The organism is Exiguobacterium sp. s146 (assembly GCF_018618415.1).
Lineage (GTDB): Bacteria > Bacillota > Bacilli > Exiguobacteriales > Exiguobacteriaceae > Exiguobacterium.
This window is the reverse complement of sequence record NZ_JACSMA010000001.1, coordinates 1-54293: the sequence shown is the minus strand read 5'-3', so window position 1 is coordinate 54293 and position 54293 is coordinate 1. Positions and strand designations below refer to the sequence as shown.

Annotated in this window: 67 protein-coding genes, 8 tRNA genes and 1 riboswitch (1 of these 76 running past the window's edge); of the genes, 18 read left to right on the top strand and 57 right to left on the bottom strand. The window is 53.4% G+C overall.

Features of this window, described 5'->3' with window-relative positions:
- Positions 1–123, top strand: partial view of an NUDIX hydrolase gene (locus KNP83_RS00375; protein WP_214759003.1) — the end only. Its footprint begins 324 nt before the window's first position; the window shows 123 of its 447 coding nt (coding positions 325–447); its start codon lies beyond the left edge, outside the window; the stop codon is at positions 121–123.
- Here the strand turns inward: KNP83_RS00375 and KNP83_RS00370 are convergent.
- Positions 97–804, bottom strand: a complete 708-nt coding sequence (locus KNP83_RS00370; RefSeq protein ID WP_214759001.1) for a YjjG family noncanonical pyrimidine nucleotidase — start codon at positions 802–804, stop codon at positions 97–99. The two genes, KNP83_RS00375 and KNP83_RS00370, sit on opposite strands and share 27 nt — an antisense overlap.
- Before the next feature lie 72 nt (positions 805–876).
- Here KNP83_RS00370 and KNP83_RS00365 point away from each other — a divergent pair, with 72 nt between their 5' ends.
- Positions 877–1719 carry a GNAT family N-acetyltransferase gene (locus KNP83_RS00365; RefSeq protein WP_214758999.1) on the top strand — a complete coding sequence of 281 codons (843 nt, stop codon included), beginning with the start codon at positions 877–879 and terminating at the stop codon, positions 1717–1719.
- A gap of 11 nt (positions 1720–1730) precedes the next feature.
- Here KNP83_RS00365 and KNP83_RS00360 read toward each other — a convergent pair whose 3' ends face one another.
- The 4 genes from KNP83_RS00360 to KNP83_RS00345 are packed head-to-tail and all read right to left on the bottom strand — an operon-like array spanning position 1731 to position 4177.
- Positions 1731–2678 carry an alpha/beta hydrolase gene (locus KNP83_RS00360; protein ID WP_214758997.1) on the bottom strand — a complete coding sequence of 316 codons (948 nt, stop codon included), beginning with the start codon at positions 2676–2678 and terminating at the stop codon, positions 1731–1733.
- Positions 2679–2737: 59 nt separating this feature from the next.
- Positions 2738–3094, bottom strand: coding sequence for a hypothetical protein (locus KNP83_RS00355; RefSeq protein ID WP_214758990.1), 357 nt, complete (start codon positions 3092–3094; stop codon positions 2738–2740).
- On the bottom strand, positions 3094–3849 hold the full coding sequence (locus KNP83_RS00350; protein WP_214758988.1) for an HAAS domain-containing protein: 756 nt from the start codon (positions 3847–3849) through the stop codon (positions 3094–3096). The genes KNP83_RS00355 and KNP83_RS00350 overlap by 1 nt, the downstream gene beginning before the upstream one ends.
- Complete coding sequence (locus KNP83_RS00345; protein ID WP_214758981.1) at positions 3824–4177, bottom strand: PadR family transcriptional regulator; 354 nt, start codon at positions 4175–4177, stop codon at positions 3824–3826. Before KNP83_RS00345 ends, KNP83_RS00350 begins: the two co-directional genes overlap by 26 nt.
- 170 nt (positions 4178–4347) lie before the next feature.
- On the opposite strand from KNP83_RS00345, the gene KNP83_RS00340 reads away from it, so the two are divergent.
- Positions 4348–5805 (top strand): aldehyde dehydrogenase family protein, encoded by a 1458-nt coding sequence (locus KNP83_RS00340; RefSeq protein WP_214758974.1) that lies wholly within the window; start codon positions 4348–4350, stop codon positions 5803–5805.
- Between the two features lie 45 nt (positions 5806–5850).
- Here KNP83_RS00340 and KNP83_RS00335 read toward each other — a convergent pair whose 3' ends face one another.
- The 4 genes from KNP83_RS00335 to KNP83_RS00320 form a co-directional block, all read right to left on the bottom strand.
- Positions 5851–6189, bottom strand: a complete 339-nt coding sequence (locus KNP83_RS00335; protein WP_214758972.1) for a zinc ribbon domain-containing protein YjdM — start codon at positions 6187–6189, stop codon at positions 5851–5853.
- Between the two features lie 66 nt (positions 6190–6255).
- Entirely contained in the window at positions 6256–6768 is a 513-nt protein-coding gene (locus KNP83_RS00330) for a GNAT family N-acetyltransferase (protein WP_214758969.1), read from the bottom strand.
- 111 nt (positions 6769–6879) lie between these two features.
- Positions 6880–7206 (bottom strand): four-helix bundle copper-binding protein, encoded by a 327-nt coding sequence (locus KNP83_RS00325; protein WP_214758967.1) that lies wholly within the window; start codon positions 7204–7206, stop codon positions 6880–6882.
- Between the two features lie 81 nt (positions 7207–7287).
- Positions 7288–7899: a protein kinase family protein gene (locus tag KNP83_RS00320; protein WP_214758960.1), complete on the bottom strand. Its 612-nt coding sequence runs from the start codon at positions 7897–7899 to the stop codon at positions 7288–7290.
- Between the two features lie 153 nt (positions 7900–8052).
- Between KNP83_RS00320 and KNP83_RS00315 the strand changes: the two genes are divergently transcribed.
- From KNP83_RS00315 to KNP83_RS00305, 3 genes are all read left to right on the top strand, one after another.
- On the top strand, positions 8053–8949 hold the full coding sequence (locus KNP83_RS00315; protein WP_214758958.1) for an aldo/keto reductase: 897 nt from the start codon (positions 8053–8055) through the stop codon (positions 8947–8949).
- Positions 8950–9236: 287 nt separating this feature from the next.
- Positions 9237–10511, top strand: a complete 1275-nt coding sequence (locus tag KNP83_RS00310) for a hypothetical protein (RefSeq protein ID WP_353048497.1) — start codon at positions 9237–9239, stop codon at positions 10509–10511.
- Between the two features lie 124 nt (positions 10512–10635).
- Positions 10636–11493 carry a pirin family protein gene (locus tag KNP83_RS00305; RefSeq protein ID WP_214758956.1) on the top strand — a complete coding sequence of 286 codons (858 nt, stop codon included), beginning with the start codon at positions 10636–10638 and terminating at the stop codon, positions 11491–11493.
- A gap of 24 nt (positions 11494–11517) precedes the next feature.
- On the opposite strand, the gene KNP83_RS00300 is transcribed toward KNP83_RS00305, so the two are convergent.
- The 4 genes from KNP83_RS00300 to KNP83_RS00285 form a co-directional block, all read right to left on the bottom strand.
- Entirely contained in the window at positions 11518–11820 is a 303-nt protein-coding gene (locus KNP83_RS00300) for a hypothetical protein (protein ID WP_214758954.1), read from the bottom strand.
- Between the two features lie 68 nt (positions 11821–11888).
- Positions 11889–12362 carry a GNAT family N-acetyltransferase gene (locus tag KNP83_RS00295; protein ID WP_214758952.1) on the bottom strand — a complete coding sequence of 158 codons (474 nt, stop codon included), beginning with the start codon at positions 12360–12362 and terminating at the stop codon, positions 11889–11891.
- Complete coding sequence (locus tag KNP83_RS00290; RefSeq protein WP_214758950.1) at positions 12350–12670, bottom strand: hypothetical protein; 321 nt, start codon at positions 12668–12670, stop codon at positions 12350–12352. Before KNP83_RS00290 ends, KNP83_RS00295 begins: the two co-directional genes overlap by 13 nt.
- A 56-nt stretch (positions 12671–12726) precedes the next feature.
- Positions 12727–13251: a GrpB family protein gene (locus KNP83_RS00285; protein WP_214758948.1), complete on the bottom strand. Its 525-nt coding sequence runs from the start codon at positions 13249–13251 to the stop codon at positions 12727–12729.
- Between the two features lie 154 nt (positions 13252–13405).
- Between KNP83_RS00285 and KNP83_RS00280 the strand changes: the two genes are divergently transcribed.
- Both KNP83_RS00280 and KNP83_RS00275 read left to right on the top strand, forming a co-directional pair.
- The gene (locus KNP83_RS00280; protein ID WP_214758946.1) at positions 13406–13948 is read left to right on the top strand and encodes a TraR/DksA C4-type zinc finger protein; all 543 of its coding nucleotides are present in this window, start codon (positions 13406–13408) and stop codon (positions 13946–13948) included.
- A gap of 140 nt (positions 13949–14088) precedes the next feature.
- Positions 14089–14556, top strand: coding sequence for a helix-turn-helix transcriptional regulator (locus KNP83_RS00275; RefSeq protein ID WP_214758944.1), 468 nt, complete (start codon positions 14089–14091; stop codon positions 14554–14556).
- Between the two features lie 37 nt (positions 14557–14593).
- Here the strand turns inward: KNP83_RS00275 and KNP83_RS00270 are convergent, their stop codons facing one another.
- The 3 genes from KNP83_RS00270 to KNP83_RS00260 form a co-directional block, all read right to left on the bottom strand.
- Positions 14594–15586 carry a M23 family metallopeptidase gene (locus KNP83_RS00270; protein ID WP_214758942.1) on the bottom strand — a complete coding sequence of 331 codons (993 nt, stop codon included), beginning with the start codon at positions 15584–15586 and terminating at the stop codon, positions 14594–14596.
- 182 nt (positions 15587–15768) lie between these two features.
- Positions 15769–15948 (bottom strand): hypothetical protein, encoded by a 180-nt coding sequence (locus KNP83_RS00265; protein WP_214758940.1) that lies wholly within the window; start codon positions 15946–15948, stop codon positions 15769–15771.
- Positions 15948–16748, bottom strand: coding sequence for a GNAT family N-acetyltransferase (locus tag KNP83_RS00260; RefSeq protein ID WP_251139138.1), 801 nt, complete (start codon positions 16746–16748; stop codon positions 15948–15950). Before KNP83_RS00260 ends, KNP83_RS00265 begins: the two co-directional genes overlap by 1 nt.
- Positions 16749–16816: 68 nt before the next feature.
- Between KNP83_RS00260 and KNP83_RS00255 the strand changes: the two genes are divergently transcribed.
- Positions 16817–17281, top strand: a complete 465-nt coding sequence (locus KNP83_RS00255) for a GNAT family N-acetyltransferase (RefSeq protein ID WP_214758938.1) — start codon at positions 16817–16819, stop codon at positions 17279–17281.
- On the opposite strand, the gene KNP83_RS00250 is transcribed toward KNP83_RS00255, so the two are convergent.
- The 4 genes from KNP83_RS00250 to KNP83_RS00235 form a co-directional block, all read right to left on the bottom strand.
- The gene (locus tag KNP83_RS00250; RefSeq protein WP_214758930.1) at positions 17262–17849 is read right to left on the bottom strand and encodes a GNAT family N-acetyltransferase; all 588 of its coding nucleotides are present in this window, start codon (positions 17847–17849) and stop codon (positions 17262–17264) included. The genes KNP83_RS00255 and KNP83_RS00250 overlap by 20 nt on opposite strands.
- A gap of 91 nt (positions 17850–17940) precedes the next feature.
- The gene (locus KNP83_RS00245) at positions 17941–18534 is read right to left on the bottom strand and encodes an NUDIX hydrolase (protein ID WP_214758928.1); all 594 of its coding nucleotides are present in this window, start codon (positions 18532–18534) and stop codon (positions 17941–17943) included.
- Positions 18531–19544 carry a S66 family peptidase gene (locus KNP83_RS00240; RefSeq protein WP_214758925.1) on the bottom strand — a complete coding sequence of 338 codons (1014 nt, stop codon included), beginning with the start codon at positions 19542–19544 and terminating at the stop codon, positions 18531–18533. The genes KNP83_RS00245 and KNP83_RS00240 overlap by 4 nt, the downstream gene beginning before the upstream one ends.
- Positions 19545–19610: 66 nt before the next feature.
- On the bottom strand, positions 19611–19916 hold the full coding sequence (locus KNP83_RS00235) for a hypothetical protein (protein WP_214758920.1): 306 nt from the start codon (positions 19914–19916) through the stop codon (positions 19611–19613).
- Between the two features lie 145 nt (positions 19917–20061).
- Between KNP83_RS00235 and KNP83_RS00230 the strand changes: the two genes are divergently transcribed.
- Together KNP83_RS00230 and KNP83_RS00225 are read left to right on the top strand one after the other, a co-directional pair.
- Positions 20062–20376 carry a hypothetical protein gene (locus KNP83_RS00230; protein WP_214758913.1) on the top strand — a complete coding sequence of 105 codons (315 nt, stop codon included), beginning with the start codon at positions 20062–20064 and terminating at the stop codon, positions 20374–20376.
- Positions 20377–20461: 85 nt separating this feature from the next.
- Positions 20462–21247, top strand: a complete 786-nt coding sequence (locus tag KNP83_RS00225) for an SDR family oxidoreductase (RefSeq protein WP_214758910.1) — start codon at positions 20462–20464, stop codon at positions 21245–21247.
- 33 nt (positions 21248–21280) lie between these two features.
- On the opposite strand, the gene KNP83_RS00220 is transcribed toward KNP83_RS00225, so the two are convergent.
- The 11 genes from KNP83_RS00220 to KNP83_RS00170 form a co-directional block, all read right to left on the bottom strand.
- The gene (locus KNP83_RS00220; RefSeq protein WP_214758908.1) at positions 21281–22075 is read right to left on the bottom strand and encodes a GNAT family N-acetyltransferase; all 795 of its coding nucleotides are present in this window, start codon (positions 22073–22075) and stop codon (positions 21281–21283) included.
- A 131-nt stretch (positions 22076–22206) separates the two neighbouring features.
- Positions 22207–22626, bottom strand: coding sequence for an NUDIX hydrolase (locus KNP83_RS00215; protein WP_214758906.1), 420 nt, complete (start codon positions 22624–22626; stop codon positions 22207–22209).
- Entirely contained in the window at positions 22623–23690 is a 1068-nt protein-coding gene (locus KNP83_RS00210; RefSeq protein ID WP_214758904.1) for a saccharopine dehydrogenase family protein, read from the bottom strand. Before KNP83_RS00210 ends, KNP83_RS00215 begins: the two co-directional genes overlap by 4 nt.
- 128 nt (positions 23691–23818) lie before the next feature.
- Complete coding sequence (locus KNP83_RS00205; protein ID WP_214758902.1) at positions 23819–24457, bottom strand: NADPH-dependent FMN reductase; 639 nt, start codon at positions 24455–24457, stop codon at positions 23819–23821.
- Positions 24454–25446: a ring-cleaving dioxygenase gene (locus tag KNP83_RS00200; protein WP_214758900.1), complete on the bottom strand. Its 993-nt coding sequence runs from the start codon at positions 25444–25446 to the stop codon at positions 24454–24456. The genes KNP83_RS00205 and KNP83_RS00200 overlap by 4 nt, the downstream gene beginning before the upstream one ends.
- A 36-nt stretch (positions 25447–25482) precedes the next feature.
- Complete coding sequence (locus tag KNP83_RS00195) at positions 25483–25917, bottom strand: MarR family winged helix-turn-helix transcriptional regulator (protein WP_251139137.1); 435 nt, start codon at positions 25915–25917, stop codon at positions 25483–25485.
- A 130-nt stretch (positions 25918–26047) separates the two neighbouring features.
- Positions 26048–26482: a GNAT family N-acetyltransferase gene (locus KNP83_RS00190; RefSeq protein ID WP_214758884.1), complete on the bottom strand. Its 435-nt coding sequence runs from the start codon at positions 26480–26482 to the stop codon at positions 26048–26050.
- 10 nt (positions 26483–26492) lie between these two features.
- Positions 26493–27620: a tetratricopeptide repeat protein gene (locus KNP83_RS00185; protein ID WP_214758875.1), complete on the bottom strand. Its 1128-nt coding sequence runs from the start codon at positions 27618–27620 to the stop codon at positions 26493–26495.
- A gap of 49 nt (positions 27621–27669) precedes the next feature.
- Complete coding sequence (locus tag KNP83_RS00180) at positions 27670–28209, bottom strand: ribonuclease FAU-1 family protein (RefSeq protein ID WP_214758873.1); 540 nt, start codon at positions 28207–28209, stop codon at positions 27670–27672.
- 65 nt (positions 28210–28274) lie between these two features.
- A complete protein-coding gene (locus tag KNP83_RS00175) occupies positions 28275–29327 on the bottom strand; it encodes a DUF58 domain-containing protein (protein WP_214758871.1) in 1053 nt (350 codons plus the stop codon).
- A gap of 3 nt (positions 29328–29330) precedes the next feature.
- A complete protein-coding gene (locus KNP83_RS00170; RefSeq protein WP_214758869.1) occupies positions 29331–30251 on the bottom strand; it encodes an AAA family ATPase in 921 nt (306 codons plus the stop codon).
- A 98-nt stretch (positions 30252–30349) separates the two neighbouring features.
- On the opposite strand from KNP83_RS00170, the gene KNP83_RS00165 reads away from it, so the two are divergent.
- Positions 30350–31042 (top strand): hypothetical protein, encoded by a 693-nt coding sequence (locus KNP83_RS00165; protein ID WP_214758866.1) that lies wholly within the window; start codon positions 30350–30352, stop codon positions 31040–31042.
- Positions 31043–31134: 92 nt separating this feature from the next.
- A complete protein-coding gene (locus KNP83_RS00160; protein WP_214758864.1) occupies positions 31135–31881 on the top strand; it encodes a hypothetical protein in 747 nt (248 codons plus the stop codon).
- A 1-nt stretch (position 31882) separates the two neighbouring features.
- Here the strand turns inward: KNP83_RS00160 and KNP83_RS00155 are convergent, their stop codons facing one another.
- On the bottom strand, positions 31883–32851 hold the full coding sequence (locus tag KNP83_RS00155; RefSeq protein WP_214758856.1) for an aminoglycoside phosphotransferase family protein: 969 nt from the start codon (positions 32849–32851) through the stop codon (positions 31883–31885).
- A 42-nt stretch (positions 32852–32893) separates the two neighbouring features.
- Between KNP83_RS00155 and KNP83_RS00150 the strand changes: the two genes are divergently transcribed.
- From KNP83_RS00150 to KNP83_RS00130, 5 genes are all read left to right on the top strand, one after another.
- Complete coding sequence (locus tag KNP83_RS00150) at positions 32894–33214, top strand: hypothetical protein (RefSeq protein WP_214758848.1); 321 nt, start codon at positions 32894–32896, stop codon at positions 33212–33214.
- A gap of 24 nt (positions 33215–33238) precedes the next feature.
- Positions 33239–33337: riboswitch (TPP riboswitch) on the top strand.
- Positions 33338–33402: 65 nt separating this feature from the next.
- On the top strand, positions 33403–33891 hold the full coding sequence (thiW, locus tag KNP83_RS00145; protein ID WP_214758845.1) for an energy coupling factor transporter S component ThiW: 489 nt from the start codon (positions 33403–33405) through the stop codon (positions 33889–33891).
- 62 nt (positions 33892–33953) lie between these two features.
- A complete protein-coding gene (locus tag KNP83_RS00140; RefSeq protein ID WP_214758832.1) occupies positions 33954–34220 on the top strand; it encodes a hypothetical protein in 267 nt (88 codons plus the stop codon).
- A gap of 407 nt (positions 34221–34627) precedes the next feature.
- The gene (locus KNP83_RS00135) at positions 34628–35026 is read left to right on the top strand and encodes a VOC family protein (protein WP_214758830.1); all 399 of its coding nucleotides are present in this window, start codon (positions 34628–34630) and stop codon (positions 35024–35026) included.
- A gap of 113 nt (positions 35027–35139) precedes the next feature.
- On the top strand, positions 35140–36969 hold the full coding sequence (locus tag KNP83_RS00130; protein WP_214758828.1) for an LTA synthase family protein: 1830 nt from the start codon (positions 35140–35142) through the stop codon (positions 36967–36969).
- A 19-nt stretch (positions 36970–36988) separates the two neighbouring features.
- On the opposite strand, the gene KNP83_RS00125 is transcribed toward KNP83_RS00130, so the two are convergent.
- From KNP83_RS00125 to KNP83_RS00005, 25 genes are all read right to left on the bottom strand, one after another.
- A complete protein-coding gene (locus tag KNP83_RS00125) occupies positions 36989–37873 on the bottom strand; it encodes a VOC family protein (protein ID WP_214758821.1) in 885 nt (294 codons plus the stop codon).
- A gap of 14 nt (positions 37874–37887) precedes the next feature.
- On the bottom strand, positions 37888–38172 hold the full coding sequence (locus KNP83_RS00120) for a putative quinol monooxygenase (RefSeq protein WP_214758819.1): 285 nt from the start codon (positions 38170–38172) through the stop codon (positions 37888–37890).
- A gap of 100 nt (positions 38173–38272) precedes the next feature.
- Positions 38273–40927 (bottom strand): MMPL family transporter, encoded by a 2655-nt coding sequence (locus tag KNP83_RS00115; protein WP_214758817.1) that lies wholly within the window; start codon positions 40925–40927, stop codon positions 38273–38275.
- 3 nt (positions 40928–40930) lie between these two features.
- Positions 40931–41374 (bottom strand): MarR family winged helix-turn-helix transcriptional regulator, encoded by a 444-nt coding sequence (locus KNP83_RS00110; RefSeq protein WP_214758815.1) that lies wholly within the window; start codon positions 41372–41374, stop codon positions 40931–40933.
- Between the two features lie 114 nt (positions 41375–41488).
- Entirely contained in the window at positions 41489–41962 is a 474-nt protein-coding gene (locus KNP83_RS00105; RefSeq protein ID WP_214758813.1) for a YfbM family protein, read from the bottom strand.
- Positions 41963–42034: 72 nt separating this feature from the next.
- Entirely contained in the window at positions 42035–42964 is a 930-nt protein-coding gene (locus KNP83_RS00100) for an NAD(P)/FAD-dependent oxidoreductase (RefSeq protein WP_251139136.1), read from the bottom strand.
- Between the two features lie 67 nt (positions 42965–43031).
- Complete coding sequence (locus KNP83_RS00095; RefSeq protein ID WP_214758796.1) at positions 43032–43721, bottom strand: DUF975 family protein; 690 nt, start codon at positions 43719–43721, stop codon at positions 43032–43034.
- Positions 43722–43817: 96 nt separating this feature from the next.
- Positions 43818–44024 (bottom strand): helix-turn-helix domain-containing protein, encoded by a 207-nt coding sequence (locus KNP83_RS00090; RefSeq protein WP_029594441.1) that lies wholly within the window; start codon positions 44022–44024, stop codon positions 43818–43820.
- A gap of 10 nt (positions 44025–44034) precedes the next feature.
- A complete protein-coding gene (locus tag KNP83_RS00085) occupies positions 44035–44514 on the bottom strand; it encodes a DUF2975 domain-containing protein (RefSeq protein WP_214758789.1) in 480 nt (159 codons plus the stop codon).
- A 113-nt stretch (positions 44515–44627) separates the two neighbouring features.
- A complete protein-coding gene (locus KNP83_RS00080) occupies positions 44628–45188 on the bottom strand; it encodes a YdhK family protein (RefSeq protein WP_214758778.1) in 561 nt (186 codons plus the stop codon).
- A 137-nt stretch (positions 45189–45325) separates the two neighbouring features.
- Positions 45326–47122 carry a glutamine--fructose-6-phosphate transaminase (isomerizing) gene (gene glmS, locus KNP83_RS00075; RefSeq protein ID WP_214758776.1) on the bottom strand — a complete coding sequence of 599 codons (1797 nt, stop codon included), beginning with the start codon at positions 47120–47122 and terminating at the stop codon, positions 45326–45328.
- Positions 47123–47481: 359 nt separating this feature from the next.
- Positions 47482–48840, bottom strand: a complete 1359-nt coding sequence (gene glmM, locus KNP83_RS00070; protein WP_214758774.1) for a phosphoglucosamine mutase — start codon at positions 48838–48840, stop codon at positions 47482–47484.
- A gap of 35 nt (positions 48841–48875) precedes the next feature.
- On the bottom strand, positions 48876–50156 hold the full coding sequence (locus KNP83_RS00065) for a CdaR family protein (protein WP_214758761.1): 1281 nt from the start codon (positions 50154–50156) through the stop codon (positions 48876–48878).
- On the bottom strand, positions 50157–51017 hold the full coding sequence (gene cdaA / locus KNP83_RS00060; protein WP_024372448.1) for a diadenylate cyclase CdaA: 861 nt from the start codon (positions 51015–51017) through the stop codon (positions 50157–50159). It lies immediately after the preceding gene.
- Positions 51018–51152: 135 nt separating this feature from the next.
- Positions 51153–51788, bottom strand: coding sequence for a hypothetical protein (locus tag KNP83_RS00055; RefSeq protein WP_214758758.1), 636 nt, complete (start codon positions 51786–51788; stop codon positions 51153–51155).
- Positions 51785–52360, bottom strand: coding sequence for an RNA polymerase sigma factor SigW (gene sigW, locus KNP83_RS00050; protein ID WP_021065187.1), 576 nt, complete (start codon positions 52358–52360; stop codon positions 51785–51787). Before sigW ends, KNP83_RS00055 begins: the two co-directional genes overlap by 4 nt.
- A 141-nt stretch (positions 52361–52501) precedes the next feature.
- Positions 52502–53404 (bottom strand): arginase, encoded by a 903-nt coding sequence (rocF, locus tag KNP83_RS00045; RefSeq protein WP_214758755.1) that lies wholly within the window; start codon positions 53402–53404, stop codon positions 52502–52504.
- Between the two features lie 199 nt (positions 53405–53603).
- Positions 53604–53679 (bottom strand) — tRNA-Ala (locus KNP83_RS00040).
- A gap of 15 nt (positions 53680–53694) precedes the next feature.
- A tRNA-Gly gene (locus tag KNP83_RS00035) sits at positions 53695–53769 on the bottom strand.
- Positions 53770–53776: 7 nt separating this feature from the next.
- Positions 53777–53849: transfer RNA gene (locus KNP83_RS00030), tRNA-Lys, on the bottom strand.
- A gap of 5 nt (positions 53850–53854) precedes the next feature.
- A tRNA-Tyr gene (locus KNP83_RS00025) sits at positions 53855–53938 on the bottom strand.
- Positions 53939–53944: 6 nt separating this feature from the next.
- Positions 53945–54017, bottom strand: a tRNA-Thr gene (locus tag KNP83_RS00020).
- A gap of 28 nt (positions 54018–54045) precedes the next feature.
- A tRNA-Val gene (locus KNP83_RS00015) sits at positions 54046–54121 on the bottom strand.
- Between the two features lie 3 nt (positions 54122–54124).
- Positions 54125–54199 (bottom strand) — tRNA-Glu (locus KNP83_RS00010).
- 5 nt (positions 54200–54204) lie between these two features.
- Positions 54205–54279, bottom strand: a tRNA-Asn gene (locus KNP83_RS00005).
- Between the last annotated feature and the right edge of the window lie 14 nt (positions 54280–54293).

The following is a 54293-nucleotide window of genomic DNA, read 5'->3' as shown; positions in this document are numbered from 1 at the left end:
CCGGAAGGCGATCACCTCATCTATCGTTGGCAGCCACTTGACACGCTCCGTGACTTGGCGCTCTTCCCGGAGACGCTCTATGCGTTGCCACAATCATTACCGCCCCACTTTATCGACCGCTGAGCCGGATAGAATCGATTTCAACTCGTGCAAGTCTTGAATCTCGTACGTCGTCTCGACCGATGCGGCAATCTCGTGCGGGTTGTACCAGCACGTGTCGAGCCCATACATACGACCGCCGGCGATGTCTGCCGTCAACGAGTCACCAACGATGAGTCCGCGTTCGGGTGCCACGTTCGGCACGCGGTCGAACACGTAATCGAAGAACGGTTTCATCGGCTTTTGCGATCCCGTAGCATCGGAGACGAACACGTCCTTGAAATAAGGGAGCAATCCCGATGCTTCGAGCCGCTTGAACTGCGTTTTCGTCACACCGTTCGTGACGATATAGAGCGGATACTGCTCGCTAAGTGTTTGGACGAGCTCGAGTGCCCCATCAATGATGTGCACGCCGTCGTGTAAATGGTCGCGATAGCGCTGTTCGACTTCATGGGCATCGATGGTGATGCCCAGCGTGTCGAACAGTTGCGTGTGGCGTCCCATCAAGACGTCTTCCCGTCCAACCTCGCCGCGCTCGAAGGCGCGCCATAATCCGTTATTGATCGTCACATATTGTTGCTTCAATTCGTCTGTCATGCGAACGTTGTATGCGGCGAGCAACTGCTCTAAGGCGACGTGCTCGCTCTGTTTAAAGTCTAACAACGTGTCGTCGACATCGAATAAAATCGCTTCATATCGTTTCATAATCTGTATTACCCCTCTCTGCCTCTAATGTACAGGAACGGACCGAGAAGTTCAAAACAAGGAGTGAGTCATATGGCTAAACGACCTATCAGCAATCTCGAGTATTCAGGAGAAGAATTTGCGTCATTTTTCTATTTGGCCGATGAGATGTTCGGCATCGATTTTCGCGAGTGGTACAACGCTGGCGAATGGACCGACCGCTATCGCTGTTATTCCTTGACGTTTTATCGGAATGTCATTTCGAACGTCGGGATGAGCCGGATGACGATCGTGGCTGACGGAACCGAGCGCGAAGCGTATCAGATCGGGACGGTCATGACCGACGAGGATCGACAAGGACAAGGACTCGCCACCCGCATCTTCAAGCATATGTTCAAGCAGCATGACACGGATGGGTTGCCTTATTTTTTGGCTTGTGACGAAGGGGTTGCACCGTTTTACGAGCAGCAAGGGTTCTCCGTCCAACCCGAGCCGGAGCTATTCGTTTCAGTCTCGGGATCGGCTTCCCCACTCGAACATGTCGACGTCGATGCCGAACAGTGGCGTCGTTTCAAACTGGAGTCACTCCCGTTTTCACCGCGTCTGTATACGACAGACGACATGCACATTTGGATGTTCCATTACTATCAAGGGATGGATGAGGACGTGTATCGTTTCGATGACGTCCATGTCATTTATATGATTGAGCGCTCGCGCTTAAACTTGTATGCCGTGCTGTCGCCGCGGCCTGTCGATATGCGTGACGTCGTGGCCCGCCTCTCTTTTGAAGGCATCACCGAAATCGTCTTTAAATTCACACCCGACTTGGACGGTGTGGAGCAACGTCCGTCCCGCGACGACCAATGGATGATTCGGATGAACGAAGGACAGCTTTTCCCGGAAGGTTGTCGTTTCCCTTATTTGTCGAAAGCATAAAAAAACTCGCCTCACGGGCGAGTTTTTTGCGTATGGAAGGCATGTTTGAGCGACTGCGCCGCTTCTTTGACGGCTCGTCGTGCTTCCGGGACGTATGCGTAGTAGTTGACGAAGCCGTGGATGAGTCCCCCGTAATTGTGATACGTCACCGGGACACCGAGACTAATCAATTTATTGGCATACGCTCGGCCGAGGTCACGGAGCGGGTCATACTCGGCCGTCAGCAGCGTCGTCGGCGGCAGTTTCGTCAAATGCGGCGAAATGATCGGTGAGGCGTAGGGGTGGGTCAATTCGGCCTCGTCATGAAAGTATTGGTGTTGGAACCACCGAATTAACGCCTCGTCGAGCAAATAGCCGTTCGCATACTCGATTAACGACAACGGCAGATTCTCCTCGGTCCCCGTCACCGGATAAAATAACAGCTGATGCATGGCGAGTGGTCGGCCTTGTTCGATGGCCATCAAGGCGCTGACCGTGGCGAGCGTCCCCCCGGCGCTGTCGCCGCCGACGGCGATGCGCTCAGCATCGATTTCGAGTTCCGAGGCGTGGTCCGCAATCCAAACGAGCGCCTCAAAGCTGTCATAGACGGCCGTCGGAAATTTATGTTCTGGTGCGAGTCGGTAACCGACCGAGATGACGGTACAGTCGGCCTCGTTCGCAATCGTTCGGCAAATCGCATCATGGGTGTCGAGACTTCCCGTGACGTAACCACCCCCGTGATAATAGACGAGGACAGGCGCAATCGTATGAGCCGTCCGATAAATGCGAATCGGGATCGTCCGTCCTGATAATGGAATGAGGCGGTCCTCAACCGCGTGCACGTGCTCTCTATGTTGAAACCGGGTCATCATTGCGTCTTCTTGTCGTCTTAATTCGAGCGGATCCAATTGGTCATATGTGGTCGGGATCTGGTTGTGAAACTGGTTCAAGTAAAATTGAATCGTCGGATTGACTGGCAATGGGAATCCCTTCTTTCTCTTTTAGGCGTACAGTTGCCTATTCCCAGCCGCGTCTGACCTTAAGCAGATTCACGCGCTTTTTGCAAAGTACGACGATACATATACGCCAAAACGACACCACTCGCGTAAACAATGGTCCAGACATTCACGAGGATTGACTGGCCAATCGGCTTGAAGAAATAATCCCATGCCCCATCGACGTGCCACACCATTGCCGTGGAAATGATATACGATACGGTGAGCCCACCTACGAGCCACAAGAACATCCCACGCCGCCCCAACCACCATACACACGACCACACGATGGCCGGAATCATGAGATATCCGAGCGCATCCCCCCATAAAAAGTCTGCTGCTGTCACGAAAAAGCCCCAGGGGAGACACAAGATGGCGACGAAAAGGATTCGCCCCAGCATCAGGCTTGCCCCTGTTGATTCTTTTTCCACCAGACGAACAAGAAGATTCCCATCCCGACGAACAGAATCAACATCGAGAAGATCAGTTGTTGCTCGAGCGGCAAGCTCGTCTGGGCAAACGCATATTGTGGTCCGAATAAAAGTAGCGGAATGATCAGATTGATCCACGTTTTCGTCCAAATCGAGACGAGGAGCAACGTGATGACGGCCAGACCGAACAAGACGAGTTGACCGCTCGAGCCGAACACGATCGTCGGGGTCTCGACGAAGATGTCGAGTACCATCAGTCCGAGGAATAACGTCATCGGCAGCGCGGCGAGCGCGACGTACGTCACCCCGTTTTTGATTTTACTCCCTTTCGAGCGGACCGACATGTTGCGGAACGCTTGTGCGGCGGCCAGCAAGAACAGGACGGCGACGAGCGGGAAGCCAATCAATTGAATCGTCGAGAACGCCATCTCACCTTGAATGAAGTTGGCGATGACGATGTACGCGAACACGTTCGGAATGATCATCGCGATGATTTTGAAAAACCCTTTGCCGTCGAACGCCATCTCCCGCCCGAGATGTCGCATGTAAGCTTGCGGGCTTTGACCGACGACATCGTCGACGCTCTTGCCCGCCTGTTCCGCTTCCTCGAGATGGTCTTTCAGCTCGGCGACCACGTCTTGCACTTCCCCTTCCGACTTCCCGCTCGACATGAGATACACCGCTAAATCATCCAAAAAATCACGACTCTTTTTTGACAGTTCCATCTTCATTCCCCTCTCCAAGTACGCGGTCGACGCCGCTTGACACTTCCGCCCAACGTTGTTTGAAGGCTAGCAATTCTTGCCGGCCCGCCTCCGTCAAGATGTAATACTTTCGCTTCGGCCCTCCGGACGGCAACGTCTTTTGAATCGTCTCGACCCAGCCGTCCTTCTTCATCCGTAACAATACCGGATAAATACTCCCCTCGCTCACCATCGTGAACCCGTACGCCTGCAACTTCTCCGACATCTCGTAGCCGTACGTCTCTCCTTTATCGATGATGGCCAACAGACACCCTTCGAGCAATCCTTTCAACATTTGACTCATCGCCATGGCGCGACCTCGCTTTCACCAAACTAACTTGTTATACATAATAGTAATGGAAGGGACTGCCATTTGCAACTACTTTGTAAAACAAGTTAGTTGCGCATCGATAGGTTTAATTTTTCAAATCAGGTGAATACTTCTTAAGGTGAAGCAAAAACATAAAGGAGTGTTTGAGTATGCATACCGATTTTACAAAGATGTACATTGATGGCCAGTGGGTCGAGGGGTCGAGCGATAAATCGATCGATAACACCAACCCGTTCACGGACGAGACGTTGTTCTCCATCCGATCGGCCGACGAATCCGATCTCGACAAGGCCTACGCGGTCGCAAAGGAAGCACAAACCGAATGGGCGACGATGCTCCCGCAAAACCGACGCGCCTTGATTGAGAAGTTCGCTGAAGTGACGTTGCAACATAAAGAAGACATCATCGACTGGCTCGTCAAAGAGTCCGGTAGCACGCGCATCAAAGCAGAAGGCGAATTTTTAGCGTCGATGGCGATCATCAAGGAAGCGGCGACATTCCCGTTCCGGATGGACGGGCTCATCAAGCCGTCAATCGTCCCGAATAAAGAGAACCGGGTCTACCGCAAGCCGCTCGGCGTCATCGGCGTCATCAGCCCATGGAACTTCCCGTTCCACCTCGCGGTCCGCTCAATCGTCTCCGCGCTCGCGACGGGCAATACCGTCGTCGTCAAACCGGCGACGGCGACACCGGTCACAGGCGGTCTCCTGTTCGCATCGTTATTTGAAGAGGCAGGCCTTCCGAAAGGCGTCTTGAACGTCGTCGTCGGTCGCGGTTCGGAGATCGGGGACGCCATCGTCGAGCACCCGGTGCCAAAACTCATCTCGTTCACTGGTTCGACTGAGGTCGGCAAAGGTATCGCCGAGAAAGCCGGACGTTTGTTGAAGAAAACAGCGCTCGAACTTGGCGGGAATAACGTCTTCGTCGTGTTAGATGATGCCGACATCGACCGTGCCGTCGAATCGGCCGTCTACTCGAAGTTCTATCACCAAGGGCAGATTTGTATGTCAACGAACCGGATTCTCGTCGCCGAATCGATTCACGATGCGTTCCTCGAAAAATTCGTCGAGCGGGTCGGTGCCTTGAAGTTCGGCAATCCGAACGAATCAGACACACAAGTCGGACCGCTCATCGATCATGATCAAGTCGAGCGTATCCTCGATCAAATCAAGCAGACGGTCGACGCTGGTGCGACGGTTCAAGTCGGCGGTAACACTGACGGGAACGTACTCGAGCCGACCGTCGTGAGTGGTGTCACGAATGACATGCCACTCGCGAAAAACGAGATTTTCGGACCGGTCGCTGTCGTCATCTCGTTCAAGGATGACGCCGAGGCGTTGAAACTCTCGAACGAGCTCCCGTACGGATTGAGCGGCGCCGTCCACGGTTCGATCTATCGCGCGACCGAGTTCGCCCGCCAAGTCGAGACAGGGATGATTCACGTCAACGACCAGTCGGTGAACGATGAGCCGCACTTGCCGTTCGGCGGTGAGAAAGATTCTGGTCTCGGCCGTTTCAACGGCGAATGGGTGCTCGAGGAGTTCACGACACTCCAATGGGTATCCGTCATGCACGAACGTCGGGAGTACAAACCGTTCTTCTCCTAAACAGCAAAAAGCGTGTTGGTCCGTTCCCGGACCAACACGCTTTTTTTAGATTTTCTTCACGAACTCCGATTTGAGCTTCATCGCGCCGAAGCCGTCAATCTTGCAGTCGATGTCATGGTCTCCGTCGACGAGACGGATGCCTTTCACTTTCGTGCCTTGTTTGACGACGAGCGACGTCCCTTTCACTTTCAAATCTTTGATGACTGTGACCGTGTCACCGTCTTGGAGCACGTTGCCGTTCGCGTCTTTGATTTGCGCGTCCGCTTCTGCCTCGGCCGCCTCGCTCGGTGACCACTCATACGCACATTCCGGACAGACGAGCAAGCTCCCGTCCTCATACACGTACATTGATTGACACTTCGGGCAATTTGGTAGTTCTGTCATGCTGATTCCTCCATTCGATTCACTGTTCCCAGTATACCGTATTTTCGGAGCGCAGACAGCTAGCGGTCAGCTTTCTTGCGGTGCCTCGGGACCTTTCAAATCGAGCTGATAAAACGATAAGTCGAGCCACTTCCCAAACTTGTAGCCGGCTTTTTTAATCGTGCCGGAATGGACGAATCCGACTTTTTCATGGGCTCGGATACTCGTCACGTTCGAGGCATCGATTCCGCCAATCACGGTCTTGTACTCACGCTCTTCAGCTAGACGAATAATCTCCCGGAGCAACTTGTTGCCAATCCCTTTGCTGCGGTAGCCAGGATGGACGTACACCGAATGCTCGACCGTATAATGATAGGCCGGCCATGGTCGAAACGGTCCAAACGTGGCAAAGCCCATCACGACGTCCCCTTCTTCCCATACAATGATTGGAAGTTCGGCCGCTTTTTTCTCTTCGTACCAAGCGATTCGATTTTGAAGCGTCACCGGCTCGTAGTGATAGACGGCGGTACTGTTAACGATGGCATCATTATAAATATGTAACACAGCTTGAAGGTCATCTCGACGACAATTGCGAATCATAGGAACACCACTTTCATATATTTTCTTCATTATACTTATCTCGATTTCAAAATACACGTGGCGATTCGCTCTCACACAAAAAAGTCAGCCGGTTTGACTGACTTTTTCACATTATGCTGCCAACCGATCGCACATCGAGGCGCACTCGACACAGACGCGCGCACATTCTTGGCAATGGGCATGCTTATGTTTCTCACATTCCTGGGCACACGCCTTGCAGACGACCGCACAAGCCCGAGCGAGTTCGGGGACGAACCCCGAATCACGTGTCATCGCCTCGGCAAGAAACGAACAGATGGCGGCGCACTCTCGGTCGAGCCGGATGCAATCGACCATCATCTTGACGTCATGTTCTTCCAGGCACGACTCCAGACAGTAATTACACGTCTCGACACAGTCACGTAACGTCTCCAGTTCATTCGCATAAATCCGATGCATACAGTTAGCCTCCTTTTTCAAAACGAAACGACAGTCACACCTTCCTTGTTCCCTAATCTTCAAAAGAAAAACGACCGTCGACTATCGTCTCGGGTCGTTCACGAAGGTGCGATATAAATAGGCGACCCCGTTCAACAAACGCTCTGAATAGCGTTTCGGCATGAAACGGAGCCGATAGAACCGGTACATCCGCTTCAAGTCTTCCCATTGGTGATCGACGTGCTGTCCTTGGCGGAAGCGGGCCAAATCGATTAAATAAATGCGACCTTCCGGCGTCAAAATCAAATTGCGCAAATGAACGTCCGACGGCGTCAGTCCGAGGCGCCGTGCCGCGATGAGCGCCGCGTCGACTTGCTGAATGTAGGACGCATCAATCCAAATCCCTTCCGTCAGACATTCGAATAGCGTCTTGCCCTCGATATAATCGATGACGATATAATTCACACCCGCTTCATACAAGCGTGGGAATTGAGGCAATCCTTCGAGCGTTCGGTAAATCACAGCCTCTTCGGCCGCGATATGCGTATAATCCGGAAAGAATACTTTGATGACGAGTCGCGTGTCTTTTATGCGAAACACGGCGGCACTGCGCCCGATCCCATGCAGTTCGAGGTCGGCATGAGCGGCGGTCACGTACGTTTCCTGACCTTGTTGCTCAAACGTGACGTCCGCATATTGTTCGTAATGATTCATAAGTCACTCCTCTTTTTCTGATCATCTCTGTCTCATCATAACTGAAATCGCTTCAGTTTGACTCGGTTTATGTCCTTCCAATACGCCCCAAAAGTGACGCCCCCCTGTTTTATCCTTATAATGAAAGCGACAAACAATGAGGAGGAATTTACCATGCAACGCATCGAACTGACAGAAGACTTATCATTCTCACGAATCATTCACGGCATGTGGCGTTTGGCCGAATGGGACATGAGCCCGCAGGAACGCCTTGCCTTTATCGAACAATGTATCGAACTCGGTATCACGACGTTCGATCACGCTGATATATATGGTGGCTATACATGTGAAGGATTGTTCGGCGAAGCGCTTCGCCTCAAACCCTCACTCCGCGATCAAATCGAGATTGTGACAAAGACCGGCATCAAGCTGACAGGCTCATTCAACCCTGGCCAATCGATTAACCACTATGATACGACGAAAGAACATATCATCCGCCAAGCCGAGCGCTCGCTACAAGAGCTCGTCATCGACCAAATCGACACGCTCTTGATTCATCGCCCCGACCCGCTCATGGACCCGGACGAAGTCGCCGAAGCGTTCATCACGTTGCAACGAACTGGAAAAGTGCGTACGTTCGGTGTCTCGAACCACGTACCAGCGACCCAACAGTTGTTGCAGTCACGTTTACCGTTCCAACTCGTGACGAACCAACTTGAACTTTCACCGATGCAATTGAAGCATTTTGAAGATGGTTCTGTCGACCTATGTCACGAGAAACGGATGCCGCTCATGGCGTGGAGTCCTCTCGCCGGCGGACAACTGTTCACCGAGTCGGCTTACGCACCGTTGCGTGAAAAATTGGAGGAAATCAGCGAGCGGCATCAAGCAAGCGGCATCGACGCCGTCGTCTATGCATGGCTCTTGAAGCATCCGGCCAAGATCATGCCAATCGTCGGTTCTGGGAAAATCGAACGAGTGCGGACCGCCGTCGATGCCTTTCAGATTGACCTGACGCGAGAAGAATGGTTCGAAATTTTGAAGGCGGCTCGCGGTCGCGACGTAGATTGAAGGTAAAAATAAACAAATAACACCTTTTAAATTCCACATCATTATTTTCGACGATTTTCGTCATTTTTTAGAATGTTGTCATTTCAGGCTTCATTCGTCAAAAATCGACACGTGTCAAATAGAGAAATTCCATTTCATATCCATAAGTGTAAAACAAGCCCGCTCAGTTCAAGTTGAGCGGGTTTTTTGATTTTTTTAAAAAAAATCGCATTAATTTTCCTAAGACTAAAGTCACAAAAAAATGGTGCTAAAATGATGAAAGTTAATCATTAAAAGGAGTGCACCCCGTGAAAAAGTACCTGATTCTTTGTACGCTCGCCATGTTGTTCGTCCTGTTCGGATGCGAAGAAGAACATGCATTTCGTTTACATACGGCTCCAGAGTACTATCAAGGTCGCGCCACTCTGCCTTCTGGTCAACAAATCGAGATGACCGAGTCCGACCGGACGAACGTCCTGGATGCCTGTTACCCGGAGGACGCCATCTCTCGTGTACCTGACGGAGAGCGTCTCTTGATTGGCACCGTCAAATTGAGCCAACCACTCACGACGACGGCCTCGACCGAAGTCTTTCCGACCGCCACATTTTTTGAAGTGGAAAATCAAACCTATGTCCAATGTCAAGCCGATACCATCACCTATATGAAACAAATCGATACGTTGCCGGATAGTCTCGTTCCGTACCGCGACCAGGCCGTCTCCTCTTCTGCGACATCGAAGCTTCGCGTCGCGCAACCGCACGAGCAAGTCCAATTCACCGAGGAGATGAAAAAACCGGTCGGCAATGAGCCTTATCCGAAACGACACGGGTTCGAGCAGACGCTCGTCCATGTGACGATGCCGTTCAACGGCTCGTTCGAGTTCACGTTCGAATCACCCGAATCACGTGAGACCATCACGTTGCCAATCAACGAAGCGTCACGTCAACCGTTCCTATCTCTAGGCTTAGGTACCGAAGTGTCTCAAGACGCGCGACAATACGGGATTCACCTGTCATCCGATCAAACGTTATATGAAGACGTCCTGCGACCAAAGAATGCCACCTACGATCGGGTACTCGGGACGCGGCAGGCAAGCACGCTCCCGAACAAACTCGTGCCGAACGAACGTTATCCATTGTTCAGCTTCTCCTTCATCCGTGACGGCAAGCCTTATAAACAAGTCGTGTCCATCACTTATAAAGAAGAGACGTTATTGCAGGGCGATCGTTTGAAAACAAAAATGCGGCAACAGTTCGCGCATCGCCGTCACGCCGTCGCCCATGAACTGGCGTTAATCGGCACAGAATCAAAAGATGAGCCGTTCTTACACCACGCCAACGCGGAGACCGTCCAGTTCGTGTTCCAAGCCATCGAGCGCTCAAAAGCCGTCGCGACGGCCGGAACCCCGGCGCCGATTCCTTACTTGACGGTGTTCGAGGGCATCTGCGCCCAAACGTTCGATGTCAGTTACACGGAAGACGATGTGATTTTGACAAACACGAAGACAGGTTCACATTTCAAATTGCTCCGCGCCGACGCCGAACGTTGGCACGACCTCTCCATCGGACAAGCAAATCAATGACTCCACATTTCAAGACAGACCAGCATGAGCCGGTCTGTCTTTGCACGTTGTACAGGCAAAATCAGAAAGTCTCCGCGCCTCGCTATGCGACAATGACAGCAAACGATGCAAAGGAGACAGTGTGATGACGAAACGATTCGAGCGCGATGTCGCCAGCCATTGGCCGGTCGCCTATAAACAAAACGGATATCCGCACGTGCAGCAAGGTTGGGTCTTGCCCCCGGAACGAAAAGACGAGTTCGACCCGTTCATCTTGATGGCCGAGGACTGGTTCAAACGGGGAACGTTCTCAGACCACCCGCACCGCGGCTTCCAGACCATCACCTACGTGATCGACGGACGACTGGAACATATCGACAACCATGGCGGACATTCGATTTTGGATGCGGGTGACGTCCAATACATGAATGCGGGTTGGGCGGCAAGGCATGCCGAAGAGGCCGTCGACGACGATTTGATTCATACGCTTCAACTATGGCTCAACCTGCCGAAAGCACTAAAAACGACGACGACGTCTTACCAAAACGTATATGTCGAGGAGGCGCCGCTCGTACCGATCGACGGAGGGCACGTGCGTGTCTATTCGGGTGACATCGCCGGGGTGACCGGACCGATGGACAGTCTCGTCTCCATCACGATGAGTGAGGTGAGCTTGCAGAACGGAGCCGCCTATGAGCACGTCATCCCGACAAATCATAACGCGTTCGTTTACGTCCTCGCCGGCTCCATCGAACTCGGGACGTCGGCGACACCGCTTGCGAAGACGCACGCGGCGACCCTCACCTATGATGAGACGAGCGACAGTGAGAGCGTGGTCCGCCTCAAAGCGACATCACGGGCGAAACTGCTCATTTATTCAGGCAAGCCGATTCGGGAAGAATATATCGCCCACGGTCCGTTCGTCATGAATACCGAAGAGGAGATTCGCCAAGCGTTCCGCGACTATCACGCTGGCGGTTTCGGTCCTCCGGCCGTCAAATAAAATAAGCCGCGCCTAAGGCGTGGCTTATTTTTTGTCTGGCATGAGCACGGTCTGTTGCGTCGGGACGCGCCCGATCGAGACGGTCCGTTCGACGAGGACGTACTGCTTGCCGTTCACTTCAAACTTCCGGTCGCCAAGATAATGCGCCGACTTCCCATCTTCATACAGCTTCGTCAAAATCGCGGGCACATATTCGTTCAAGTTCGTGTAATGCTCATCGAGCGTCATGACGATATTGCCTTTGCCATAGCCCAACCATTGGTTCGACATGAATAACATAAGCGAAATCGTTCCAATCACACCGATGACTAAAATGACTGTCTCCATCAAATCCTCCTCTATCACGTATGTGTTTCAGTGGCGTGATTATGGTACGCCGAGACTAATCTTCTACTCTAGAGATGCTTGATGACGAACTGTCGCTTCGGTTCAAAACCTAACTGCCCATAAAAAGCAGCCGCCCCTTCGTTCACCGACCAATAATCCAGTTCGATTGACGGGAATCCGTGCGTGATGGCATAGCGTTCCACCTCTGCCATGACCAAGCGTCCATACCCTTGTCGCTTCGCCTCCGGGTTGATGCTGATTTGATGCACGTAAAGCGTCCGGACGGCTTGCCGAAACGCGTTCGCCTCACTCACGCGCTCTTGGAAACAGACGTATCCGATGACGTCATCCTCAATCTCTGCCGTAAAAAAATGATAATCGTCTCGCGCCATCATCTCCGAAAACGCCGCTTCCATCGAGGCATGATCGTACGCTGCAAAGAAAGCCGGCGCCAACTGAAGATGATGTTCGTGAATCGGACGGTTCAACGTCGCAATCCATGCCGCATCTTCGGTTCGTTTCAATTGCATCATAACGGCCATGAACCCTCATTTTTATAATCCCGTGTCTCCGTGACCCCGTGCGGCTTTTCATCCCCACGCAACGTATGGTTCGTCGTACCCTGCTCTTTGCCATGCAAACGGTGTTGAATCGGACGGGCCAGGAAGTAACCGCCAAACAAGGAGAGCGGGAAGATGATAAAGGCAGTGCCTAGAAACAGATAGGCGTATGCCCGCATCTCGTCTGTGCCAACGAAGGTATTGACGCCATATCGAAATCCAAAAAATAAGCCGACGAATAACAGTGCGACAAACGCATACTCGATGCATTTCCCGAGAAATCGTTTCATCTCATGACCCCCTTCACCTGATTAGTATTCTTTACGAGATGAAACGGCAAAACGTTTCAAATTTGTTGGCGCGACAGATACCACATCGTCGCCTCCTGCTCGGTCGTGGACACCCAGTCTTGTTTTCCTTGGATATAGCTCTCGATATCCTCTGGATGCTGACTCGCCAATTGTTGTTTAAGGGCCGCATACTCGTCTCGTACGTCTGGGAACGTCATCAAGTAATCGCGGAACGCAAGATGACGCGTCACGCCCTCATCCCCGTCCTCGAACATATGGACGTGAATCGTCCGCACGTCTTCCCCTTTGGCAAAGAAACGCCGTCTCGGAATCCCATGCTCGCCGAAACTTCGATACCCGAGTGCCTCCATGTGTCCGACCCATTCATCAATCCGCTCGATTTCCCGTACGACCGGCATGATGTCGATAATCGGTTTCGCATCGAGTCCTGGCACCGATGTGCTTCCGATGTGATGGATGGCGACGATTTCCCCTTCAAACAAGCGTTCGAGCTTGGCCGCCTCTTCCTTGAATCTCGTCTCCCATATCGGATCATACGGGACGACCTCTACTTTTCTCATGGTCCGTTCCCTCCTTCACCATCATTGTTCCGTCTCTTTTATCATACCCGTTTTTCAAAGCGTTTAGAAATCACCTTCGCCAATCGAAAGGTTTGTCCCGACGCAAAATGGGAAATGCTAATATTAATGAAATCAGAACTGGAGAGTGGACCGCATGTTGACACAACAGCAGATTGATACGTTCAAGGAACGTCTATTAAAAGAAAAAGCGAAGACCGAAGGCTACATGGAAAACCGGGAAGAAGTGTATGACGAAGGGGAACTGTCACACTACGATAACCATCCGGCCGACTCAGGAGAAGAACTGTTCTTGCGCGAACGCGATCAAGCGCTCACGGAGCTCGATGAAGAATTCTTAAGTGACGTCGACAAGGCGTTGCTCGCCATCAAGAACGGGACGTACGGTAAATGTGAGGTGTGCGGCGAAGACATCGAGTTGGACCGTTTAGAGATTATCCCCGAGGCGACGCTCTGTATCCAGCATGCCCGCGAACAAGAAGAGAACGAGCACTCGACCGACCGTGAACGTCCGGTCGAAGAGGATGTGCTCAATCCGTCTGAGACGGCTGCCCGCAAACAACTCGACGGGACGGACGAACCGGGACAAAGCACGGATGCGTTCAGCCAAGTCGAAGATTTCGGAAGTTCGGATACGATTGCCGATAGCGAGGGCAATCATGACCCGACTCGCGAATAACAACGATCAGTGAACGAGCGAAAGGAGTCCATCTCCTTTCGCTTTTTTGATGGATTGAGGAGGCGGCTTTCTTCGTCCGATTTCTTCCATCTTTCCATACCGCATGATACACTGTGTAAAAATACACCTTAGGAGCAGCTATGCATACAAAAGAGACGTTTTCCGAACTGATTTCTAGCAAGCTCAAACTGATTCGCACCGAGCAAGGGTTATCGCAAGAAGAACTATGTACGCTCGTCGGCATCTCGAAAAAAACGTTGATTCAAATCGAGAAGCGACGCCTGAACGCGAACTGGACGACGACGGTCGCCATCTGTGCCTTGTTCAATCAAAGCCCCTATCTCCACTCGTTGATTGGAGATCAACCGATCGAGTTCATTCGCCTCGTCGCCCATACCGACCCGAGCCTGGCGACGAAAACGTTGGGCGGACACGTCTGGTGGACGACAATCGAGCACCAAGGGAAGTACCGGATTCAACAGAATATGGTCAGTCAACATTACCGGATTCTCGATCACGATGACTTCCGCTGGTTCAGCACGTTCGATCGCGACGAGGCGCTCCGAAAATTGATTGAACTGCGCGCGACCCAAAACGATCAGGAGTGACGGGGAAGCAAAAAAAAGACGCAACGAGTCCGTTGCGTCAATACGTCGCTTTAATCGGCGACGCGCCACCTAGCACTTCGGCGACATCCATCGGGTTGACCGTGTTGCCGGCCGAACTTGATGAAAAGCCGTATTCTCCTTGATGCACTTCGAAATGGAGGTGCGGACCTGACGAGTTGCCCGTGTTGCCGATTTGGCCAATGCCTTCGCCTTGGAGCAACGTCTGACCTGTCTTCACTTCGATTTTATGCATATGGGCGTAGACCGTCGTCCACTTTTGACCATTGATTTCATGCTCGATGAAGACGTGCTTCCCATACGGTCCGCCCGATTTGACGTCCGTGACCGTCCCAGCTGCCGCCGCGTAAATCGGTGTGCCGACGTTCGCAGCGATATCGATTCCGTTATGGAACGTATATCCGAACTGGCCGCTCGCCGGTCCGTAGCCTTGTGACAGACGTCCGGTCGCTGGCATCATAAACTTGTCAGGCGCAAGCGCCGCCGTTTGTTGCTTCAAGTCTTTCAATTGGGCCGCTTGCCCTTTCAGCTGCTTGTATGCAGCCACATGAGCCGAACGGGCTTGTTGTCGTTCTGCTTTCACGTCCGCCTGTTTGCTCTCGAGCGCCTTTAACGATTGTGTCGTCTCGGCTTGTTTGGCTTGCAAATCACGCTTCGTCTCTTCAGACTCGGCCGCCTCCGCCTTGGCGCTCGGCAGGACAGTCGATAGCACTTGTTCGAATAGAGACTTGTCAGCTGTCTTAGGATTCAAGGCCGTCTCATATGACGCGAGTTTTGATTTGGTCTGCTCAATCTTCTGATCGATTGCTTTCGCGCTCTGATCGATCGTTTCGACGTGACGTTTGGCTTTGGCGACCGATTGTTTCGACGTTTGAATCCGTTGTTCGGTCTGTTGAAGCGATTTCGTCGTCTTGACGAGGTCTTGCGGGGTAATTTGATCCGCGGATACGGCTGAAGTCCCTGATAGAACCAGGACGCCTGTACCGACGGTGACGAGTAGTTGTTTCCACATATATTGATAAAACCTCCAGATTGGATGATTCGCTAGCTTGATCAAAAAGCTACAAGTGCGAATATAGCATCCACGCCTAAAAAGTTCAATATATGAAGCATTTCATTTGTATGTCGAACATATCAAAACCGTGAACTCCCTACCCATAAACTTCACTCAAATTTCATGAGGGTCATCCGTCGTCATCGTTTGCGTTGCAGGACAATGACGACGATACTGACGGCGGCTAGAATGGTCAGCGCCGGTCCGCCGAACAAAAACAGGCGATCAAGGCCCGAGGGTAGATTCGTCGTCAGGCCAAGAATCGTGAACAAGTTTCCAATGATCAGACCGATCATGAGGACAGGCAACAAGACGCGCATCACGTCTCCATCCCGGGCTTACTCATCTCGAATTGGGCAATCTCGTCCTGAACGAACCCGAGGTGTCGGGCTGCCATCAGCAACGCCGGTCGATCAGACGTCAACGTCAGGCGAATCGGTCCTTCGGCCGCGGCCGCACGCAATAACCACTCGGCGTCCTCGTCACGACCGAACACATCAAGCAACAGGTTTTCCCGGAACAGGAGCGCCCCGCTCGTCTCGCCTTCGCTCACTCGAACGAGCTCGGTCTGTTGTTGCGTCGTGCGGACATCGACTTGCCAAATCGGTTTGTGCCCCGCAGCCGGATAATACGCATCGAACAGCTCACGAATCGGGACCTGTTCCCGTGTCGCGTTCGTCACGGTCGGTACGGATTGAAAGTACATAATCTCTCGGACGACACGGTACCCGAGTCGCTCGTAGAGGGCGAGCGCCGGTTCGTTCCCTTGAATCACCTCAAGCAGACGCATGCCCGTCGCCTGTTCGTCGAACTGTCGCATCAATTCGTGTGCGATTCCGAGGTGTCGATAGTCTGGGGCGACGGCCAAGCCGCCACAACGCGTCACCCATCCCGTATCGAGGTGCGCCACACCGCTCAACATGACGGCGACAGGTCGACCGTCCGCATAGGCGACAACGGAACGCGTCGGCTGATTTTGATCACGGACGAGGAAGACGCTCTCGAACCGGGCCTCATCCATGTCAAAGCGAATCATGTAATCGGAAAAACCGTCCATGAAGGCTCGATACAAATCTTGAAGCGGTGGACCTTGGACATACGTAATCACTGGATGCATCATGCGTTCGTTCCCTTCACTTGTATTTCGGTATACTGGTAGAGATAGCTGCTTATGGGGGAGGATTTATCATGACGACGAAACTTGAACCACTTCGCGAGGCCCATTGGCCGGTCTTGAACACATTCACGTTACCGTTCGAACAAGAAAAATATACGACGCTTCCGATCGACCTCGAGTCCCCGCTCACAGACGGGATACACCCCATCGTCATCGTGGCCGAAGAGCCCGTCGGTTTCTTTTTGCTCCACGATACGGAACGGGTGACCTCGTATACAGAGGCAGACGACGCGTTGTTGCTCTCGATGTTCTCCATCAACCATTCGGCGCAAGGGAACGGTCATGCCAAAGCCGCACTCCGCCAGTTACCGAACTATGTACGAGCGCACTTCCCTCATAAACACGAGGTCGTGCTATCGGTCAATCTGAAGAACGAGGCCGCCTTCTCCCTCTATCAAACGGTCGGGTTCGTCGACACAGGTCGTCGAATCGATGGCCCCATCGGTCCGCAACGCATCATGTCGCTAGCGGTATAAGCTCGCCCGGTAACAGCCCATATACAGCCGTGTCCGTCAGCCGCAACCCATCGGCGGACAAGTCTTCGTTCCGGAGCACCCCTTCTAACTGAAAGCCGAGCCGTTCCGGAATCAAGCGACTCCCCTCGTTCGTCGACTCGCAGCGAATCTCGATTCGTTTGAAATCGAACCGGGTGAAGCCGAAACGAATGACCGCCTCGACCGCTTCCGTCATATAGCCACGGCCGGTATGGGTCGAGTCGAGCCAATAGCCGATTTCCGCTTTCGGGACGTCCCAATCAATCCCGAACAGGCTGACCGTCCCGACAAACGTTCCCGTCTCCCGTAAAAAGATGAGGTACCGGAAACTTTCACCTGTTGCGTACAAATCTTGCGCCCGTTGTAAATTCGCTTCCGTCTCAGACAACATCGGTACGTCTTGCGCGAACGGGAGCCATCGCTTCAACTCTTCATGTGACCCCCGAATCGACTCGTTGACGACCCGCGCATCCGTCTCGGCAATCGGCGCCCGTAAATATAGACGCGCCGTCTCCAAAGCGAGCGGGATCGTGTCTTGTCCTGTCTCCATCTTTCTTCCCCCTCTTTACTTGCGAAAACACCAAATGAGCAAGCCACCCATCCCGACCACGAGCACGATGTGAAGCAGTTGCCATATGGCCTCAATCATGACGCCCATCGTGAGCGGCTTTTATACCTGCAAGCACTTGCTCCCAGTAGTTGGCCGGGTGCGGTACGAGATCGCGTTTCGTCACGGTCCGTGTCTCTCCCGAGATGACCGAGGTCGTCTCCACCTCGGACTGCGTCCCGCCAATCAATGCGTGGAACGCCACCATGTCGACCGAGACGACATCGGCCACTTCCGTTTCATCCAACGTGAACGCTTCGCCATCGTACGCATAGACATACGTATGGGCGAACTCGCGGTCTAAAAACGTATCCGTCTCGATGACGTCTTCGAAGACGCCGAGCGAAGTCAGTTGATCGAGCGTCAATTCGAGACCTAGCTCTTCTTGAATCTCACGCACCCCGTCACGAACGGTCTCACCGGCGGCCAAGTGACCGGCAGCCGTGATATCAAACAGCCCGGGGAAATCCGCCTTCGTATCGCTACGAAGCTGTAACAGGAGGCGGTCATGGTCCGTCATCCAGCAGTGGAACGTCTCATGCCAATCCCCGTCCCGATGGACGTCTGCTCGTGATTTCAAGCCGATTTTCTTCCGACGATGGTCGACGATGGTGATGAACTCCATCATGGCGTCACCCCGTTCTCTAAAAAGGTGATTGTTCCCGCCGTCGCGTCAAGTTCGACCTCGATGCCAATCGGAAACACATGGGACGGGAACGTATGCCCGATATCGACGTTCGTCAAAATCGGGAAGTCGACGTCTCCGAGCACTTCGAGCAGCAACTCCTCGAACGTGAACGGTGCGCCGGCCGCATCGAAATGTTCATGCTTGCCAATGACGAGACCGCTGATGACATCGAACACCCCGGCGAGTTTGAGCATGCTGAGGGAACGCTCCTCGTCCGCCATCGTCTTGAACGAGTCCTCTAAAAAGAGAATCGCCCCGTTCAGCTCAGGAAAATAATCCGACTTTAAAAAGCCGGTCATCGTGTTTAGGTTCCCGCCAATCAATCGCCCGCGGACCTGTCCGTCTCGAAGCGTGAGCCAGCCTTCATTTGGACGGAACGTCTTCTCCCGGTCCTGGGTCGACCAATCAATCATCTCCTCGGTCCACTCCCGGGGTACGTCGAGCGTATACGGTGCCGTCCGTTCCAAACCGAGCACCTCTCGCACATACCGTTCTCCGTCGGCGAACATCGTCTCGTATTCTCCGAACGACGGCACGACTGCCGGACCGTAAAACGTTGTCACTCCCGTCTGCGTATAACAGGCGAGGAGAAGCGCCGTCACGTCGCTATAGCCCATGATGATTTTCGGCTGTCGTCGCAACGCCTCATAGTCGATATACGGCAAGAGCGAGTTCGAGTTCGTCCCACCAATCGTGCTGATTATCACTTTGACGTCCGGGTCGCGCAACAGCGCGTTGAACTCTTCGGCCCGCTCTTGAATCGAGGCCGAGCGGTATCCTGCCGAACGATGCGTGCATGAACCTTCACGGACGATGAACCCCATCCGTTTCAGCTGTTCGATTCCACGTGCGTATCGTTCCGGGAACCGGGCCGGTGCCGGAAACGACGGCGTGATGATTCCAATCGTATCTCCCGGACGTAACGCCGGTGGGTGCTTCTTCGTCAACATAGTCATTCCTCCATCAAGTTCGATGCCTTCACTGTACGGGTTTCAGAAGTCGGATGACAACCCGGTTCAAAACAAATCAGGGTCCTCTGACAGAGTCCGTACTTTGCGGATTTTCTGCGGTCGCCCGGTCCATCCGAGTGTGAGAAAGAAGAAACCGCCCCCGACGACACAGGATAATCCGACTAGTCCCGCGACGACGCCATCAAATCCGAAGCGTTCACCGCTCACGACAAGCAACAGTGGTGAAAACAGAAACGCGACAACGAGCAGCAACGCACCGCCCCACATCCGTCGCCGCGGAAATCCGATTGTCCACCAGCCGAATGCCACCAAGCTTAAAACGATGAACCCAATCATCCCGAATAACACCATTCCCAGCCCTCCGCTCTTCAAATTGTCTTGTCTTATTCCGCATGAACAATTCAAAATCCTGTAAAAAAGACCCTATACAATTCCTTAAATCCGGGTAAATAATACTGGAAACCATCGTACCGGAATGGCGCAGAGGAGGAACACCATGAGAACCCGACTCATCTTTGCTCTGGCATTTATCGGTCTTTTTTTAGTTGCCGTCTATTGGGTCAGCACATGGAACGACCATCAAATCGAAGGACGAATCGAACAGATTGACATCCCCCAGCTGATGATTGGCCCTCACGATTTCTCAGACGACGAGTTGACATTGCATACAGTCTTAATCAACGAACAAACGAAAGTGACCGGAGACGCGAACGACGTGCAACAACTCCGGGTCGGACAAATCGTCACAGTCGAGCTCGACCGCGACGCCAAGCTGAAAATCGCGATATCGATTCACGTTCAACCGGAATGAAGCGTTTCACCTTTTTTCAGAAAACCGGCTTAGTTTTCATAGAACGGTGGAATATGAGAACAGGAAGCTGAAAGGAGCGAATGGAATGATTTCACATACATTGTTATCAGGGAAAGTCGCATTCATCACGGGTGCGGCATCTGGAATCGGACGTGCCACCGTCATCCGGTTCATTCAAGCCGGGGCGAAAGTCGCCATCGTCGATTTGAACTTAGAAGACGCAGAGCAACTCGCGAGTCTGATTGGAGAAGAGCGTGCCATCGGTATCAGTGCCGACGTCGGGAACGAAGACGAGATGAAACGAGCGTACGAGCAAACGATTGAACGTTTCGGTCGCGTCGACATCGTCTTTGCGAACGCAGGACGGAACGGCACAATCACACCAATCGAGCATTTGTCACTCGAAGATTGGAACGGTGTCGTCGAGACGAACTTGACGGGCACGTTTTTGACGGTGAAACACGCCATCCCGCATTTAAAAGAACGGGGCGGCAGTATCATCATCACGTCATCCATCAACGGGAACCGTTACTTCAAAAACTTCGGGTTCAGCGGCTACGCGACGACGAAAGCCGGTCAGACCGGATTTTCGAAAATGGCAGCGGCCGAGCTCGCCCAATTTGGCATCCGCGTCAACTCGATTTGTCCGGGGGCCATCGACACGAACATCGATGACTCGACGAACCGCGATGACGCCTTGCTCGAAGAAGTCGTCATCCCGATCGAGTATCCGCAGGGAAACCAACCGCTTGCCGGGAAATCCGGTTCAGCCAAACAAGTCGCGGACGTCGTCTTGTTCTTCGCGAGCAACATGTCGAGTCACGTCACCGGCTCTGAGGTGTACGTCGACGGCGCAGAATCATTACTTTAACAAATAAACAGGTCGCCCCGCGGGGCGACCTGTCTATTTGAGGATCGGGCTTTTCATGACGGCTTTCTGATAAAACGGAATGAATCCCAAACGCTCCATATTCCGTCCCGAGGCTGTATCGACTTTCGTCGTCACGGTCACGTACTCGCATCCGGCCGCTTTCGCGGCCGCGATCCGTTCCAAGATGAGCTGCGTCTGATAGCCTTTCCCTCGATACGCGGGAATCGTACTCGTCAAAAACAGTTCACCCATCCCGTCCTGGATGGCAAGAATTCCACCGGCGACGGCCGTCTCCCCTTCGCGGACGAGAAACGCCTGGTTTTCGGGAAGCGCGTAGAAGCCTTTCGCGGTATCAATCGTCTCTTGCATGACCGTCCCCGTCTCGGCGAAGCCGGCCGCGATGGCCCGGGCCCACTCATTCACGTTGTCGGCGTGCACGCGTTCAACCGTATGCGCCACCTCCGGCAGGACAAACGTATTCACGTCGAGCAACCACACGTCCAAGAAGTGGTCGAGCGTATAGTTTCGCTCTTGCAATAACCGGATGAGTGACATGTCCGCGAGCGGACAGACCTCAATATGTAGGCGGGACACGTTCTTGCCGCGTACCCACTTCTCCATCTGGTGCAAATCGTAAAAGCTGGTCGGTCGGTTCAAGCCGAAGCCGACCGCGAAGCTCGTCGTGCCCATCCGGAAGACGTGACCTTTGTTTTCGACAATCAATTCCGAACCTTCATAGGGAGGGGTCTGTTTTCGATGCCGAATATAGGCAGACGTCCCTTCCGCTTTGATGCGTTCGATCCGCCTGGCTAGTTCTAAGCGTCTCATCTCGTTCCCTCCCCACTAATCTTCCCTGAGTTTACCATACTTCGATTGCGAACAGATTGTGATTCCGTTACAAGGCAAGGCGTAAGTCTGACTCAAATCGACGTAATCGCTCTCGGACAGATGGAACGAGATCATCCAGAGCCATCATTTCTGACCGCTACGACTTCGTCTTCCTGGAGTACCAAGTCATCAAGTTGAAGCGGAGCATCGGCTTGATAGCGATACAAGTCTAAAAAATACGTCTCGCGGCGCAATGTCGCCACCCACTCCAACTGGTCAGGCTCGACCGAGAGACCGATCTCTTCCCGAAGCTCCCGAACCGCGCCTTGCCGACTCGTCTCACCGGTCAGGATGGAGCCGCCCGTCCCTTCCCAAAGGAGCGGGTACGTCTTGTCGGGATGACGTTGCGAGAGCAACACGTCTCCATTCACATCAAACGTGATCACTTCGATGACGGTATGATACGTGTCCGCTGCCAATTGTTCGCCGCGCACGTGCGTCTTGCCGAGCGGACGCCGATCTCCGTCGACTAAATCCCACCGTTCACTCAAAGCCGAACCTCGTCGACGACAAACGACGAGGACCCTTCGATTTCTTCGATGAAGTGTGAACCGAACAGCATCGCCGGCGTGAAGCTGCCGGGGATGATGCGGCCTGAACTGACAAGACGTGACACGACTTCAAGTGCCCCGTAGACAGTGAAAGCATATGTGCTCGCCGTCTTGATGCGAACGATCACTTTACGACCCGAGGCGTTCGTCGCCTCACCCCAGACATACGTCGACGAGCGTTCCCGTTCCGACTCGTCCGGCCCACTCACATGCTCATCGACATAACGGAGCAGCTTCCCTTGCACCGCGTCGCTGCCGAGCATCGGACCGAACCAAGACAAGAGCCGCGCTCCATAGGCATAGACCGGCGGAACCGGCACCCACGTCGTGATGTTCGGGATACCCGTCGTATAGTAGGCGGTCGAGACGTCTCCCCACGGAATGGCGATGGCCGTTTTCTTGCCGCGCCCGAAATCGATGTGACGACGTTTCGCTCCAAGCGGGAACGGTGTCAGCTCACCATCTTTTCGTTCGGCACTATTTGAGCCGAGTCCACGGATGGCCGTTTTCAGCGTCCCGCGTGAGATTCCGGCAGCGGCTGAGAAACCGAGGGCGAGATTCGTCGCATCCGGCATCAACTCTTTCAACTTTCGGGCCACACAGTCGGTCGGGATGACATCGAAGCCGACACCCGAACAGAGCAACACACCCGCCTCTTGCGCGAGCTTGGATCGTTTCTTCGAGTGGATGTATTCGAACACCTCGATTTCCCCGGTAATATCCAAGTAATGTGTCTTCGAGGCAAGGCACGCCTCGACCATCGGCCGACTCGTATCGGCGAACGGTCCGGCGCAGTGTAATACGAGATCGATGTCTTCCAATTGGCGTGTCGCCTTGTCGAACGACACGTTGAAGACGCGTGTCTCACACCCGAGATCCTCCCCGAGCTTGGCAATCGCGTCCGCACGCCGACCCGCGAGCACCGGTGTCATCCCTTGTTTCACCGCTTGGCGGGTGATCAGTTCACCCGTATAGCCGTTCGCCCCATAAATCATCCATTTCATCCCGATTCCTCCTTCAATTTTATGTATCTTCTCTTGTTCCCTACTTTCATCCACGATACACGACGTCTCCTTAATTGAAAAGAAACGCAAAAAAACGATCGCCCTCGTTTTAGGCGATCGTTTGTCTATTAGTTATTCGCAGCTTCTGTTGCTTCTGCTGCTTTCGTACGGACCGTCTGCATCGCTTCTGTCCATGGGACGAGCTGGTCGAGCATATCGTTCACCGATTGGACTTGGACGTCTTTCGGTGCGAAGTGTGTGCCGTTCTCGAAGTCTGTGAAGAGCGAGAGCGCTGGATGGACACGGACGTGGGCGATTAAGAGCTCGCTCAACACGCCGCGTAAGTGTTCCGCCGCACGTGCACCGCCGACCGAACCGTATGAGACGATTCCGGCTGCTTTGTTATGCCATTCGTTGCGTAAATAGTCGAGGGCGTTTTTGAGCGCGCCTGTGATCGAGTGGTTGTATTCTTGAACGATGAAGACGAAGCCGTCCATTTCCGCGATTTTCTCAGACCATGCCGCCGCACCTGATGCGTCGCCGCCTGGCTCACCGAGAAGTGGCAGGCTGTAATCTGCGATATCGATGATTTCATAGTTGGCGTCACCGCGTTTGTTCGCGAGCTCTTTCACCCATTCTCCGACTTGCGGGCTGACGCGTCCTTCACGAGTAGATCCGAGTACGATTCCAATTTTCAACATGTTAGTTCCTCCTTGTGAGTTGGTTGGTTCTTCTTGTTTACCAAATAAACGGTTGAATAAGCTCATTTCATTCCCTCATATTCTTTCTCAAACGTTTTTGTACTTCTGACCGTATCAATCGGTCGAACCATCGCTTCAATCTGTTCCCGTTTCGGTTCTAAGAATGGCGGGAGTGACAATTTTTCACCGACCGTCTCATACGGCTCATCACCCATAAATCCAGGTCCGTCGGTTGCCCATTCGAACAGGATTTGCGGCGCGACGCGTGCGTAAGACGATTCGAAGAAGAAGCGGTCGACATAGCCTGACGTCGGTAACCCGAACTGTTGCAAGCGCGCTGTCCATTCATCGAGGACACTGCGGTCATCGACACGGAAAGCAACGTGGTGCACGGTTCCGAACCCTTGGCGCGCGACTGGTGACGTCTCGTCATGAATGACGACGACTTGCGCCCCGTTTCCACCCTCACCTCCTTCAAAGAGATGCGCGTCGCCTTCTTGTCCGATTTCTTCGAACAACATGACTTGCTCCATCACTTGTTTGAAATACGTAAAGTCCGCGATGCGGATGAAGATCGGACCGAGGCCCGTGATGGCGTACTCGAGCGGAATCGGACCGTTTTGCCACGGTTCACCCGAGGCGACGCCGACGTTGAATTCGTCCGAGATGAGCTGGTACGCCTGCTCATCGAAGTCGACGAACGCGAGCGTCTTCTTGCCGAACTGCTCTTGAACCCCTTCATGTTTCACGCCGAGGCGATCGAAGCGACGTTGCCAATACGTGAGCGCCTCGTCGGTCGGGACGCGGAACGACGTCTTGGCGATCTCATTCGTCCCGTGCACGCCTTTCGGGATGCCCGGGAAATCGAAGAACGTCATATCCGTTCCGGCGCTACCTTTGTCGTCGGCGAAAAATAAGTGGTACGTCTGAATGTCGTCTTGGTTGACCGTCTTTTTGACGAGACGCATTCCCAGGACGTTCGTAAAGAAGTCGTAGTTCTTCTCGGCGCTGCTCGTAATCGCCGTCACGTGGTGAATACCTTTTACATGGTTCATTTAAATCGCTCCTTCAAAATCTTGGTTTCGAGATAATTAATTAAAATTTTTTGACGCCTCGGCGCGTTTGCCGACCGTCTTCAATTGAGTAATCGTGTCTGCTAAATCGAGTCCGTCGAACAGCTCGTCCATCCGTCTTTCATGGGCCGGAAAGATGCACGACATGAGTGTGCGCCCTGCTTCCGTCAGCGCCGCATACGTGACGCGCCGGTCGCTCGGACAGGCTTTGCGCATCAAGTAGCCTTTCGCTTCGAGCCGGTCGACGATGTACGTCATGCTCCCGCTTGTCAATAACACCTTTTTGCCAATCGTCTGAATCGGTTGATCGCCTTTATGGTACAGCAATTCAAGGACCGAGAACTCGGTCGGATTTAGCCCGTACTCGGCGACTTCATGCTTGACCACGTCTTGAATCGACTGCGAGGCCCGAAGCAACACGGTGATGGCTTTTAACGTTTGTCGTTCTTCCATGTGTTCCCCTCCTCTGCTGAGAGAAAACAATACTTTAAATTTCATTATCTTTAATTCGAGATAAATATAACATGAGAAAATACAGTGGTCAATCAATTTGTTTCAAAAAAAGACGAGTTGCCTCGTCTTGTCACGCACGGTGAATGACCGCCATCTCCCGCCCGAAGCGATCGCCTTCATCGACAAAGCCCAAGCTTTCGTATAATCGATGCGCACCAATGTTGTCAGGATGGTAACCGACGATAATCGGTTCGGTGCCGAGTTTCCTCATCTCTTCCAACATAATCTCGGTCGCTTGGCGGCCAATCCCTTTTCCTTGATGCGCGTGGTCGACCATGATGCGATACACCCAGCGCGCGTCCAACTCTTCGAGCGCCGTGTTGTACATGAGGAAGCCGACCATCGCTTCGTTCTCATAAATCGCGCGGGCCTCGAGCGTCGGTTCATACATCGCTTGGAGCAGGGAAATCGCATTCGGCTCCATATATGCTTGTTGCGCGTCAGTCAATGTGAGCTGACAGCACGGATACCAGTTCTGTTCTGTGACCAGTTGAAGTGTGATCATTCAAGTCTCCTTAGTCGTACGTCTCGTCGAGATTGCGCGCATAGAACGCGATGGCGCGACGATACCGTTTAATACTGTCATCCGGCTCCGGGCTGGCGAGTAGTTCGAGCAAGGTGCCGGTCGCTTCCTTGTGGCGCCCGAGGTTGTAGCGGGTCATCGCCTGAAACACTTTGAGCGCCCCGATGTCAGGGAACTGTTCAATCGCCTTGGCGAACAACGCCTCCGCGTCCTCATAGCGACCGAGCGCCCGATACGTGCTACCGAGCCCGATATAGGTCTCGCGGAGCTCTTCACCGGCGAGCCCAAGCCGAATCGCCCGTTCGTAATGCGGGACGGCTTGACGCTCTTCACCGAGCGAGTCATAACACCAGGCGCAATGGGCGTGCAGGCGTGGATTCTTCTCATCTTTCCGGAGCAACGTAAGCAGTAACTGTTTCGCCCGTTCCAGCTCCCCGTTCTCGCGCAGGCGAATCGCCTCATCAAGTCCTTCTTCTTGCACCGTTTTCATGTGAAGGTCGCTCAAGTCGTCAAGCCACGTTTGAAGCGCCTCGTAAAAGCGGCCGACATGCACACCATCGACGAGCGCATGATGCGCTTGGACCGAGAGTGGAATCATCATCCGGTCACCGGTTGCGGTGAATTTCCCCCAAGCGATGCGTGGCACGGTATCATGCTGTTGGTCGTTCGTCGGATGACTGATGCTCGTGAATGTGACCCAAGGCACACTCGTGATATAGAGCAGGCTGTCCGGCTCATCGTCACCAACGGCCACTTCTTGTTTCGCCCCGCTCATCCGGTCCGTCACTTCTTCCAAAAAGTCTGGAAATGCCTCTTTATACGTCGCCGTGCAAAAGTTAAAGACGTCATCATCCATTATGACAGTGAACGACGGGTGCACGACGTCGTGCTCGATGACCTCGTCCTCGCGAATCCGGTAGCGAAGCTCAGGCACGGCATTCGCCGTCTTCACGACACCGTAGAGGAACAGTTTGAAAAACGACTGCCCGTTCCGCTTGGCATACGTATGTAGTTTGGTCACATCGACGCTCGCCGTCACATTGAAGTGTGGAGCGTCGAACGCTTTGAAAAATTCGTAGTGCTTCTTGCGCGACCACGTCTCGGTATCGATGATTTTCATGATTCGTCCCCCAGTTTTTTCTTTCACTGTACCAAAGGGAGCATGCGCTTTACAGCTTTTGCTTCAACTCGGTGTAATGTAAGTTCGCCAAGTCGAAATAGACGAAGTCGTTCCGCTCAATCCGGTCGAGCGTCGCATGGAAGTCACGCCAGCCCTGCTCGACGAGCTCCGGCGTCAGTTCCCCGGCCTCCGTCGCTTCCTCGAACTCGTCCTCGTCTTTCCGGACGACGTCCCCGTTCGGGAAGATGAGGATATCGAGCAACAAGTCGTCCATATAAGGAATCCCGTCCTCATATCCGATTGCTTCGACGATATCGATGTACCATTGGACGATCTGTCCCTTGTCATCAAACATGACGGTCACCCCGAACGGCTCATCGTCCGGGAAGTATTGGAGCCAACCGTATCCGGCATCGGCGACAATAAATTCTTCCCCTTTGTGCATCTTATATTGAGGTGCACGGACGGCATCGATGTAGAACAAGGCGACCGTCCCGGAGAAACGGTCATCATGGACCTCCATTTGCGCGTAGCGATGTTGTAAGATGCGTTCCCAGTCTCGGCGATTGGCAAATTTCCGTTTTGGCATATGTCTCTCTCCTTTTGAACCCATTTCATACGTAAAGAGTTCGCCAAAATCCGACATTCCCCTGTTCAATCGTACAGATTGTGTTGATTGAACCAGACGAGGTGACTTTGCTTCAATCGTTTTCGCTCGACCATCCGGGTGAACGCATCGGTCGAGATGAACCGATTGCCCGGGTGAATCGTCGCCAACTGCAGCAAGATGAATCGAATACCGCGCTCACCTTCCTGAAGCGGGACATGGAGCATCGTCCCATCCTCATTGAATCGATTTAAGAACAATTCGATTTTACAGTCCTCTTTCAACAGGCGCGATGTGATGAAGGCGGCTTGGCTGATGAGCGATTCGAAGTCGTGATGGAGCGTGTAACCGGACGGACCGTTCAAATCCAAGGCGAACGTGAACGTATCGAGCGTCGTCTGTTGAAACACTTTCGACTGCAGGCGTCCGAGTTTCGCCGTCGCATACCAATCGATTTCCTTCACCGGCTCTCCTTCATACGGTTTCGACCCGATCAGCTGCAACGGATTGCGAAGCGGGGACGCCAAGAGCGGTCGGTCCCCGAGCGCCAGCCGTTTCGTCCCGACCGGTGGATGTAGCAGCAGCGACGGGAGGATGGTCCATCGCGTATCGACCGGTCGTTCATACAAATACGTCCCGAGACGAAATGGAAGCGTGACGGCGATGACGCATTCCTCGAACGTGGCGGGACCCCGATACTCGGCGCGCACGACCAATTCATGTCGGGCCCGACCGACATCGATCTCAAAATCGAGCACGCTCGGGATGCGGTCATGCGCCGGAAAGCTGATTCCCGAACTCGTCTTCAAGCGAATCCGCAACGGCAGTCCGAGCCGGTCCAACTCGTCGACTCCATCGACCACCAACACGAGCCGACTCTCGTCTCCGACAAACAGCAATTCTTCGTATTGTGTGAACTGGAGATTGATGTTCCGCTCAAGTTGTTGCCGCGTCCGCTCGAGCATCCAAATCGCACTCGCGACAATGAAGCATATGTAACCCAATCCGTATACGTACGGGAAGAAGACGAGCATGGCTCCGCTCACGAGATATACGGGCAGGAGCCGGCGTTGCAACCAGGCGTGTGTGGACAGGATCATCCGTCAGCCCTCGACCGGCACGGGCACCGTGTCCAGAATGTGCGCGACGACGTTCGCTTTCGTCGACTTGATGCCCCCTTCGAGCGTCAAACTGATGCGATGGGCGAGCACGTATGGCGCCACGGCTTTGACGTCTTCCGGGATGACGTATAGCCGGCCGGCCAAATAGGCATAGCTTTGACACGCGCGGAGCAACGCAATCGCACCGCGTGGGCTGACACCGACCTCGACGGACGGGTGCGCCCTCGTCGCATGGACGAGTCCGAGCATATAATCGAGGACGTCGTCTTGAATCGCGACTTGTCTCGTCTCCGCCTGCGCTTCTTGCAGCGAGGCGAGTGACGTCACGGCTTCGATGTGTTTGCGCGTCTCGGTCAACACTTGCAGCAACAGTTCCCGTTCCTCGGCGGCGTCCGGATAGCCGACTGGAATCGAGATGAGGAACCGATCGAGTTGCGCGTCCGGGAGCGGGAACGTCCCGGCCGATTCAATCGGGTTTTGCGTCGCGATGACGAAGAACGGCTTCGGCATCGGATACGTCTTCCCGCCGATGGAGACTTGTCGTTCCTCCATCGCTTCGAGTAGCGCCGACTGGGTGCGCGGGACGGCCCGGTTGATTTCATCAATCAGGACAATGTTCGCAAAAATCGGACCTTGTCGGTGATCAAATGTCTGTGTCTGCATATTGAAGTAGTCGCTGCCGATGACGTCGGACGGGAGCAAATCGGCCGTAAATTGGATGCGCGAGAACGTCCCGTCAAAACTGCCGGCAATCGCTTTAGCGAGCAACGTCTTCCCTGTCCCGGGTACGTCCTCGAGCAGGATATGTCCTTCGGCGAGCAGCGCCGTACAACACAGCCGCACAACCTCTTCCTTTCCTAAATACACTTCGTTCAACTGTTTGATGACCGCTTTGATTCCCATCTCGTTCCCCTCCATTGGTAGATGTCTTATTCGAAGTTTACCTGTTTATGGTAATATAGACAATAAATAGTCTGAATATTCCGGTTAGGAGGGAAAATATGAAGTGGTCATCTCGATTTATAGGGGGACTTGTCGTGACAGCTTGTCTCGTTGTGACGTTCGTCTTTGTCAGCAAAGAGACGTTCAGTTGGTTTCAAACGATTAACACCTCATCTCCAGTTAGCGTGACCGAAATGGGCAGAGAAGAAGACGATATACCACCTGGAGGCATTGATATGGGAGACACTCCTACGGATAGCGAATTCCGCGGAGAGCGTCAAGAAAAGGAAGACATGCTGAAATTCACGTTCGGTCGCGGTAATGGCGATGACCCCGGTGGACTCGGCATGCTGTTCGTCCTCCTCGCTGCCGTCGGGTTGACCGTCTATGGCGTGCGTAGATGGTTACGTCGTCGACGAGGCAAAGGATTCACGTTCCCCTCGACGCATGATACTCCGGTGCCACTGTCCCTCAATACGGACGCATCGAGTGAGGCACAGCGCTTCCCGATGCTCACGAACATCGAACTGAGAGATTGGCTCATCACGTTCAACGCCTCGCTCGCCCCTGAACTAAAACTTCGGACGAATGAGACGCTCATCGATTGGTTCGAACGCATCGACCTGACGGATATCGATGCCTCGCTCTATCATCTGATTCGCTATGGCGCTGCATCCAATCATGAAATCCCGATCGAGCAGCAACGACGCTTTCATGAGGCTCTCGACCGCTATTTGCGTAGACACCCCTGAGCGAGAAAGTACCCGGGTTCTCAATGCGTCGTAAACGTGCTACGCTCATTGGTAATAGGAAAAAAATGTAACTTTCTTAGGAGGTTTGATTGATGAAACGCCTAGGCTTGCTCGGGTTCACTGTGTTCTTGCTTACCGGATGCACGGATCCAGTCGAGAAACCAATCGTCCCAGCCGATACAAATGAGCCTGCTTCTGACGAGGTCACGGAGTGGACGCGAGAAGATTTTAAGGACGTCTTCGACCAATACGAAAAAGTAGCGCCGCTCTTGACGGCACTCGAGAACGATGGACTCACCCCGTTCCGCAAGACGTTCGAGCACGTCGTCATCGCCGGCGACGGCATCCATCATACATACGCCGACATTCATCCGTTCAAACTCGACGACGGCACGTACGCCACCGTCTATGAAAGTGAGAATGGTGATATCGCCAACGGCCCCGAGTCGGTCGCACCACTATTTTGGCAAGAAGCGTCGTTCCTTCAATTCGTCGAAGAAATCGAGAAACGAAAATATGGGACGAGTGCCCCGCCGACGGACGTCATCTTGACCAAAGATGAATTCCAGGCGCTCTATAACCGTCACGCTTATACGTCCGCACTCATCGTCGAGCTCGACGAATGGGGCGTGCAAGTCGCGCGTGACCCGCTCGAGAACGTCATCATCGCTGGGAACGGGGTCAAGGAAGTAAAAGCCGACTTAATCGTCTTTGAGGTCGAGGGTGGCTACGCCATCGTCTATGACCGGGACGGTGAAATCTTCAAAGGACCAGAGTCAATCGCGCCACTGTTTTGGAGCGAAACGGATTATCAAAACTTACTCGAGAAATATGAATGACTTATCGGACGCGTTGCTTCAAGTCACGATACTCGAGTAACAAGTTGAGCCATTGTGCCGGCTTGTCGCTCGATTCCTCCGGGTCATGCCGCTGCTTCGTCACGTAAAGATGCCAAGACAAGGCCCGGTAGACGCAACCAAGCTCTTCGGCAATCAACAGATGACGCCAGAGCACGTCCTCGGGTGCGACACCGCTCCACGCTTCCAAGTAGACTTTACGCATCTGTTGAATCTGTTCATACCAGGCAATCTCATCCTCTTCCGGCAATATGTCATACAGCGCGTTCCAGAACACGCGCACGCTGAAGAATGGATGCGTGACGGTCGCGTCGCCCCAGTCGAGGATACACAAGTCATTTGTCTGCTCCCGCCAAAAGATATTGCCACCGTGTAAATCACCGTGCTCGAGGCTCATCGGTATCCCGGTCGCCAGCTCGTCACACATGGTGAGCAGTTCATCCTCAAGCGCGAGCACGGCCTCGGTTTGGTGTCGGTCGAGCCCAGTGCAGAGCTCGGGTAAATAGGTTTGGATTTCAGCCTTCAATGTGGCGGGGCGCCGGTCCGGGATGCCGAGCGACAAGTAGGTCTCGATTTGATCGACGTCCTGCCGCTGCAGCTGTGCATACTGGCGCAACGCGATGTCGTATCGACGGACGTCCGGTCGTTCACGTAACGCCTCACCGCCGATGTCTCCCATGAGTAACCAATTCTGAGCTACCTCGATGGCGATGACGTCAGGGACGAGACCTGGATGCCGCTCGGCTAGAAGCGCCGACAGTCCGGCCTCGCCACGGCTGATGTCGGTCACCGCTTTGGCGTAATATCGTTCTTGATTAACCTCGCCAACCACCAAGTACGTCAAATCAGTGCCTTTGACGACGTTCCATGTCACGCCTGGTACATATTGTGCAAGCCATTGTTCGAACCGTTCACGAAATGCTCGGTCACGCCATGGGACGGTCGGTCTCATGCTCTTCACCCTTTCTCTCATTATCTCCTAGGAGGAAACGATATGGACGTTGTGTATTACTCATACCCGGTCGATGCCATCTTGTATATGTATTTAGGGGTGACGGCCGTCGCCAGTTTCATGATCGGTCTGCTCGTCTGGCGTCTGTTCAAGCGCCGGGATGTCGCCTTTTGGACGACACTCGTGCTCAGCTTCATCGGATTGTCGCTCTCGCTCGTTTGGTTTCAACAGGCGTCCTTGGCCGTGTTCATGGGGACGCTCCCGTGGTTAATCAATCTCGTCTTTTCGCTAGTGTTGTATCTTCTTTTCTGCGGCATCGTCTATTTCATCTTCCGACCGCGAAAAGTCGAGGCAACGAAGTAACGCTATGTTATACTCATGTTAATAAACGACCACTAGGGGAGCCTTCGGGCTGAGACGGCACACGCCGGACCCTTCGAACCTGATCTGGCTCATACCAGCGTAGGGAAGTGGTGTGGGATTCGTCTGTCTTTCCACGCCACTTTTCCACTTGGAGAAGTGGCGTTTTCATTTTGAAAGGAGACATATTCATGCGAATTCAACAACTCACTTGGATGGCGATGCTCATCGCCATCGCCGTCATCGGTTCCCTGTTCATCTCGATTCCGACCGGTGTCGCCCGCGCCTATCCGATTCAACATATGGTGAACGTCATCGCCGCCGTCACCGTCGGGCCGCTCGGAGCCGTTCTCGTCGCCTTCGTGACCGGACTCGTCCGCGTCATGACTGGGACCGGGTCACTCCTGGCCTTCCCCGGCGGCATGATTGGAGCGCTTTTGGCCGGACTCTTCTATATGAAGACGAGCCGCGTCGCCTTGGCCGCATTTGGTGAAGTCATCGGGACGGGAATCATCGCCTCGCTCGTCGCTGTCCCGTATGCCAAGATTTTGATGGGAACGGAGTTCGGGGCACTGTTCTTCTTCCCGGCCTTCCTCGCCTCGAGCGTGACCGGTGCTTTACTCGGCTGGATCGTGCTCACTCGCGTTAAGCAATTGCGACCGCTCACGGTGAAGCGATAAATCCTTCCTCCGACTGATAGTAAATGGTAAAATCAGGATATATCATTTAGGGAGGTCATCACTTGAATCGATTGACGCTATTACTGGCGGCCACCGCCTGCCTGTTCATGTCAGGTCTGTTGTACACGCTCGAACGGATTGCCACATTCACCCGCTGGAATGCCCAGATTGCGACGGGTACATTCTCGAGCGAGCCGATGTTCGTCGATGTGCTGCTTCAAAATGTGTTCATCTCGATTTTTGGAGTGGCCGCGATCGTCCTGTTTTTCATGGCGGGCAACGCTGTCCAACCCACAACGACCACAAAAACAGGGACGGCCGACTTATGACGGCTGTCCCTGTTTGACGTGATGGTTTGATAACTCTAGTGAAGAAGGAGTGTTTAGTCATGGACCTTAATCGCAATCCTTATTTTTACTCATTGTTAGCTGGGATTTTAGTGTTTCTATTCATCTTCATCTCTGAATTCTATTTCAATTTTGGAATCATATCGAATCACTCGATTACATTGCTCTTTCTTTCTTTGACCATTCTGTTGGCGGTGCTACTTCTTTTTTCTGTCTTGTATGTCAAAAGATTCAATGACGAAAGAGGGAAAATATTATTAGGCGTCTTAATCTTTTCAGGAGCCATTTTTCTTTTTTTCTTATTAATCAATACGCTGGCGATGGTGTAAGTTGAACCGGTGTTCCGTTCCAGCCGTCGATTCGATAAAATGAAACAAAGGAGTGACACGATGAAACAAATCCACCATCTCTGTATCCAGACGCCCGACTATGAGGCGTCCAAACAATTTTATGAGGCGCTCGGCTTCGAACTCGTTCAGGAGTCGCCTGACTTTCATACGCGTGCGTACAACAGCTGGCTCAAACTCGGTGACTTTTATATCGAGCTCCAAACGGCGAAAGCGGACGAGACGTTGTCGCCGTATTCGAAGCACGTGGCCGGTCCGGTTCACTTCGCCTTGTATGTCGACGACCTCGAAGCGGAAGTCCGGCGCCTCGAGGACCTCGGCGTGACATTCTTACCGAAACATGGCGGGAACATCTACTTCGTCGTCGACGGTCATTTAAGTAAACTGAAAGCCCCGGAAGGCACGATTATCGAGCTCCGGGACACGTTTGTCATCAAGTGAGGCGCGCGCGCCTCGCTTTTATATTGGTCTGAAGCACACCCTCATGTTTTTCACCTCCCTTGAACAGGAACAGGAAGGAGACACCATATGTACGAACCTTCTGGAGGCCTCTCATGAAATATCTCGATTATTGGACCTATTTAACATTATCGCTCACGAAACTGTTCCTGTTCAGCCTATTGACTGCGAGCGCGTTCGACCTATCTTTTTTATTCATCAACTTGGCGACCATCTTGATGATGACGAGTTGGGCACTCCTCGTCAAACCGCAGACACGTCGCTGGATCTTATTCGCATCACTGTTTCTACACAGCACGCTGCTCATCTCGGACGTCTGGTATTACCGCTATTTCGGCAACTTGTTGTCGGTCGCCTTGCTATCGGACATCGGCCAGATGGGAGACGTCGGCGGTGGCTTCCTGACACTGATTCAAGCCCCCGACTTCATCTTGTTCACGGACCTGCTCATCTATGCGGCTGTCCTCTTCTACATGAAGCGACACCCGGTCACGGAATCGAAACGTCTCGGTCGCCGTTTGGCAGTAACCGGTTTTCTCGTCGGCCTCATCGTCTTTACCGTTCCGACCGCCGTTCATTACATGAAAGCAGACCACCGGGAAAGTGCGATTTCGAACATGCGTGAGTATTATCAGCTCGGATTTTGGGGCTATCACGGGCTCGATACGTTCCGTGGCCTTCGCGACGCGTTGAACCTCGGTGACGACCTGACGGAACGGGAGCGCGGCCAAATCGAAGCGTTGGCGACCGAACCGGTCGAGGCTACAGCCGACACGAATGTCATCGTCGTTCAGCTCGAGTCGTTCCAAACGTCCGTGATCGGCCAGACCGTCAACGGCCAAGAACTGACCCCGAATTTGAACGCGCTTCGCGACGAGATGCTGTACTTCCCGAATTTTTATCATCAGACGCACGAGGGCCGGACGTCCGATGCGGAATTTACCGTTAACGCCTCGCTGTACCCTGTCAAATCGGGGTCGGTATACACGCAGTATGCGACGAACACGTTTGACGCCTTGCCGGAGCAATTACGGCGCGCTGGTTATGACACGGCTGCGATGCATGCGTTCGACAAGGAGTTTTGGAACCGCGCCAACTTCTATGAGCAAATCGGCTACAATCACTTCTTCCATCAAGACGATTATCCGACGGAGCCGGTCATCGGCATGGCCGTCGGCGACAAGGAGTTCCTGACGACATCGGTCGACCATCTCGACACGTTGGACGAGCCGTTCTATTCCTTCATGGTCGCGTTGACGAGCCATACGCCATATGAGATTACGGACGAGGAGAAGCGATTGGATTTGTCGGGGTACGACGACCCGCTCCTCGAGGACTACTACCACACCGTCCACTACAGCGATGCCGCTGTCGGTCTCATGGTCGAACAATTGAAAGCCAACGGAACGTGGGATGATAGTTTGGTCGTCTTTTATGGTGACCATGATAGTGGCCTGACCGCTGCCGGCGACGAGATGGCTATGAAAGCGGACGCCGACTCGACCGTCGAGTTGTTCCAGCTCGATCGCTCCGTCCCGTTGTTCATCAAGCCGGCCGGACTCGAACGAGGTCAGACGGTGCAGGCGAGCGGCGGTCAAGTCGATCTCGCCCCGACCATCCTCGACTTGCTCGGGATGACACCGACGTATATGCTCGGACGTTCTCTCCTCGACGATGAGCCGAATTTGACCGCGTTCCGCAACGGCTCGTTCCGCTACGACGACCTCTATTTCGTGCCCGATTTGACGAAGCCGGTCGGGAGCGGTACATGTTATTCGATCGAGACCGGTGATGACTTGCCGCTTCAAACGTGTGCGCCGTATATTGACGAGGCCACCGAACAGCTTCGCTTATCTGATGCGATCATCGAGAAGGACGCCCTGTCCGACTTCACACAACACGATAAACAAGCCGCCCCGAAATAATCGGGACGGCTTGTTTTTGTCAGTAGACGTTTCGCAACGCCTGGACGTCGATTTTCTTCATCGGTAAGAACGCTTCGGTCACGCGCGCCAATTGTTCCTTCGTACCGGTCGTCAGCATCTCTTCCATCTCCCACGGCACGATTTGCCAGGAGACGCCATAACGGTCTTGGAGCCAGCCGCACTGTTCCGCTTCCGGGACAGCCGACAGTTTGGCCCAGTAGTCATCAATCTCGGCTTGTGTCTCACAAAACGCAATCAGCGACTGCATCTCGTTGAACGCGAATTGATGGTTCTCCGCGCTGTCCATCGTGACGAACTCGCGTCCGGATAAGACGAAGCGGGCATAATTGAGCTTCCCTTCCAACTTCGGACCGTCTGCCGCCTCGTACCGGATCACATGGTCTTCCAGGACGTATGAATCCGGGAAGATGGAGATCCAGTCATTCATCGCCGCCTCGGCACGGCCGAACACGTCGCCGACGAACAAGAAGCACGGGGTCACCGTCTGGATGTCCATCCCGCCGCTATGCATGATTTGCCATGAGACACCATACTTGTCTGTCAACCAACCGTAGCGCTCGCTGAAGTCGTACGTGTCGAGCGGCATAAGCACCTCTGCTCCCTCGCTCAACTTGTTCCACAGCGCTTCTACTTCTTCCGACGTCGGGAACGTGACCATGTACGAGATGGACGGGTTGCGTTCCTTCAGCGGACCCGCCCCGAGCAGTTGAAAGAACTGTCCTGCCAGCGAGACGGTCACAATCGTCGTCTCCCCGGAAGGTGTATCCGTCAGTTTCGTCGTATAGTCGACGAATGAATCCGGGAACGTCGACACATACCACTCTGCAATCGCCTCGACGTCGCCGTCAAACCAAATACACGGGATAATCGATTGGGTAATCATCGGATTGACTCCTTTCAAACTTCACGCAGACGATACACATCACGGACAGCGAGCAGTGTCTCGGCTGCTTTTCGGTATGCTTGATAGTGTGGGGAGTTGATGTGATGGTCAAGCGCCGTCTCGTCTTCGTACTGCTCATAAAATACGAACGTACCGGGTGCGTCGATCGACTCATGGAGCACGTACGTCAAACAGCCTGCTTCTTGTCTCGACGGGGGAATGACCTCATCGAGCGCTTGCCGTAACGCCTCTTCTTTTCCCGGATGTGCCTTCAAAATAGCAGTGATTGTAATTGCCATACGCAATTCCTCCTTTTAAAAATCTGTTCGTTCACCTGTTCCCCAAACGCACCTACTCTATCCCAAAAACGGGCATCTCGCGAGAGATGCCCGTCTGGCCTTACTGTTTCTGTTTCGGCTTGAATGGCCACCAGACGCCGTCCCCGAACGATACGGTGATGGCTGGAATGAGCAGTGGCAGTACAATCAATCCGTATAGTAACAATCCGGTGATGACGATCGTCGCAATTTGGACGAGACTGAGCACGCCCGATGGAATCATCGCCCCGAACGTCCCGGCGAGGATGACGGCGGCGGTCATGATGACCGTCCCCATCTTCGTCATTGAATGGGCGAGCGCGTCGCGCACCGTCATCCCGTTGATGGACTCCTCGCGGAATCGATCAAGCAGGAAAATCGAATAGTCGATACCGAGCGCGATCAGCATGACGAATCCGAAGAACGGAACCGCCCAACTGATGCCGTCATAACCGAGTCCTTCGACGAAGATGAGCTCCGTGATGGCCGCTGACGTGTAGTACGTCAGTAACAACGAGCCAATCATATAGAGCGGCATGACCATCGAACGGAACAACACCGTCAAGACGATGAAGAGCGTCACGAGCATGATGGCGACCGTCCGATTGAAGTCGTTCGTCGACGTCTCATTCAAGTCGCTGTTGATGCTTGAGATGCCGGCATAACCGATTGTCGCCTCTGCGAACGGCGTATCCGTGACGACACGGTCCATCGTCGCTTTCACGGTCTCGACCGTATTGATTGCTTCCGGTGAGTACGGGTCCATCTCGAGGATAACTTCGAGCTGTGTCGCCGTCCCGTCGTTAAACACATAGCGCTCGACAGCCGGGGCGAACTCGTCTGATGTGAGCGTCCCTTCCGGTAGATAGACGCCCGTATCGCGCAGACTGTCCGAATCACTGAGATCGGTCAGGAACGCGACCGCTTCGCCAAGACCCGTCTCGATTTGGGCGAGTCCTGCGTTCGCCTCGCCGACACCCGTCGCGAGTTGGCCGAGACCTGCTCCGAGTTCTCCTGCTTGTGCGCCTTGTGCCGTCAACGCCGCGGCCGCTTCATTAATGCCTGCCTCGATTTGACCGAGACCGGCTGATACTTGCCCGAGCTGCGCCACGGTCGCCGGGATGTTTTGTGTCGCCGTGAGTCCTTGACCAATCAATCCGAGCTGCGCATTCAATTGACCGAGTCCCGCTGCCGCTTCCGCGAGCGGCGCCCCGGCGTTTGACGTGCCGGCCGGGAGTTGGCCGACGACGGCGTTAAGACCCGTTTCAACTTGCGCGAGTCCGTCCTGGACGTCCCCGAGACCGGTCTCGGCTTCGGCGAGCCCTGTGCTCACTTGTTCGAGCTGGGTGTCGACGTAAAAGTCATCAATGACGTCGCCGGTCGGACGCGTCACGGAACGGACGCCGCTCACACCGTCAACTTTTGCGAGTTCACTCGAGAACTTCTCGATGTACGGAATCTCCGCTTCAGACAGCGCGCCGTCTTGTTTCAAAATAACTTGGACCGGGAGCGACTCGCCCTGACCGAATCCTTCTGAAATCAAGTTGAGGCCGCGAACCGAGTCATAATCGTCGCCAATCTCGTCGACCGTGTTGAACGAACGGGCGTCGTCATACGTGAACAACACCGGTACCGTGATCAAGGCGACGACGAGAATCGAGACGAACGGTCGATTGACCGAGATGCGGCTGAATCCGGCCCACAGGCGGCTATCGTGATGCTCGCCCGCCTTCTTCGACGGCCAGAACAACCGCTGCTTGAGCGTCGCCATAAAGAACGGGACGACCGTGAACAAGATGAGCAAGAGGACGGCAATCCCGACCGCGACCGCGACGGCCGATTTAAAGATTGGGAAGTCGGCGAAGCCGATGGCGGCAAAGCCGACGAACACGGCGAGACCGCTGATGAGGACGGTCCGCCCTGCCGTCTTATACGTGTTGACGATGGCATCTTCAATCGAATGACCCGCACCGAGTTCTTCTTTATACCGGCTGAGGAGCAAGATGCAGTAGTCGGTCCCGATTCCGAATAAAATCGCCACGAGGAAAATCTGCGTATAGTTCGAGACCGGGAAGCCGAACCACTCGACGAAGAAAGCGACGAACGATTGGCTCAACAAATATGTGAAACCGACCGCGATGAGCGGAATGAACGGCGTCACGATGGAGCGGAACACGAGCAAGAGCAAACCGAAAATGAGGACGACGGTGATGATCTCGGTCTTCTTCAACCCTTCCTGGGCACTCAAGTTCACATCGTTGTTGATGATTTCCTCTCCGGTGATGTAGACGGTCTCGTCTTCCGGGAGGATGTTCGCTCGCACGTCATCGGCGAACGCATTGATGTCTTCCATCGACCCTTCGACCGTGATTGGGACGAGCACGATACGTCCGTCCTCTGAGACGAGCTGCGCTTCCGTCTCTTCACTTTCAAACGGGTCGAGCACGTCTTTGACGACCGTGTCGTTTTGTTCCATCTCGTCGATGACCCGGGCAATATCGGCCCGTTCGGCGTCACCGAGCGTGTCGAACTCGTAGACGAGCGAAATCGTCTTATCGCTCTTGCCAGCGGCGTTCAAGATTTCCTGCGCCCGTTGCGAGTCCATGTCCTCGGATAATTGGAAGCTGCCGGCTTGTTCGGCCTGCTTCGTCAAGTTCGGGGCCGCCACAAATAAGGCGGCCGTCAAGACGATGAGACCGATCAAGATGCCCCAGCGCCATTGAATGATTTTATGCACGTGTTATTCCTCCCCAATGCGAAGCAGCTGTTTGATTTTCCGGAACGTCCGGACGAACTGTTCGATTTCTGTCTCTTCAATCTTTCCGTCGAGTAATGATTCGACATAATGATAGACGGCTGTATCCGCCGCTTCGACGACCCGACGGCCGGATTCGGTCAGTTCAATCAATCGCTCACGCTGGTCTTGCCCGCGTCGACTGACGACGAGTTCTTTCTCGACGAGCTTCTTTAACCGGTTGGAGACGGCACTTTTATGGACGCCTTGTTTTTGGGCTAACTGTCCGGCTTGAATCGGTCCGAATTGTTCAAGCAGTTTGAGCAGTTGTAACTGTTCCCGCGAATAGTCGCGCCAGACGTCGCCTTCCATCGCCTCGATGACGTGCTCCGCACCTTGGAACATGACTTCCTCGAACAGTTGGACGGCTTCCCGCATCAACTCTTTCATTTTGGTTTACCCCCTAAACTAGATAAGGATAGTTTATGCCCTAAACTAGATGACGTCAAATATAAAGGCCGTCCAGATGTTCCCCTGGCCGACCCGTATGCGCGTATGTATCCTTCAACCGATCCATGTGACGAGCGCCTCCCGCTCTCGCGCCGCCTGGGCGAAGACCCGTTTCAATTCATCGAACTGGTCAAGTAAGTACTGTTTCTCCTCACGTCCCCACTCGCGTTCGAACGGATACAGTTCCTGCTCGTTCATCGTCGTGACGTCGTAACGCGCTTCGAGCGCGTCCAGCTCAATGAATTGAAGCCGCGTGGACAAGTCTGCCACTTCCTCCGGCGTCAAATAGGCGATGCCCGTCTCCTCGTCAATGACATCGCCTCCGAACACGACCTTACCGAGCGAATGGCGGTCAATCTCGTCCAAATCGGTCGACCCCGTCAATAGAAAGTAAAGCCCATGCCACGCTTTATCGATATCGGTCTGTCGTTCCTCATCTTCCAACAGCTGTTCGAAGCGGTCCGGCTCTTGCAACAGTCCTGTCAACTCTTCGGCCGATATTCGCATATAGACGCCAACCATCCCCATGTCTGAATTCCCTCCCCAACTCGTTTGTCTGACTATTCGGCACGGTCATGAAAAAAACCTTCCGAAGAAGGTTTAGCACATCGCTGCCGCGACACGGAGTCCTGAGACGTATGCACTCTCAAATCGCGTCCGCCCCGAGGCGTCATCCGGCTCGAGGAAGACGTCACCGGCCAGATAGATGTGGTCGTTCACTTGATAGAACGGCTCATGCCAGACGTCGGTCGCCTGCGCATAGCGCCACCGTTTCAACTGTCTCGATTGAATCCCGGCTGCCCCGGTCACTGTTTGCAACAGCCGCTCAATCTCTTGAAGCGTCTCTTCATCTGACCGCTCATACCAATTCTCGCTCCACGACTCGTCCATATAGACGCTGACGAGTTCGGTCACCGAGATGCCTTTTTGGCGGTTGTTGATGACTTTCAGCAAACCCGGTGCCAAGTCCGTATCGCGAATCCCGTCTGGACCGATGGAAACCTCGCCAGCGAACTCGAACAAACCGACGAACGTCGGGGCGTACGTCAATCCATGCAACGCCGCATCGACCGGCAAATCGGCGAGCAAGTCGAGCGTCTGCGGCAATGGCGACGTAATGAGGAGACGGTCGTACTGCCGCATCGTTACATCCGTCTGGACGCGGACCTGATCCTCTCCTATCGTAATCGTCTCGGCCCGCTCGTTCAAACGAACAGGCAAGCCGTCGGCCACTCGTTTCGCCAAGGCGTTCATTCCGTCGACGGCGACGTAGCGCGGATACGGGTCGGCGTACCACACGTTGACCCAACCTTTCGTCTGCCAGTCAGCAACGTCTTGTTTGAGCGCCTCCCCGCGTACAGTGAAATAGACCGCCCCGTGATCGGCTTTGCCGTCTCCAATCCGTCTCGTCGCCAAGCGTCCCCCGACGCTCCGACTCTTTTCAATCAGTTCAATCGTATGACCGTGACGCATGAGCTCGCGTGCTGCGACAATCCCGCTCAATCCCGCTCCGATAATGCCGATGTTCATGTCCATTCCCCCTTCTGTCAGGAAGATTGTATCATGACCGCGCACTCGTCGCCGAAACCGATGCGCTTCAGGCCGACCGATTCCACTGCTCGTCATATTCGCGGCGCGCATCTTCATACATGACAGCGAAACGACTGATGATGAACGGGCGGATGAGGGCGGTCGCCACGAATAAAGACAATGCAGCGAGAAAAACCGTATCGAAGTAGAAGAAAAGTGTCAATCCGAGCACGTACACGGGAATGAACGGCAAAACCAGCTTGAACGCCTCTCCTTTTCGCCCCCGCATCAAAGCGCGTGACTTGGTGATGGATTCGCGGATGGACAGCTTGGGCTCATCACGCAAAATAAAAAACGTGAACGCATAAGAAAAATATTTGATGATGCCTGGCACGAGGAAGAGCAATGTCCATAACAGTTGATATACCGTCACTACAATCGCGGCCGCCACATGTCTGTCATACCGCTGACGCATCGGTCGAAACACATGCTGAAACTGACTCTCCGCTCCTCGCACCGTCTCCAATAGCACCCAGTGGTAACCGATGATGATCGGATAAAGCATGAACGAAACGACCGTGCCGATCATCAACCACATTCCACTAGCGAACAGTGTACCCGTCCTCGTCCCGTATAAAGTCGGATCCAGGATCGTTCCCGCCTCCAGTATGAACGCACAGACAAACGACCAGCCGAGTAGCGTCAAATTCTTTCCTTTCAATGCTTCGTACGCCCGTTCATTCCATGTGTGGACCATCTTGTTTCCTCTTTTCATTTGTCTTTCCTGTCTTATACGCAACGTGGTGGGAAATGTTTCAACCTTACTAAAAAAACAGGGCGTTCGCCCTGTCCATCAGTCTTCCCGATATTCCAAAATGTCGCCCGGCTGACAGTCGAGTGCCTGGCAGATCGCTTCGAGCGTCGAAAAGCGAATCGCTTTCGCTTTGCCCGTCTTTAAAATCGACAAGTTTGCCATCGTGATGCCCACTTTTTCCGACAACTCGGTCACACTCATCTTTCGTTTCGCCAACATCACGTCAAGATTTACGATAATCGCCATATGTCTCACCTCAGACCGTCAAATCATTTTCTTGCTTCATGTCGATGGCACGCTTCAGTAGTTTTTGTAACAGCTCCGCGAACACGGCGACGACGAACGCCGCGAACACGAGGACAAGTCCGATCAGCAGAAACCCGGGTGCATCATCCCGATCGGCGAACCAGAAGAAGAACGGGAGCGTCGCGACGTAAATGCCGGTGATGGCCAACGCGCAGAATTTGATTGCGCGGAGTGATTGAACCGCCCGATACGAGAACCCTTCGTCGCGGTCAATCAACCGGAGCAGTCTGAACGTTTGGAACAGCGCGATAAAGAATGGGATGGCCGATCCATACATGCCGATCACAATCGGACGAATCGAGTCCTCAATCCAACTCCCGCTCTCGACCGCCTCACGCCAAATGTATGGGAGTAAGAACAAGCAGGCTGCCACAATCGGAGCAGCCAGAACGAATACGGCCAACCGTAAAAACACCGTCTCTCGTTTCATGATGAAGCCACCTCACTTCGTTTGATAGCTTCATCATATCCATATTTTTATCGTTTTTCAATAAATAATTGTTGTAAATAAATAAAAACCTCAGGATATCCTGAGGTTCAGCTTTAGTTTGCGGCTTCGAGTTCATCTTCTGTGACCCATTTATGGTTCGTGACGTCTTCCCCGTCCTCCGTCGTGAAGTCGACCATATACACCGTCGTCTGTTCGGCCGAATCGATGGTCGCCTCGGCGCCATCCATCCCGTCCATGTGATCGGTGGCGAGCGTCACTTCTGCTCCTTCTTCTAGCGGTGCCGCGTCCGGGCTGTCGAGTTCCTCATGGATGACCCACTTGTGATCCTCGACCGGGTCGCCGCCATCCGTTGGTGTATAGGAGACCGAATAGACCGTCGTGTCATAGGCGCCGACAATCGTCGCCTCGGTGCCTTCCATGCCTGGCATATGATCCGCCGTCATCGTCGCGGTCGACCCGACCGCGAACGTTGGGTCGGTCGCTTCACTTAACCCGCTCGGCACGTCCCCAGATCCCGAATGATCCATCATCGAATGGTCCGAATGCTCTTCTGTCGAATCACTCGTCTGTTCTTCTTCAGCGTTCCCGCAAGCTGCCAAACTCGTCGCGAGTAACATCGCGCTTAGCCCGGTCATCCATTTTTTCTGTTTCATCGAATCTCTCCCTTACGTCTTTGTCTTTATACGTTACCCTGCTACCGAGGTGATGAGACGTTTTTGAGACCGATGCGATGATTTGTTATCCGTTTGATAAAAAAAAGCCAAGATCCCGAAAGATCTTGGCTCGTCGATTATTCGACTGTGACCGACTTCGCCAAGTTACGTGGCTTGTCGACATCGCAATCACGCGCAAGTGCCGCGTAATACGAGATGAGTTGAAGCGGTAACACCGTCACGAGCGGTGTAAGGAGTGGTTCGACACGTGGCAAGACGAACGCATCGCTCTCGTGTTCCATACCTTCCATCGAGATCGTGCAGGCAACGGCGCCACGAGCGACAACTTCCTTGATGTTTCCACGGATGTTGAGGTGCGTGTTCGGTTGCGAGACGAGCGTGATGACCGGTGTGCCGTCTTCAATCAAAGCGATTGGGCCGTGCTTGAGCTCTCCACCTGGGTAGCCTTCAGCTTGGATATACGAGATCTCTTTGAGCTTGAGGGCACCTTCGAGACCGACGTATGAATCCATACCGCGACCGAGGAAGAACGCGTTGCGTGACTCTTTCAAGAACTTGTCTGCCAATTGCTCAAAGATTTCTTTTTGAGCCATGACCGAGTCCATGATTGTCGCGATACGCGCGAGCTCTGTCATGAGGTCAAACGGAAGCTTCTTGCCGTTCGCACGAGCGATGTCGTACGCGAGAATCGCGAGCACGGCGATTTGGGCCGTGTATGCTTTCGTCGACGCGACCGCGATTTCCGGACCGGCGTGGAGGAGCATCGTCTCGTTCGCTTCACGTGAGAGCGTTGAACCGGCAACGTTCGTGAGTGTGAGCGCTTTGTAACCGCGCTTCTTCACTTCGACGAGGACGGCACGGCTGTCCGCTGTCTCACCTGATTGTGAGATGAAGAGGAACAATGGCTTCTCTGTGAGGAGTGGCATGTTGTAACCGAACTCAGAAGCGACGTGCACTTCTGTCGGCACACCTGCGACGCGCTCAATCAATTGCTTGCCGACGAGACCGGCGTGGTAGCTCGTACCGCAGGCGACGATATAGATGCGGTCCGCTTCTGAGACGAGCGAGCGCACGCCTTCCGTGAGCTCGATGTCACCGGCTTCGTTCTGGTAATGTTGGATGATATTGCGGATGACGGCCGGCTGCTCGTCCATCTCCTTCAACATGTAGTGCGCGTACGTACCTTTCTCGATGTCTGAAGCATCGATTTCGGCCGTGTACGGCGCACGCTCGAGGACGTCACCGTCGAGCGTCTTGATCGTCGCTGATTCGCGCGTCAAGATGACGATTTCGCCGTCGTGGAGTTCGAGGTACTGGTCCGTCACCTGGAGCATCGCCATCGCGTCAGACGCCACGACGTTGAACGTACCGTCGCCGAGTCCGACGAGGAGCGGTGACTTGTTCTTGCCGATATAGAGGCGCTCTTGGTCCTCTGAGTCGATCATCGCGATCGCGTACGAGCCGTGGAGCTCAGACAACGTCTTGCGGAACGCCGCCTCGACGTCGCCGAGTTCGACGAAGTTCTTCTCCATCAACTGGACGATGACTTCCGTGTCCGTCTCCGAGAGGAACGGCACGTCGAGTGTCGCCTTGATCTGCTCGTCGTTCTCGATGACACCGTTGTGGACGAGCGTGAAACGGCCCGTCGTGCTCTGGTGCGGGTGGGCGTTCGGGACGCTCGGTACGCCGTGCGTTGCCCAACGTGTGTGGCCGATTCCAATCGTGCCGTCTACTTCTGCTGGTACGACTTCGCGTAGCGCGGCAATCCGACCGACTTCTTTATGCACGTTCACGCTATCATGCATCAAAGCAAGGCCTGCCGAGTCATAACCACGGTACTCGAGTTTTTCAAGACCTTTGAGAAGGATTTCCTTCGCTCCGGTGTTCCCAATCATTCCTACAATTCCACACATACAAAATTCTCCCTTTATTTTCGATTTCTCGAAAAAGGAAACGGGCTTTTTCTAAGAGCTGTCATTGCGCTCCCCTTTGGCCGTCCGGTCGCCCGGGCGTTTTGAGGGTTTGCTTGTAGTCGTGACAGGCGACTAGGAGGCATCCGCCGAAAACTCGATAACCTCCAACCTCGTCAACTCCGAAGAGTTCTGGCGCTTGTTTCGTACTTGGTGTCCTTCCGTTTCTAAGGGCACGCTCTTAATAGTACAAATCACACCTCCATTCGTCAAGAAAATCACATAATTTCACAGTGACAAAACGGAAACAAAAAGGGAACCCGCAGACGGATTCCCTTGTTTTATTCCCTATTTCGACAAAATTATCCTTCTACGCCGTAATCTTCGCGGACAACTTGTGCAATTCGTTCGACATAACGGTCACACTCTTCTGAAGTCGGTGCTTCCGCCATGACACGCACGAGTGGCTCTGTACCAGAAGCGCGGACGAGGATGCGGCCGTTGCCGTTCATTTCTGCTTCTGCTTCTTGAATCGTCGCGAGGACACGGTCACCGTTCATTGCCTCGTTTTTGTCCGTGACACGGATGTTGACGAGTTTTTGTGGGTAGACCGGCATCTCAGCCGCGAGTTCTGACAGTTTGCGGCCTGTCGTCTTCACAATTTGGGCGAGTTGGACACCTGAGAGCATGCCGTCTCCCGTCGTCGAGTGGTCGAGGAAGATCAAGTGACCCGACTGCTCGCCGCCGAGCGTGTAGTTGTGTTTCTTCATCTCTTCGACGACGTAACGGTCACCGACCGCCGTCTGAAGCGCCGTCATGCCAGCATCTTCGACTGCTTTATGGAAGCCGAGGTTACTCATGACCGTCGCGACGATCGTGTTGTCTTTGAGACGGCCTTTCTCGCTCAAATACTTCCCGCAGATGTACATGATTTTATCGCCGTCGACGATATCACCGTTCTCATCGATCGCGATCAAGCGGTCACCGTCGCCGTCAAAGGCGAGACCCATGTCCGCTCCTTTTTCACGAACGAACTGCGCCAAGTGCTCAGGGTGTGTCGAACCGACACCTTCGTTGATGTTCAAACCGTTCGGCGAGTTGCCGATTGTCGAGACATTCGCTTCGAGGTCAGCAAACAGACGTGCCGCGAGTCCGCTCGTCGCACCGTGGGCACAGTCGAGGGCGATATGGAGACCGTCGAAATCTTCGTCGACCGTCTGTTTCAACATTTGAAGATACTTCTGTGCACCTTCGTAATAGTCCGAGACGAAGCCGAGGTCTTTACCGACCGGACGTGGCAACGTGTCTTCCGCCGCATCTAAAATCGCTTCGATTTCTGCTTCTGTCGCGTCGTCGAGCTTGAAGCCGTCGCTACCGAAGAACTTGATGCCGTTATCTGCGACCGGATTGTGTGACGCCGAGATCATGACACCGGCAGTCGCATCGAGCGACTTCGTCAAATACGCGACACCTGGCGTCGAGATGACGCCGAGACGCATCACTTCGGCTCCAATTGAGAGGAGACCTGCGATGAGTGCGCCTTCAAGCATATGGCCTGAAATGCGTGTGTCACGGCCAATCAATACTTTCGGCTGTTCGCCGGCCGCCAAGTGTTTCGATAACACGTAACCGCCCGCACGACCTAAACGATAAGCTAATTCTGCTGTCAATTCTGAGTTCGCGACACCGCGGACTCCATCAGTTCCAAAATATTTACCCATAAATTCAATTCCTCACTTTTGTATGATTGAACGCCTCATTGAATCGAGGACGTTTCGGTTTGTTCATCGACGCTCGTCAATTCGATGTCGATTGTCTTCGGTGAGACGACAGTCACACCTTTCGGTACTTCATAGTCGACGTCGACCCCGTGTAATCCGCTCGGGAGGCCAGTCAAATCCAATGTGACGCGCACACTGTTCGACGTGATGCTCTCTAAGAGGGAACGCTTCCCGGACAAGGTGACTCCGATGACTTCAGGCGCTTGGAGCGTAAAGTTCGTCCGGTCATATCCTCGTACGGTCACAGGGACTGTCAAGCGGACCCGCTCCGTCAATTCACCCGTGTCGTCTCGCGTCTCATCCGCCGCTCGAACGAGCAATTGGACTTCCACTTGCTTCGTCTCAAGCGAGGAGGCGCCTTCCGGCAGGGCGAGCGTTGCGGTCACTTTGCCGGTCTTGTCGATGCCATCCAAATCAATCGGCTCCGTTTCCACGATGTCAATCGCATCGAGCACGTCTTGCGGCGCAAAGACACGGACTTCCGTCTCTTCGAGCAACGTGTCGACGAGTCTGAAGTCATCGGCCACGTCCCCCGTTGTCACCGCTTCGATTGGGAAGACGGCACTTTGTTCATAGACCGGCACCGACACACTGATGATGTTTGGTTCAACGGTCACGTTAAGCGGATTACCATTGGCGTCTAAAATCGTTGGCGTCAATTCCCGCGTGAACGTTTGACTTTGATTGGCGACATCGACGTTCAACGTGATTTCTTGAACGTTTTGAATCCGGCTGGCACCACCCGACACTTTCACCGTCGTCGGTTCGATGTCGGCGTCGCCGACCACTTTGCCTTCCGGCAATTGGTCTTTATTCAATAGGTTGACCGATACCGGGACTTCGACCGTCTGTTTGCGATCAATATAGATTTCGACCGTATCCCGCTCGAGTTCGACGTTGACGTCTCCGCCAAAGCCGCGTGCCTCGACCGGAACGCGATGGAAGCCTGTCCCAAGGTTCGTTAAATCGACGAAGACTTGATAATCTTTCACCAATTTAGTCATCGTCAAACTGCTGGACGGACCTTGCAGTTCAACGCTCATTTCTTCTGGGACGTTGTATGCCACGTACTGCACCTCATCGAAAAACACTTCGACGGGAACGTCGAGCGTCATCGAACTTTGTCCGACAATCGGGAGGGCGTTCGTGGAGTTGGTCGATGAACTCGTCTCGGCGACCATGAAATAAAGCAGGATGGCTAAAGCAAGTGCGATGACGCGGAGAAACCATTTATGTTGTAACCACTGATCAATCACTTACTTGTCCCCTCCTTTTTTATTAAAGAACGAGAGTGTCGTCTCTTTTTCTTCAATAACGAGTTCTTGGATCAACTTATTGCGAAGCGCCTCCTCATCCAACTCTCGATACAGACGACCCGCAATCGCGAGCGAAACGGCACCTGTTTCCTCAGAGACGGTGAGGGTCACGCTATCCGTCACTTCACTGACCCCGATGGCGGCCCGGTGTCGTGTCCCTAGCGCTTTATCGATATGTGGACTTTCCGACAACGGCAAATAACAGGCTGCCGCCGCAATTTTCCCATCTTGGATAATCATCGCCCCATCGTGGAGCGGGGTGTTCGGAATGAACAAGTTGATGATCAGTTGTGACGTGATGTGTGAATCCATCCGGATCCCGGTCTCGACATACTCGTTCAAGCCCGTATCGCGTTCAATCGCAATCAGCGCACCGATGCGACGTTTTGACATATATTGTGCCGAGCTGACAATCGCCTCGATCATTTGACGCTGTTTATCCTCGTCACTCGTGCTCGTGCGACCGAACAAGTTACTCGTTCGCCCTAAATGCTCGAGCCCACGTCGGAGTTCCGGTTGGAAGATGATAATAATCCCAAGTAACCCGTAGGTGATGACCTGATTCAATAGGAACTGTAACGTCTTCAACCCAAAGAATCCGCTGAGGAACCAGCTGACAAGGATAATCGAAATTCCTTTAATCAATTGGACCGCTTTTGTCCCACGTACAATCATCATCAACTTATAGATGACATACGTGACGACGACAATATCTAAAACGTCATTCAAATAATCGTACCAATGTACGTTCTCTGAAAGACTAAAAAATGATAAGAATGAAACCTGTTCAAGTAGCGGCAAATGCTCCCCTCCTCAACTACCTAGCCAATTCGTGCAAATTACATTATATCACATTTCCGAAACCGCGCATCGCCAGACGATAAAACGAAACCAGATTGAAACGAACAAAAAAGACGCCGTCTCCGGCGCCTTCCTTTAGAAGATTTGTTTGAACGAATACCACATCCACTCAAACATCCGATCGATTTGCTCGAGTTCTCCCGTGACTTCTCCAGCGCTAGCCAGATAAGCCCGACCGTGTACGGCCGTCGCGTTCCCGTTGACCGTCCCTTCAATCCGAAGGTCACCGCCTTGGACCGTGATGTCCCGCTCGACGGTTACGCCTTGGGGGACGACCACCTCGTTCGATGTCACAACGATGCCAGGCACTTTCGTGTACGTCATCGTCTCCGTCGATTCGTTCCATAGACCGAGTGTCGCGCTCGACATCAAACTAAAGAAGAGAGCGGCTGCCATCAAGCCTGGATGTTTACGGAACCACGTCATCCATTTGGATTGCGGTTTTCGTTTGGTCCGGACTTTTTCTTCAAATCGAGTCACCGGTGTGACCTCGACCCGTGCTTTCGCATCCGGCAAGGACGCCATGACACGGGCTGTAAAATCATCGGACAGTTTGGGCCGTGGTAAGGCCTTCAGTTCGGCATCTATTCGTTCGTAGTGGAGATACGCTTCATATAATTCGTCGTCCTCCAACAATTGACGTAGTTCGTCAGATTCTTCGGGCAGGATGCCATCTTCCAAATATTGTTGTACTTTTTCTTCAGGAGTCAATTGAACCCCTCCCTGTTTTGAAAGATTGTCTTTAACATTTCTCTTCCCCGGAAGATCCTTGTTTTAACCGTAGCGACCGGCATATCGATCATGACGCTAATTTCTTTAAGCGATAAGTCATCCACGTATTTTAACAGCAATGGGATCCGATACTTGTCGGGCAGCTGTTTAATCGCTTCATGCATCTCGCCTCGAATTTCGCGATGAACGACTTGGGCGTCGGGTTGGGGTGCTTCATCAGCCAAGTGGTCCTGATAGGTCAAGCCATCGGTGCCCGCAATCTCGGCATCCATCGAATACTCCGGCTTTCGCTTTCTCAGACGATCGATTGCGACGTTTGTCGCAATCCGATAAATCCACGTCTTGAACTTGTACTGGGGATCGTACGTATCGATTCGGGTGTACGCCCGAATGAACGTCTCCTGGGCAGCATCTTCCGCTTCGCCTCGATCATATAATATCTTATAAGCGACAGCAAAGACACCATCCTTGTACAGTTCTACCAGCTCAGCAAACGAATCATGATTCCCCGACCTTAATTCGTCGACTAAACGGGTGGTCAGCCGTTCCATCAGTCCACTTCCCCTCTCCGCAACCTATGCGGTCATCCTTCTATACGGATTCATCTCTATGTAGGTTTCACTAAAATCGCAAGACAATAAAAAAAGTTTCCAAGTCCATTGTAACAAACAGACTTGGAAACTGTAAGGTCATCAGACAGTTTCACTTTCCAATAACAGGTTTTCTTTGGATTTCAAAATTGTCTTACATAACTCGAATGCCAACTGGGCCGTTGTGTCATCTTGATCGAGCGATGGATTTAATTCTACGAGTTCGACCGCGATCAAATCGTCAGCCTTCATCACTTCAGCCAAGATGGCTTTGCCCTCTTCGGCGGTCAATCCTTGATCGACTGGCGTGCCAGTACCCGGAACCAGTTTCGCATCTAAGCTGTCCATGTCGAAGCTGAGATAGAAACGATCCACACGTGCGCGCAAATAAGCGAGTGCTTCGTCCATCATGACGTCAACGCCACGTGTCCGAATCTCTTCGACTGTAATCACTTTAATGCCGAGTCGATTGATCTCTCGAATCTCACCTTCGTCGATATCGCGAAGTGCCATATACACTAAATGTTCAGGCGCGAGTTTCGGTTCACGTCCACCGACCTCGGTCAAACGGATATCACCCATCCCCATCGCCGCAGCGAGCGGCATACCGTGGATGTTGCCTGATGGTGATGTCTCACCCGTGTTCAGGTCAGCGTGCGCATCGACCCAGATGACGCCGAATGGTCCCGTTTTAGCAAGACCGGCCAACGTTCCGATTGCCATGCTATGATCGCCCCCAACGATCAACGGGAATCGTTTCGCTTGAATGTCAGCATCGACGACTTCAGCGAGTTCTTGGACGGTGTATAACACTCCGTCGACTCGCTTCAAATGCTCTTCACTGTTAATCATTTCAGATTCAGGTAAGACACGAATCGTCTGTTGCTTCGTTTCTGCGGGCAACAGTGTTTCCAATCCGAGTGTCCGTAATTTTGATGGACCTTGCTCGACGCCATGTTTCCCCTGTCCATAACGTAGTGGTACTTCAATATATGACCAATTCATCCCCATTCCCCCTTGAACGTTTATATGCTTATTGTAAACGCTACCAAACTCGTGGTTCAACTTCACACAATGATGAATAAACATACAAAAAGGCAGCCTGAATGGTGGCAGGCTGCCTTTCTCTGTACTCTCAAGTGAATGGTTCATGGATTTAGGCAAAAAAAAACTTAAGTCATAAGTAACTTAAGAAAAAAACAAATGGTGGAGCCTAGCGGGATCGAACCGCTGACCTCCTGCGTGCAAGGCAGGCGCTCTCCCAGCTGAGCTAAGGCCCCATAAAGGGAATAATATGGAGCGGAAGACGGGATTCGAACCCGCGACCCCGACCTTGGCAAGGTCGTATTCTACCACTGAACTACTTCCGCATAAAAATGAGCCATGCAGGGCTCGAACCTGCGACCCTCTGATTAAAAGTCAGATGCTCTACCAACTGAGCTAATGGCTCAAACCTGGTGGGGGGGGGCGGATTCGAACCGCCGAACCCGAGGGAGCGGATTTACAGTCCGCCGCGTTTAGCCACTTCGCTACCCCCCCAAGGAGTGCCGGCGAAAGGATTCGAACCCTCGACCCTCTGATTACAAGTCAGATGCTCTACCAACTGAGCTACACCGGCATATATGGTTTGATTGTTGATTAAAAGATGGTGGAGGATGACGGGATCGAACCGCCGACCCCCTGCTTGTAAGGCAGGTGCTCTCCCAGCTGAGCTAATCCTCCAAATGGTGACCCGTACGGGATTCGAACCCGTGTTACCGCCGTGAAAGGGCGGTGTCTTAACCGCTTGACCAACGGGCCTTAATTGGCTCCGCAAGTAGGATTTGAACCTACGACCTACCGGTTAACAGCCGGTTGCTCTACCACTGAGCTATTGCGGAACGATCTTGCCTGG

Excerpts from the sequence above, each read along its gene's own strand:
- KNP83_RS00130 (WP_214758828.1), top strand. The coding sequence starts at position 35,140 with ATGAAATATCTCGATTATTGGACCTATTTAACATTATCGCTCACGAAA.
- KNP83_RS00350 (WP_214758988.1), bottom strand. The coding sequence starts at position 3,849 with ATGGAACTGTCAAAAAAGAGTCGTGATTTTTTGGATGATTTAGCGGTG.
- KNP83_RS00295 (WP_214758952.1), bottom strand. The coding sequence starts at position 12,362 with ATGGCCGTTATGATGCAATTGAAACGAACCGAAGATGCGGCATGGATT.
- KNP83_RS00110 (WP_214758815.1), bottom strand. The coding sequence starts at position 41,374 with ATGAAAGAGTTGATGCGGGAAGCCGTCCAACTGTTCGAGGAAGTCATG.
- KNP83_RS00085 (WP_214758789.1), bottom strand. The coding sequence starts at position 44,514 with ATGAAACGAGAGACGGTGTTTTTACGGTTGGCCGTATTCGTTCTGGCT.
- thiW (WP_214758845.1), top strand. The coding sequence starts at position 33,403 with ATGCGAATTCAACAACTCACTTGGATGGCGATGCTCATCGCCATCGCC.
- KNP83_RS00280 (WP_214758946.1), top strand. The coding sequence starts at position 13,406 with ATGTTGACACAACAGCAGATTGATACGTTCAAGGAACGTCTATTAAAA.
- KNP83_RS00200 (WP_214758900.1), bottom strand. The coding sequence starts at position 25,446 with ATGAACCATGTAAAAGGTATTCACCACGTGACGGCGATTACGAGCAGC.
- KNP83_RS00170 (WP_214758869.1), bottom strand. The coding sequence starts at position 30,251 with ATGGGAATCAAAGCGGTCATCAAACAGTTGAACGAAGTGTATTTAGGA.
- KNP83_RS00320 (WP_214758960.1), bottom strand. The coding sequence starts at position 7,899 with ATGAATCATTACGAACAATATGCGGACGTCACGTTTGAGCAACAAGGT.
- KNP83_RS00190 (WP_214758884.1), bottom strand. The coding sequence starts at position 26,482 with ATGATCACACTTCAACTGGTCACAGAACAGAACTGGTATCCGTGCTGT.
- KNP83_RS00160 (WP_214758864.1), top strand. The coding sequence starts at position 31,135 with ATGAAACGCCTAGGCTTGCTCGGGTTCACTGTGTTCTTGCTTACCGGA.
- KNP83_RS00150 (WP_214758848.1), top strand. The coding sequence starts at position 32,894 with ATGGACGTTGTGTATTACTCATACCCGGTCGATGCCATCTTGTATATG.
- KNP83_RS00250 (WP_214758930.1), bottom strand. The coding sequence starts at position 17,849 with ATGGAGACAGGACAAGACACGATCCCGCTCGCTTTGGAGACGGCGCGT.
- KNP83_RS00230 (WP_214758913.1), top strand. The coding sequence starts at position 20,062 with ATGAGAACCCGACTCATCTTTGCTCTGGCATTTATCGGTCTTTTTTTA.
- KNP83_RS00290 (WP_214758950.1), bottom strand. The coding sequence starts at position 12,670 with ATGAAACGATTTCTCGGGAAATGCATCGAGTATGCGTTTGTCGCACTG.
- KNP83_RS00335 (WP_214758972.1), bottom strand. The coding sequence starts at position 6,189 with ATGACAGAACTACCAAATTGCCCGAAGTGTCAATCAATGTACGTGTAT.
- KNP83_RS00095 (WP_214758796.1), bottom strand. The coding sequence starts at position 43,721 with ATGGTCCACACATGGAATGAACGGGCGTACGAAGCATTGAAAGGAAAG.
- KNP83_RS00195 (WP_251139137.1), bottom strand. The coding sequence starts at position 25,917 with ATGGAAGAACGACAAACGTTAAAAGCCATCACCGTGTTGCTTCGGGCC.
- KNP83_RS00355 (WP_214758990.1), bottom strand. The coding sequence starts at position 3,094 with ATGCTGGGGCGAATCCTTTTCGTCGCCATCTTGTGTCTCCCCTGGGGC.
- KNP83_RS00255 (WP_214758938.1), top strand. The coding sequence starts at position 16,817 with ATGACGACGAAACTTGAACCACTTCGCGAGGCCCATTGGCCGGTCTTG.
- KNP83_RS00225 (WP_214758910.1), top strand. The coding sequence starts at position 20,462 with ATGATTTCACATACATTGTTATCAGGGAAAGTCGCATTCATCACGGGT.
- KNP83_RS00270 (WP_214758942.1), bottom strand. The coding sequence starts at position 15,586 with ATGTGGAAACAACTACTCGTCACCGTCGGTACAGGCGTCCTGGTTCTA.
- KNP83_RS00305 (WP_214758956.1), top strand. The coding sequence starts at position 10,636 with ATGACGAAACGATTCGAGCGCGATGTCGCCAGCCATTGGCCGGTCGCC.
- KNP83_RS00205 (WP_214758902.1), bottom strand. The coding sequence starts at position 24,457 with ATGAGCTTATTCAACCGTTTATTTGGTAAACAAGAAGAACCAACCAAC.
- KNP83_RS00220 (WP_214758908.1), bottom strand. The coding sequence starts at position 22,075 with ATGAGACGCTTAGAACTAGCCAGGCGGATCGAACGCATCAAAGCGGAA.
- KNP83_RS00325 (WP_214758967.1), bottom strand. The coding sequence starts at position 7,206 with ATGCATCGGATTTATGCGAATGAACTGGAGACGTTACGTGACTGTGTC.
- KNP83_RS00245 (WP_214758928.1), bottom strand. The coding sequence starts at position 18,534 with ATGATGGAGTTCATCACCATCGTCGACCATCGTCGGAAGAAAATCGGC.
- KNP83_RS00315 (WP_214758958.1), top strand. The coding sequence starts at position 8,053 with ATGCAACGCATCGAACTGACAGAAGACTTATCATTCTCACGAATCATT.
- sigW (WP_021065187.1), bottom strand. The coding sequence starts at position 52,360 with ATGGAACGGCTGACCACCCGTTTAGTCGACGAATTAAGGTCGGGGAAT.
- KNP83_RS00090 (WP_029594441.1), bottom strand. The coding sequence starts at position 44,024 with ATGGCGATTATCGTAAATCTTGACGTGATGTTGGCGAAACGAAAGATG.
- KNP83_RS00180 (WP_214758873.1), bottom strand. The coding sequence starts at position 28,209 with ATGCCAAAACGGAAATTTGCCAATCGCCGAGACTGGGAACGCATCTTA.
- KNP83_RS00275 (WP_214758944.1), top strand. The coding sequence starts at position 14,089 with ATGCATACAAAAGAGACGTTTTCCGAACTGATTTCTAGCAAGCTCAAA.
- KNP83_RS00300 (WP_214758954.1), bottom strand. The coding sequence starts at position 11,820 with ATGGAGACAGTCATTTTAGTCATCGGTGTGATTGGAACGATTTCGCTT.
- KNP83_RS00340 (WP_214758974.1), top strand. The coding sequence starts at position 4,348 with ATGCATACCGATTTTACAAAGATGTACATTGATGGCCAGTGGGTCGAG.
- KNP83_RS00080 (WP_214758778.1), bottom strand. The coding sequence starts at position 45,188 with ATGAAACAGAAAAAATGGATGACCGGGCTAAGCGCGATGTTACTCGCG.
- KNP83_RS00265 (WP_214758940.1), bottom strand. The coding sequence starts at position 15,948 with ATGCGCGTCTTGTTGCCTGTCCTCATGATCGGTCTGATCATTGGAAAC.
- KNP83_RS00185 (WP_214758875.1), bottom strand. The coding sequence starts at position 27,620 with ATGAAAATCATCGATACCGAGACGTGGTCGCGCAAGAAGCACTACGAA.
- KNP83_RS00135 (WP_214758830.1), top strand. The coding sequence starts at position 34,628 with ATGAAACAAATCCACCATCTCTGTATCCAGACGCCCGACTATGAGGCG.
- KNP83_RS00100 (WP_251139136.1), bottom strand. The coding sequence starts at position 42,964 with ATGAACATCGGCATTATCGGAGCGGGATTGAGCGGGATTGTCGCAGCA.
- rocF (WP_214758755.1), bottom strand. The coding sequence starts at position 53,404 with ATGAATTGGTCATATATTGAAGTACCACTACGTTATGGACAGGGGAAA.
- KNP83_RS00285 (WP_214758948.1), bottom strand. The coding sequence starts at position 13,251 with ATGAGAAAAGTAGAGGTCGTCCCGTATGATCCGATATGGGAGACGAGA.
- KNP83_RS00345 (WP_214758981.1), bottom strand. The coding sequence starts at position 4,177 with ATGGCGATGAGTCAAATGTTGAAAGGATTGCTCGAAGGGTGTCTGTTG.
- KNP83_RS00120 (WP_214758819.1), bottom strand. The coding sequence starts at position 38,172 with ATGGCAATTACAATCACTGCTATTTTGAAGGCACATCCGGGAAAAGAA.
- KNP83_RS00260 (WP_251139138.1), bottom strand. The coding sequence starts at position 16,748 with ATGATGCATCCAGTGATTACGTATGTCCAAGGTCCACCGCTTCAAGAT.
- KNP83_RS00370 (WP_214759001.1), bottom strand. The coding sequence starts at position 804 with ATGAAACGATATGAAGCGATTTTATTCGATGTCGACGACACGTTGTTA.
- KNP83_RS00175 (WP_214758871.1), bottom strand. The coding sequence starts at position 29,327 with ATGATCCTGTCCACACACGCCTGGTTGCAACGCCGGCTCCTGCCCGTA.
- KNP83_RS00240 (WP_214758925.1), bottom strand. The coding sequence starts at position 19,544 with ATGTTGACGAAGAAGCACCCACCGGCGTTACGTCCGGGAGATACGATT.
- KNP83_RS00330 (WP_214758969.1), bottom strand. The coding sequence starts at position 6,768 with ATGATTCGCAATTGTCGTCGAGATGACCTTCAAGCTGTGTTACATATT.
- KNP83_RS00365 (WP_214758999.1), top strand. The coding sequence starts at position 877 with ATGGCTAAACGACCTATCAGCAATCTCGAGTATTCAGGAGAAGAATTT.
- glmM (WP_214758774.1), bottom strand. The coding sequence starts at position 48,840 with ATGGGTAAATATTTTGGAACTGATGGAGTCCGCGGTGTCGCGAACTCA.
- KNP83_RS00125 (WP_214758821.1), bottom strand. The coding sequence starts at position 37,873 with ATGATTACCCAATCGATTATCCCGTGTATTTGGTTTGACGGCGACGTC.
- KNP83_RS00165 (WP_214758866.1), top strand. The coding sequence starts at position 30,350 with ATGAAGTGGTCATCTCGATTTATAGGGGGACTTGTCGTGACAGCTTGT.
- glmS (WP_214758776.1), bottom strand. The coding sequence starts at position 47,122 with ATGTGTGGAATTGTAGGAATGATTGGGAACACCGGAGCGAAGGAAATC.
- KNP83_RS00155 (WP_214758856.1), bottom strand. The coding sequence starts at position 32,851 with ATGAGACCGACCGTCCCATGGCGTGACCGAGCATTTCGTGAACGGTTC.
- KNP83_RS00105 (WP_214758813.1), bottom strand. The coding sequence starts at position 41,962 with ATGGGGATGGTTGGCGTCTATATGCGAATATCGGCCGAAGAGTTGACA.
- KNP83_RS00235 (WP_214758920.1), bottom strand. The coding sequence starts at position 19,916 with ATGGTGTTATTCGGGATGATTGGGTTCATCGTTTTAAGCTTGGTGGCA.
- KNP83_RS00210 (WP_214758904.1), bottom strand. The coding sequence starts at position 23,690 with ATGAAATGGATGATTTATGGGGCGAACGGCTATACGGGTGAACTGATC.